Raw genomic sequence first — 56,967 nt, forward strand, 5'->3', positions numbered from 1 at the left:
GGCCTTCGCGGCGTCCCCAAAAACACCAGTCGCACCCTCAAGCAGCTGGTCCCGCCACTGTTTGATCTGGTTCGGGTGAACGTCGAAATCCTGTGCCAGCTCGATCAGCGTCTTCTCGCCCTTGATCGCGGCCACGGCCACTTTCGCCTTGAATGCCGGGCTGTGATTCCGGCGCGGTCGTTTTGTCATCATCATCTCCTCGCTTGCAGCATCATGCTGCTGTTGCGCGGAAAATCCACTTATCCCAGTTGTTCAAATTTGCGCAGCCACCTCTTGCTGGCCTGGTCGGTCGTTTTCGCCCCGGAGGCTGCTCCCGCTTGACCGGGCAATTACAGGTAGATCGTGCTGGTTTCGGTGGTCACACCAGACGCGAAGGTACATGATCGTTTTGCTGCGGCAGGCCCAGTTCAAGCGCAACGAACCGCTTCAAATGCGCGGCGGCGTCGGCCCGCTCCACCTTGGGCAAGCCCGTCAGCACGAAACCGACCAGTCCGTCGTGGAAGGCGAGGATGCGCAGGGCCGCAGCGTGGGGCACCGGGCAGTGCCACAGATGTCCGGCGGCGCCCTGTTCCAGAATGGCGGCCAGTTCGTTTACCATGCCTTCGGCGCAACCTTCCGCAGCGCGGGCCATATCGGGATCCGACATGGCAAGGTCCGTCACCTCTATCCAGAGCCGCCAGAGCGGATCGGCATCTTCGCCGAAAGCGCGGGACAAGAAGACATCAAGCTGTCGGTCGGGTGCCGGCGCATCGGGCACCACGCGGTCAATTTCGGCCCAGAGCGCCTGAGCCGCGGCAAGTGCCCGCAGTTCGTTCCATTTGAAATAATGATTGAGCAGCCCGATACCGACGCCTGCCCGGGCGGTGACATCGCGTGTCCGCACCGCAGCGACGCCCTTCTCGCGGATCAGGTCGGCAGCGGCGGCAAGAATTGCGGCACGGCGATCAATAGTCATCTTCGTTTCATATCACGGGTTGAGCGGCTGCTCAAGTCGCGCTATGTTGAGCAGATGCTCAATATGGAATCATGACATGACCCGTACTTCTTCTGTTGATGCGCTGCGTGGCTTTGCACTTCTTGGTATCGGAATCGTCAACCTGCCGTATCTGGCGCTGCCGATGGAATCGGCTCTTGTTACGCCAGAAGGTGCTGCGGATCTGCTCGCCAAGGTCATGATAAGCCTGCTCTTCGAGGGCAAATTCTTTGTGCTCTTCTCGTTCCTGTTCGGCTGGGGGTTTGGGGTGCAACTGGCGGCAGCGGCACGGGCCGGGATACCCGCTGGCCCGCAATACGGGGCACGATTGATCGCGCTCGCGTTGTTCGGAATCATGCATGCGATCCTTGTCTTTCACGGCGACATCCTTCTCGCCTACGCGGTGCTTGGGGCCGGGCTCTGGACGCTGCGCGACGGCACGCCGCGTCGGCTTGTGCGGATCGCGCTGGCGATGGTGCCGCTGGCCGCTCTGGCTTTTGCCACACTCGCGCTGCTGGAGGCCGCCACCGCGGACTTGGCGCGCAGCGCCATCGACCTGAGCGGGCAAGGCTATCAAGGCAGCTTTCGTGACGCAGTCGTCCAGCGGTTGGCCGACTGGCCGACCGCGCTGACGGTGGTTGTCCTGTTCAACGGACCGCTTGCCTTCGGCGCCTTCTGCCTGGGCCTTGCCGCGCAGAAAACCGGGTTCTTCGAGCCCACCAGCCCGATACAACATGCGCTTGCCGCACGGGTCCCGGTGCTGCTGGCCGTGGCGCTGCCCGCAAACGCAGCCTATGCGGCGGCGACCCTCGGTCTGCTGCCGCCCGGCTGGCCTACGAACCTTGGCTATGCCGCACTCGCGCTTGGCGCACCAACGTTGGCCGCTGTCTATGTCGTGGCCGTGCTGCGTCTGGCGCCGCGGCTGGACCTGCTCACCGCCGCCGGGTCGATGCCGCTGACGGGGTATGTCGCGCAGGGTCTGGTGGCCGGGGCGCTGTTCCACGGCTGGGGGGATGGGATTGTTCGGCACGCTTGGCAATGCGGCAATTCTGGCGCTAGCCTGCCTGATCTGGGGATTCGTCACGATCGCTGCCATGATCTGGCGGCGGCAATGGGCACGAGGCCCGCTCGACGCTGTACTACGCCTTTTGGTCAAGGCCTTGGGCAGCATCGGATCACGGCGACCTTTCTGACGCCCGCGTCGCAAGGAACGGTGGCGGGCCAATCCACCATTGTCGCTGCGTCCCGTATTCGAGGATCTGTCACAAATCCCGTCGTTTGCCGCTGCGTAACAAGCAGAGACTTGTGCGACCACTCCCGGATCGCACATCGCCCATAGCGGTCACATCGGGCGTGGGCGGTGATCGCTGGCGTTCTCCGCAGGCAGGCATGAGCGCAACTGCCCTGTTGCGCCGGAGCTTGCGTCCGCGCCATCGGAACTTTGCCCTGAACGCGCAACGGCAAGATTGCAATTCACGCCTGAATATCCGAACGTCGGGCCAGGCGTCACCAGAGGCCACGCCTTCAATCAGAGGAGGAAAACAGTGCTTGGCCAATGGACTGAGGATCAACTTTGGTCAGCGCAGCTTCCTGTCACCGACCTGGAGGCACATCGCCTAGATCTATATAGCCATCGGCGCGCCCACATTGTGGATCACATGCGCAGCGCAGGGGCTGCCGCCATGCTGCTGTTGGATTCAAACGACATTACCTATGCGACCGGCGCGCGGAACATGACAATTTTCACGATGCGCACCCCGGCGCGCTATCTTCTGATCCTCGAAACCGGGTATACGGTCCTGTTCGAATATGTTGGCTGCGAACACCTTGCCGAAGCCCTTCCAACCATCGACGAAATCAGGCCTTCGCAAGGGCTGGACAGGATCAGCTCCGGTGGTCGGCTGGCGGAATCCTGCGAGCGGTTTGCCGCGGAAATCAAGGAGATCGTCCATCATCTGGATCCAAGCATCGACCGAATTCACATAGACCGTTTTCCGTGGCAGGCTACGGATGCGCTCAGGCGCAAAGGATTTGCACTGGCTGACGCCAGCGACGTCCTGACCTATGCGCGCACCATCAAGCTGGCCGCTGAAATTCCCTATTTCCGCGAAGCGATGAGCCGCATAAACGCGGCTGTCGGACGCCTTGAAACGCATGCCGACCCAGACAAGACGGAATCCGAGGTCTGGGCAGAATTTCACTATTCGCTGATGGCCAAGGAGGGCCAATATGTCGTGACCCGCTTGTTTCAGAGCGGACAGAACACCTTCCCGTATTTTCAAGAGGCAGGCGGGCGGCGGTTGGAGTCCGGCGATCTTTTGTGTCTTGATACGGATGCGGTCGCTTACGAGAATTACTGCGTGGATTTCTCGCGGACCTTTCTGTGCGGCGACGCGAAGGCGACCGGCGATCAAAAACTGCTTTACGGGCGCGCCCGCGAACAGCTGGAACACAACGCCGATCTACTGAAGCCGCATATGTCGTTTCGCGAATTGGCGGCCAAGGCGTGGAAGGTTCCCGAAGAACATCAGGACAGCCGTTATTATTGTATCGGGCACGGATTGGGCATGTCAGGCGAATGGCCCAACATTCCTTATGAAACGGCGGGGGAACCCTATCCGCTTGAGGGCGTGATTGAGCCGGGGATGATCATTTGCCTCGAAAGCTATGTCGGTTGGGATCGCTCCTGCGAGGGCGTCAAGCTGGAAGATCAGTTCCTCATTCTGGAGGACAGGGTCGAGCGGATGTCGACCTATCACTTTGATGAACGGTTGAGTTGACCGGCGGTTTGACCGGCACGTCATTCGACAGGGCAAGGCATCCCCGCAGCAGTCCAGATCGCCATCTCGTCAAGATGTGCTTGCAGGGTGCCTGCATCGGGCAGCGCTGCCAGGTCCAGGCCGTCGTCTGCTTCGGCCAGCGCGATGGTCGCGACGGCAAGGCAGGCGGTGACGGCGACAGGACGGCGGATAACATTTCTCATGCGAATACCACCGATCTGCCAAGCGGCAGGTCGCGCAGACGTTGGCCCGTCAGTGCAAAGATTGCATTGGCCAACGCGGGGGCTGTGGCGGGCGTGCCGGGTTCGCCGATACCCCTGATATGCGGCTGGTTTTCCAGAATGCGGGTGTGGATGCGGGGTGCCTGATACATCCGCAGGACCGGATAATCGTGATAGTTGGACTGGTCCACCGCGCCATCCGTCAGCGTGATCTCTTCGCCGATCGCGGCACTCAAGCCAAAGCTCACGCCCGAGATCAATTGCGCATCCAGATTCCGGGGGTCAAGGGCCACACCGACATCGGCGGCGACCCAGACATCGCGGACGATGATCCCGCTGGGTGTGTCCTCAATCTCCACGATCTGTGCGGTCGGCACCCCGAAAGCCAGCGCGAAGGCCACGCCCCGTGCGCGCGCGCCGACTGGTGCTGTGCCCCAATCGGCCATGTCCGCCACGGCCGCCAGCACGGCGCGGCTGGGCGCGTCCGTTATCAACGCAAGCCGCATCTCGACCGGGTCGCAGCCTGCGGCGACCGCCAGTTCATCCATCATGCATTCGTGGAAAAAGCTGTTCTGCGACGCGCCGACCGACCGCCAGAAGCTGGCAGGCAATAGCGGGGCGGAGCGATAGCCGGTCACGCGATAGTTCGCGATCCCGTAAGGCTGGTCCCACAGCGCCTGCGACAGCGTGAAATCCGGCAAAAACGCAGGGATCGGCGCTGGCGCACCGCCGCGCGCGTCGATGCCCGCCATGATCGACGGCGAGGCGGTTGCGATATCGACGGCCAGCGGCAAACCGTCGGCGACAACCGCGCGGAACCGGCCGATGGCGGCGGGCCGGTAAGGCCCGCGCGACATGTCTTCTTCGCGCGGATATGTCAGCAGGACCGGCGTGCCCTGCATCTGCGTCGCGACCTTTGCTGCGATCTGAACGAAATCCATCTCGCCGCGCCGCCCGAACCCACCGCCGAGAAGCGTGGTCGTGATCGTCACAGCCTGTTTGTCGATCCCAGCCGCAAGGGCGGCTTCGCGCCGCGCGACGGTCGGCCCCTGCGTGCCAGCCCATATCTGCAACGCGCCGTCCTGCATCAGCGCTGCGGCGCTCATCGGTTCCATCGTGGCATGGGCCAGATACGGTGCACGATATTCGCCTTCTATTGCCTGCGCTCCGGCCAGTGCATCCGCGACATTGCCATCGTCACGTTGCCGGCTGTCCTGCTGTTCAGGGCGGAAGGCGGCGGCGATGACCTCGAAATGTCCCGCACTGTCCAAGGGGTAATCCGGCGGCGCCCAGTCATAGATCACGGCATCCAGCGCCTGCATTGCCGCCCATGTATCGGCGGCCACAACGACCACGCCGTTGCCGATGTCGATCACGGCGTCCACACGGGGCATCGCCAAAGCCGCACTGGCATCGAAACTGCGCAGGCGGCCGCCCAGAAACGGGCTGCGCCGCAGCGCACCAAAACGCATGCCGGGCAGACGGATATCGCTGGCATAGATCGCACGGCCCGTCGATTTATCGACGACATCTAGCCGGTCTTGGGATTTTCCGAGGATGCGCCACGCGCTGCGCGGGCGCAGTTCGGGCGCGTCGGCAAGATCGACTGCCGCAGCCTCTGCCGCAAGTTCGGTATAGGGGATGCGGGTGCCATCCGGCAGGACGACCGCGCCGCCTTCTGTGCTCAGCCGCGCCACCGGGATGCCCGCGCGCGCCGCTGCCGCAGTTTTCAGCGTTTCGCGCGCCACAGCCCCCGCGCGGCGCATTTTGACATAAGCATCATGGGTCGAGGTCGATCCGCCGGTGATCTGGTAGCCCAGAAACACCGCCGGAATGTCACGCTGCGCACGCGCGAATTCCGGCACGGTCCCCAAGTCGGTCGTGGGGAAAGGATAGCCTTCCTCGACCACGCCGCCGTTGAAATAGGCGGATGACGGCGGGCCATGCGCGATGCGGACCTGGTCCAGTTCCACGTCCAGCTCCTCGGCCACCAGCGACGCAAGGGTCGTATGGATGCCTTGTCCCATCTCGGCGCGTGGCGTGATGAGGGTGATGCCATCGCCCGTTATCTTGACATAGGGCGTCAGTGCGGCCTCGCCCTGACCCAGTTCCGCGATCAGCGGGTTTTCGAGCTGCGCGCGGTAGGTGCGGACACCGAAGACCACGCCACCTGCGACCGCCACCGAAGCAACGATGAATCCGCGCCGTGTGTATTTGCCCAACCGGGTCATCCTATGTCTCCCGCAGCGCGGTGGCGGCGCTGTGAATGGCGGCGCGGATCCGCGGATAGGTGCCGCAGCGGCAGAGGTTCCCCGACATCGCGGCGTCGATGTCGTCATCCGATGGCGCGGGATTGCGACCCAACAGGTCCACCGCCTGCATGATCTGGCCGGACTGGCAGTAGCCGCATTGTGCGACCTGATGGGCGATCCAGGCAGTCTGCACCGCGTGCAGCGCCTCGGGTGTGGCCAGACCTTCGATCGTCGTCACCTCGCCCCAGACATCCGCCAGGGCCACTTGGCAGGACCGGACAGCCTCGCCATTGATATGCACCGTACAGGCCCCGCATTGCGCGATGCCGCAGCCGTATTTGACGCCGGTGATGTCTAGCGCGTCACGCAGCACCCAGAGCAGTGGCATGTCGTCGGGCAGGTTCAGGGTGTGGGACGTTCCGTTGATTGTCAGTTCCATTGGGCTCTCCCGGTTGTACGTTTCAAGCATTGGACCCTGAGGGCTTGTGGGCAAGTTGCAGATCGTCCCGATTGCTTGCAGGTCGTTCCAATTTCGTCCCGCTGTCCCTGCCCGCCCGTCCTGTCAGGATGTGTCGTTGCGGATGACAAAGGGATACCTGCCGTAAAGCGACGCATCCTGCACCGCACCGACCGTGAAGGCCCCCAGATCGGCAAAGCTGATGGCGGCAAAGCTGGGTGTGCGACTTGCTACCAACGCCACGCCTCCGGTCTTTTCCACGATTTTGCCGGGGCGCGTGACGATGGAACCGAAGCTGTCGCTCTGGCTTGCTGTGATGAACTTCAGGACGGCTATCTTGCCCCAGAGCGTCTCGGGCGCGCCGGTCAAGAAGGCCATAGGCCGCGCAAGGGGTCTTGGCATGAACGGCGGCGTTTACGACCACTTTTGTTATGACTTCTCCTGTGTCAAACATGGATGGGTTCCTTGTCCGGTTGGTCCAAAAAAGGCCCTGTATCGAACGGTTCTTGGATGTGGCGTCAGACGATAAGGAAAACGAAGGGGACAACGCCGAACAAGGCGTAGAGGCCCGTCTGCGCGGGCGTCGAAAAGGATCGCCCACGGGTGAAGATAAAGACACACAAGACCCCAAGTGCCGCCTCGAACGTCAGCGCGGCTGGCAAGTTCAGATGGTACCAATCGGTTCCCAGTGGGTGGCTGTCGGGACCGAACACATGGTGCCCGTAGCCGGACACGAGATCGCCAAGCCAATGACCCAACGACAAAGCCATAGCGACACCTGCGAACAAGCGATGCCTTGTCACGGCGAAGGCAATCGCACCGGCCAGCAGCGTCCAGCCGATCTGGGGAACCAGGTCGTGACTGAAAGTCATCTCGATCACGTTGGTGGCCAGCGATGGTCCGTCCGCACCGGTAGGTTCCATCGTTTCCACCCCAAGCGCGACGAAGGTGAACATTGCGATGTCGATGAGGAACGCACTGGCAAAAAGGAGCCACCATGGCATTTCAGGTGCAACGCGTCTGCCAACCAATGTCGTCGCCGCGTGACCGAGGATCATTGGGCCGCCTCATCGGTCAAGTGTTGCACCAACTCTGCCGTGGTGACGATGGCTTGCGCGTAGGTCGGGCCGTTGATGTCGTGGGCGGCGTGCATGGCGTCGGGCGACATGGCCGCCGTCGCATCGCGCACCAGCGTGACATGATAGCCAAGTTCGGCAGCATAGCGCGCTGATGTCTCGATACAGGTATTGGCGATCAGGCCGATGAAGATAACATGGGTGATCCCGCGCTGGCGCAGTTGCACATCAAGATCCGTGTTGGCAAAGCTGGACGCCCCCCAATGTTCCTTGACAATGATGTCGCCGGTTTCGGGCCCGAACCCCTCGTACCATTCGCCGCCCCAGCTACCTTGGGCAAACAACTGATATTCGTGCGACATCGCCTGCGACGGTGTCAGGTGTGTCCACCCCTCAAAGTCGGTGGCGTGGTGCCGATGATGGGGCAAGATGAAAATCGGGTGCCCGGCCTCACGCACGGCCGCGCGAACTTTGGCGAGATTTGCATGAAGCCCCACCGAGGTGGCGACCTGGCTGAGAGCGGGCCACATCTTGCCGCCCTCCGCAAGAAAGTCGTTGTACGGGTCGATGCATAGAAGCGCTGGTCGGCCTTTGGGTTCTGTCATCGGTCTGTCCTTTCCAGTGAGGATTTGCAGGTGGGGTCCACCCATCTTGATGCTGATTTTGCATGCGTCTGGCGTGGGGCGCTGGTCATCGGTTCTTTCTCACGGCTTGAGAGCGACAAAGGGATACCTGCCGTAAAGCGACGCATCCTGCACCGCACCGACCGTGAAGGCCCCCAGATCGGCAAAGCTGATGGCGGCAAAGCTGGGTGTGCGACTGGCTACCAACGCCACGCCTCCGGTCTTTTCCACGAGTTTGCCGGGGCGCGTGACGATGGAACCGAAGGTGTCGCTCCGGTTGGCCGCCAGGAACCTCATCACAGCCCCGTTGTCCTTGAGCATCTCGGATGCGCCCGTAAAGAAGGCCGCCGGCGGAGCGAGGAGTTTCAGTATCAAGGGATTGGACCCGTCAGGTTCGGGTGCAAAGAACACCGACTGGAACAGAAAGGCCTTGAGCGACGGTTCCGCGCAGAGCAACGGCCACAGGCGTGCGATGAAGCGTGTCATCATCCCCTTGTCATAGCCTTTTCCATAGCTTCCTCCCGCGCAGCAGATCACGTGGGTGGTTCCCTTGACGGTCTCCCGAAGCGCCGCGACGTTTTCGAAGTCGCCTTGGACGACCGTCAGTCTGTCATGCTGGACGTTCAGCTTGCCGGGATCTCGTGCCAGAACACGGACGGCGTATCCCAGTTGAAGGGCATGATGCAGCGCATGACGGCCAGTCTGGCCGGTGCCGCCGAATATGCCGATGGTCACTTCTGTCGTCGGGTCTGTGGTCATGTGGATGGATTCCTGCGATCGGGTGTCGGTCTGGTGGATAAGGGGTGGCGAACGCTCATCATCTGTGGCCCTTGAATGCGCCGATCACGTCGCTGCGAAACAGCAGTCCGAGCGCGACAAGCTGGAGGCACATGAACAGGCCGATCCCGATATGGACCGTCGCTGCCGAGGCCATTTCGACCGGCATGGGGCTGATGATCTGCGTGATCAGCCCTTGCGAATAATCGAAGGCCCCCACGGCATTGTAGGCGACAAGCACACCCCAGACTGCCACGCTGCGCCGGGTCCAGAAGAGGTAGACCATCACCGGCAACGTAAACCCTATGATTGTGTCGCTCAGCCATGGTCCGAACCAGCCATCGGGTGCGATACCGCCGAACATTTGCACCTGAGGCAGAAACAGGATGGTCTGCGCGCGGAAGATCGTGGCCCCCATCAAGAGGGCGATGGCCCATTTGATCGTCGGTGTCACGTCGTGGACCTTTCGGCTTTTTTGATGATAGCCAGCAGGGCGTAGACCGGAACTGCCAGCGCGATCACGACGCGGATGACATGAAGCCCAAGCCACGTCGCACGCACGGTCGCTGCCTCGGCGGCCGTGTAACTGTCCCAGATCAGCAGGATGTTCTGCGGGATGAAATAGCCCAGCGTGAACAAGGTATTGGCGACGTAAAGCCAGACTGCCCACATCCATATCCGGCGCACCGGGCGATCGTGCCAGTCCAGCCGCACCGAAAGGAACAGCCCGACGAAGGTGACCAGGTTGACCGGGATGATCGTGATGGCGAAGTTCAGGAACTCTGCCCAGAACCCCGCCCGCCAGACCAGCGGGTCTGTCCCCAGCCACCGGATGCCGTAGGAGACCAGGATAAGCATCCCGCCACCTGCAAACGCCGCAGAGGCGACGACGGCCGTGATATTGACGGCCTTTCGATAGGTGTCGGGCGTCATCGGCTTTGTCCTTCCACATCGCCGATGAATGTCAGCACGCGTGCGAGGTAATCTTCGGCCGCATCTTCCCAAGCGTAATGGCCAGCGCCGGGGATCATCGCGAACTGGCTATTGGGCAGAAGATCGGCCAGTCGCCGCGAATTGAATTCCGACACGAAAGTATCGAACTCGCCGTGCAGCACTTGGACAGGTGTCTTGATCTTCAAAGCGTCGTCCTGAAGACGTGGTGTTTCATCTGGATAGCTTGCCAGATATCCAACCTGACCCCTCAGCTTTGCAAATGTCGTAGATCCAGCAAGATAGTCGGCCTTTGCGGCGGCAGATGGGCTGCTGAGCCGATACCCAATCGCATTTGCAGCGGCGCAGTACATACGGCCACCGATGGCGCCGCCTGCGGACAGTACCGCCAGTTGGATCGCACGCGAATAAACCAACCCCCTGAACATCCAGGCGCCTTCGACAACACCGACACAGCCTGCATCGCCCACGGTCGCGGATTTCAATCGACCCGGCGTATCGGCCATATACCGCAGCACCATAGGCGTGCCGATATCAGGGCCAATGAAATGCGGATGATCGAGGCCGAAATGATCAAGGATCTTGCCGAAAAAGCGCGCATGTTGGCTGACCGTTGTCACATGGCGTGCCGCATCCGATCCGCCATGGTTCGGCAGGTCCACGGCAACGACATCGAACTCTTCGGCCAGCCGGTCCCACCAAGCGCTGTAGGTCAGGATGCTCATCGGTTGCGGCGAGGTCAGGATGACCTGCGGTTTGCCCGGGTTTCGCGCAGCGGCGTATCTGATACGCAGACCGTCGATTGTGCAGAATTCAAGCTTCATGATTGATCTGATTGGCGAGCGGCCATCGCGCGAAGGACATAGACAGGGATCGCAAGCGTGATGAGCACGCGGGGGATGTGGCCCAAAAGCCATAGCGCGCGCATGGCGGCGGCGTTGGCCTCTGTCACCGGACCTGACAACGCGATGCGTTTGTAGAAATCCAGCGCATCCCCCAGTGGCGACCCGATCGCTGCCGCAAGCCGCACGTTAAGAGGCATGTGATAAAAGACCGTGATCAGCGAGACGGCAAGATAAAGCCACAGCGCGATCACCCAGTTCCGCCGCGCTGCGGGCACATGCCAATCGCACCGCGCCGACAGGATCAGGCCGACCGGCATCAGCAGGAACAACGGCATGATCGTAAACAGGAAATTGCTGAACTGGGGAAAGAATTGCGCAACAAATTCCGATGGCGCGAGCCGCAGCCAGTAGACCCCCATCGACGCCCCGATGAAAAGATTGGCGCCGAAGAAGGCGGCAGATGAGATGACGGCCAGAGCGTTTGCGCGCCTGCGGTATGGATCTGATGTCATGGCATCGGGTTCCTTCGCAATGAAACTCTGTCTGGCGCCACGCCCCGGCAGAGCGCGCATTTGGATCGACTGCATCGACCTTCCAATGGCAGACTATGCCCGGACGGCCGCCTGATCCTATGCGCCATGACTTGCAGGTCGTTCCAATAACTTGCAGATCGTCTCAGGGTGATTGCCACGACCGCCGCAAGCATTTCTAATCGGCCCTGCGGGGTTCCTCCGCGAAAGGTCCCCGGCATGCCGACGCAAGAACGATCCCCGATCTACACATCCGCTGTCCTGTCCGGCCCGATCAGCGGTATGCTGGGGGTCGACTGGGCACGGGTCCTGACCCGCGCCGGGATCGCGGCGACCGACAGGAACGATTGGGCGTTTCTGGTGTCGGCTGACGAATACCTGCGCCTCTGGACAGCCATGATCGACCTGTCGGGGCACCAGGATGTCGCCCGACTTTTGGGGTTGCGCATGGCGGGAGGTCCCGCGATCCCTGTCCTTTTTGCCTTGTCGACCGCGCCGGATTTCGAAACCGGCATCGCGCGTATGGCAAAATTCAAGAGCCTGTTCGGCCCGATGCAATTCAGCGTGTCGCGTAGCCCGGCGGAATTCACCGTGCGCGTCGCGCCAGACATTCCGACAGTCACCTTGCCCGGATCGTTCAGCAGCCCACAGATCATCTATCTGCACGCACAGGCCAATGCGCTGGCCCAACGCGCGATCCGGCCTTTACGGGTTTGCCTGCCGCTCCCGATAGAGGAGCGCGCCCGTCTGGCCGATGTCTTTGGCCAGACCCCGGACGAGGGTGAGGCGATGGCGACCTATACCCGCGCTGACATGCGTGTGCCGTTCGTTTCGGACAATCCCGCTCTGTGGCAAGCCACCGAAGCAGACCTTGAAGCGCAGGCGCTGATCCAGTCCAAGGGGTTGCCGCTGTCAGAGCGGGTCCGGGCAACGATGCTGGAGGCCTTCTCGATCACCGAACCCACAATCGCGCATGTCTGTAGCCGCCTGAAACTGAGCCGAAGCACGCTCCTGCGGCGGCTGGGAGAGGAGGGAGTCACATTCCAGTCACTGCTTGACGACACGCGCCGGGATCTTGCGATCCGCTATCTGGTCAAAAGCGACCTCAACAATCAGCAGATCGCGCATCTGGTGGGCTAGCGCGACTCGAACGCGTTTCAGCGCGCGTTCCGGAAATGGACCGGCATGACGCTACTGGACCTGCGCGCCGAGACCATGAAATGAAGATACCGGTCCGTCCCCAGCAGGCAAGCCGCGCGTCGACTTTGCACCTGTCACTCTGTCGGGGCCGTGCGAACCGACAGGCTGAAACAGGGCCACGCCGTGCCGCTTTTTGTCGATCCCGACAGGGACTCTTTGTCAAAATGCGGCCTGCCGTCCGCATTGTAGCCCGGTCGGCGGACCTTGATCCCAACGCGGCCCAGGTTCACACGACACTGCAGGAGGCCGGTGTCCCGATCTTCATTCTGCCCGACTACCGCCACGAGCCGACGGATTTCCAAAGCTGGGCGCGCCTGATGCCCTTTCAGCTTGGCGCGCATAAGGCCGCGCTGTCCGCCCGTGATGGCTGGGGCGGCGAACGGGTTGCGGGCTTTGGTCCGGAGACCGGCGATATCATCGACAGGCAAACCTGGAGCGGGTCCAGCTTTGCCAATACCGAATTTCACGTGCAGCTGCGGCAGAACAGGATCATCCATGTGATCCCGATAGGGCTGATCGCCAAGACCTGCATGCAAACGATCAGGCGCCATGCGTCTGAACGGGGCTATCATGTGACGCTGGTGCGCGCTTGCGGGGCGTTGCGGCCTCCTGGGTGTTTTTCCCTTCGCTTTCCTGGTCATCTGACGCAATCTGCACAGGCGGTTCGACGCCCTGTGCCATACCCAAACCAGCGCTATCTGCACCGCCTTGCCCCCCCGGCCAAAGGCTGACCTGACCGACCAGAAACCACACCGGAGGCCCCATGGCCGAAGCACGCGCCGTTTTCCTGGAGGGCAACCTCTTTCGCCATATCACTGTGATGGCGCTGACATCCTCGGTCGGGCTGATGGCGGTCTTCGCGGTCGACTTCATCGACATGGTCTTTATCTCGATGCTGGGTAACGCGGAACTGGCGGCGGCGGTGGGATACGCGGGCGCAATCCTGTTCTTCACCACGTCCTTCGGCATCGGCATGGCCATTGCGGCTGGCGCGCTGGTGGCCCGGGCTCTTGGGCAAGGCCACGCAGAATTGGCCAAGGCGCAGGCCGCGGCGGCGCTGGTCTGGGGCGTGGTCTTTGGTGCGGTCTTCGCGGCGGCGGTCTGGTTCAACCTCGGCTCGCTTGTCGCGCTGATGGGCGCGACGGGCGAGACGCAGGATCTTGCCGTTGGCTATCTCCAGATCATTGTGCCCAGCCTGCCGTTCCTGATGGTCGGCATGGTGGGCGGCGCGATCCTGCGTGCACATGGTGATGCACGCCGCGCAATGATGGCGACGATCTGGGGCGCGCTGGTCAATGCGGTGCTCGATCCGATCCTGATCTTTGGTCTGGGGCTGGATCTGACAGGGGCGGCGCTGGCCAGCGTCGCGGCACGGCTGGTGATCGCAGGCACGGCGCTGATCCCGATCTTTCGCCACCACGGCGGGCTGGTGCGCCCCGGCATCCCGGAACTGTCGGTCGCCCTGCCGCCAATCGTGACAATCGCCGCCCCGGCGATCCTGACGCAACTGGCGACGCCTCTTGGGCAAGCCTTCGTGACGCGCGCCATGGCCAGCTATGGCGAGGCCGCAGTGGCGGGCATGGCCATCGTCGGCCGGATGACCCCGGTGGCCTTTGGCGTGATCTTTGCACTGTCCGGGGCAATCGGGCCGGTGATCGGCCAGAACTTTGGCGCCGGACGGATGGACCGGGTCAGGCAGGCCTATCGCGACGGGCTGCTGTTCTGCGGGATTTTCACCTTAGCGATGACAGGCATCCTCTTTGGCCTGCGCGGACCCATCATCGCGCTTTTCGGGGCCGAGGGGGTGACGCGCGACCTGCTGGTCCTGTTCTGCGGTCCTCTGGCGCTCGCTTTCTTCTTCAACGGGGTGATCTTTGTCGCCAATGCCGCATTCAACAATATGGGCCATCCGTTCCGGTCCACCTGGATCAACTGGGGGCGGCATACCTTGGGAACCGTGCCTTTTGTGCTGGCAGGCGGCGCATTGTTCGGCGCTGCTGGCGTGCTGATCGGGCAGGCGGTCGGCGGCGTGATATTTGCAGGGGTGGCCGCTGTCATGGTGCGGCGTATGATGGACGGTGAAGCCGGTGGCGCCGCGCCGGAAAAGCCCTTTGACCGGCAGGCGCGGCTGATGAGCCTGTTGCACCGTCGCCGGTGAACAATATCCGGCACCGGCAAGACACGCATGCGCGTCTTGCGAAGCGCTTAGGTCCGCGCCACCCGTCGGGATCAACCCATACAGGCCTCGAACAACGCGCGGGTGTTCGTGCGGGTCATTTCCACCGGATTGCCGCCGCAGGACGGGTCGAGCAGCGCCATCTCGGTCAGCTCGTCCAGCTTTGCCGCCTCGACACCCAGCACCGTCAGGTTGGCAGGGATCAAGAGGCTCGCGCGCAGCTCCATCACAAGCGCGTAGAAACCGTCAAACCCACCGGCGATTCCCAGATAGGCGGCGGCGCGGTCGATCCGGTCCTCGATGACGGCACGGTTGAAATCCAGCACCATCGGCATGACCACAGCGTTCGTCGTGCCGTGGTGGGTGTTGTAGACAGCCCCGATCGGGTGGCTGAGGCTGTGGATCGCGCCCAGCCCTTTCTGGAAGGCGACAGCCCCCATCGCCGCCGCTGACATCATGTTGGCGCGTGCGTCCAGATCATCGGGGGTGGCATAGACCCGCGGCAGGTTTTCGACGACCAACCGCATCCCTTCCAGCGCGATCCCCTGACTCATCGGGTGGTAATGCGGGCTGCAATAGGCCTCCAGACAATGAGCCAGCGCATCCATGCCGGTGCCTGCGGTGATAAAGGCGGGCATGCCCACGGTCAGTGCGGGATCGCACAGCGTGACGGTGGGCATCAGCTTGGGGTGAAAGATGATTTTCTTGCGGTGTGTGGCGCTGTCGGTCAGCACACCGGCGCGCCCGACCTCGGACCCTGTGCCGGCAGTCGTCGGCACGGCGATGATCGGGGCGATGGTGGCGGGATTGGCGCGGGTCCACCAGTCGCCGATATCTTCCAGATCCCAGATGCCGACAGGCTGATCCACCATCAGCGCGATCAGCTTGCCAAGGTCGAGTGCAGACCCGCCGCCGAAGGCGACAACCCCGTCATGCCCGCCCGCGCGATAGACGGACAGGCCGGCGTCAAGGTTCGCCTCTGTCGGGTTGGCGTCCACTTCGGAAAATACCGCGCGGCCAAGACCGGCCGCATCCAGCAGGTCCAGCGCCTGCGCCGTGATGGGCAGACTGGCCAGCGCCTTGTCGGTGACAAGCAGGGGCCGCGTGATGCCCGCGCCCTTGCACAGGTCGGGCAGTTCGGCGATCCGGCCGACCCCGAATTTGATCGCGGTCGGATAGCTCCAGTTGGCAGTGAATGTCATGTCTCAGGCCTTTTTGAGGTGGTAGGATTTGGCACGCGTCAGCGCCAGATAGCCCAGCGCGGACAAGGCGGCACCGCGTCCGGTATCCTTGCAGCCGGTCCAGCAGAGGGCGGGGTCCAGATAATCGCAGCGGTTCATCAGCACGGTGCCGGTTGCGATCTGCGCGCCGATCTGGCGTGCAGCGGCGGCGTCGCGGGTCCAGATGGATGCGGTCAGGCCATAGGCGCAATCGTTCATCAGGCCGATCGCCTCGGCATCGTCCTTGACGGGCATGATTCCGACGACGGGGCCGAAACTTTCTTCGCGCATCACGCGCATGTCTTGGGTGACATGGGTCAGGATTTGCGGGGCGAGATAGGCGCCGCCATCATCGGCGGGGAATTCGGCTGGATCAATCAGCGCATGGGCGCCTTGGGCGACAGCCTCGGCCACCTGATCGCGCACGATGGCGGCAAAGCGTTTATGCGCCATCGGCCCCATCGTTGTGTCCTGATCCAGCGGATTGCCAAGGCGCTGGGCGCGCACCCATGCGACGGCCTTTTCGACGAAAGCATCATAGAGGCTTTCATGCACATAAATCCGTTCGATCCCGCAGCAGCATTGCCCCGAATTGAACATCGCCCCGTCCATCAGGCCGTCAACAGCAGCATCCAGATCGGCATCTGCGCGGACATAGCCGGGGTCTTTGCCACCCAGTTCGAGACCCGTCCCGCTGAAAGTGCCAGCGGCTGCTTTTTCAATCGCGCGCCCGCCACCGACAGAGCCGGTGAAGTTGATGAAATCAAAACTGCGATCCGCGATCAGCGCCTCGGTCGTGGCGTGGTCCAGCACGACATTCTGAAACACATCCTGCGGCACGCCTGCGGCATGAAAGGCCTGCGCCAGACGTTCGCCCGCAAGCAGGGTCTGGCTGGCATGTTTCAGCACCACGGCATTGCCCGCGATCAGCGCGGGAACGATGGTGTTGACGGCTGTCAGGAACGGGTAGTTCCATGGCGCGATCACGAAAACCACGCCTTGCGCCTCGCGCGCGATCAGGCGGGTGAATTTGGCGCTGTCCTCGACCACTTCATCGGCCAGCACATCGGCGGCAATGCCGGCCATGTAGTTGGACCTTTCGCGCACGCCGCCGAATTCGCCGCCATAGCGCACAGGGCGGCCCATCTGCCACGCAAGTTCCGGCACGATTTCGGCGGCCATGCCTTCAAGCGCGGTGATCCCCGCCAGCACGATGGCGATCCGCGCGTCAAGCGGCTGTGCGGCCCACGCACCTTGCGCGTTGCGCGCACGGGCGACTGCAGCCTGCGCATCGGCAAGCGGCAATGCGGGGCGTTCGGCATAAACCGACCCGTCCACGGGTGAAATCAGGCTGATCGTTGTCATCAAGGCTCCTGTCTGTGTGGTCCGGGCCTAGACCCGTTCCAGCAACCGCTGTCGTTCAAAATCGGTGACGACGCGGTCATGTTCTTCAATCTCCCACCTTGCGGCGCGGGTGTAATGATCCACCACATCATCGCCGAAGGCTTCGCGCAGCATGGCGGACCCTTCCAGCAGGTCAGCGGATTCGCGCAAGGTTTTCGGTATCTCGCGCGCGGCCGCATTGCCATAGCTGTCACCCTGCATCTCTGGTTCCAAATCCATCCCGCCTTCGATGCCTGCCAGCCCTGCGGCCAGCAAGGCCGCGCAGGCCAGATAGGGGTTCAGGTCCGCCCCACCGATCCGGCATTCGACGCGCACAGCCTTAGTGCCGTCGCCACAGACGCGGAAACCGGCGGTGCGGTTGTCAAGCGACCAGACCGCCTTGGTGGGGGCGAACATGCCGACGCAGAACCGTTTGTAGCTGTTCACATAAGGCGCCAGCAGCGCGGTGATCTCGCGCGCATGGGCCAGCTGGCCTGCCATATACTGCCGCATCAGCGCGGACATGCCGTATTCGGCGTCGCGGTCCAGAAAGGCGGGCGCGCCATCCATCGTCCAGAGCGATTGATGCACATGGCTGGATGATCCCGCGCGGCGGTGGTCGTATTTCGCCATAAAGGTTACGGATTTGCCAAGACCATGCGCGATTTCCTTGGTCGCCTGTTTCGTGATGACATGATAATCCGCCGTCGTGACCATCTCATCATAACGGATGTTGATTTCGGCCTGTCCGGCCTCGGCCTCGCCCTTGGAATTCTCGACCGGAATGCCAGCACCATAGAGCCCGTTGCGCAAGGCCCGCATCAGCGGTTCTTCCTTCGTGGTCTGGAACAGATGGTAATCTTCGTTGTAGGCCGAAATCGGGGTCAGCTGATCGGTGCCACCATCGCGCAGGGCCTCATAGCTTTGCTCGAAAATGTAGAATTCCAGTTCCGTCGCGGCCATCGGCGCATAGCCCAGCGCTTGGGCGCGGGCGACCTGCCGTTTCAGGATCGCGCGGGGGGAAATGGTGATTTCCTTGTGCGTGTGGTGGTCAAGCATGTCGCAGATGACCAGCGCGGTGCCGGGCAGCCACGGCACCCGGCGCAAGGTGCCCAGATCGGGTTTCATGACGTAATCGCCATAGCCCTTCGCCCAAGAGGTGGAATCATAGCCAGCGACCGTCACCATCTCCATATCGGTGGCGAGCAGGTAGTTGCAGCAATGCGTTTCCTGGTAGCCCGAGTCCAGAAAATGCGCGGCGTGGAACCGTTTGCCGACCAAGCGGCCCTGCATGTCGGGCGCGGCGACCAGCACGGTGTCAATCTCGCCCGCGTCAAAAGCGCCGCGCAGTTCATCCAAAGTCATCAGTCCCGGCATGGTCATTGCCCCTTTATTCATGTCGTAGCGTCGGCGTGGGATGGGGGCGCACCCCCATCCCTATTGATCAGGAGTAGCGATAGGGCCGTCCGGCCTGATCCATCGCGGCATTGTAATTGCGGAACACTTCGACCACGCGTGCCTTGGTTTCGGATTCGGCGGCGATCTCTTCCCAGAAATCGCGCGCCGCAGCCTCGACCGTGCCCCATTCGGCGTCGGGGATGGATGTCAGCTCCAGCTTGTCGCCTTCGGTGCGCAACCGTGCCTCGCCTGCCCAGTACCAGTGCTGGCGGTAGTAGTGGGATTGTTCGAAACAGGTGGTCATCAGCGCCTGCAAATGTGGCGGCAATTCGTTCCAGCGGTCCATGTTGGAAAAGAAATGCCCGATCCATGCACCAGAGATGTTGTTCGTCAGGAAATGCGACGTGACATCCGCCCAGCCGACTTCGTAGGCTTCGGTCATGCCGCACCATGCCACACCGTCGATTTCGCGGGTTTGCAGCGCGATTTCCACATCTTCCCAAGGCACCGTCACCGGCACGACACCGAATTGCGACAGGAACCGCCCGGCGGTCGGGAAGGTGAACACACGCTTGCCCTGCATATCAGCCAGTGAGTTGATCGGCGATGACGTGATGAAATGGCACGGGTCCCACGACCCCGCCGAGATGTGCTTCACACCGACATTGGCATATTCTTCGCCCCAGATTTCATTCAAGCCCCAGTTGTTGAACAACGCGGGCACATCCAGCGAATAGCGGCTGGCAAATGGGAAATAGCCGCCGAACACGGTGACTTCGGTGGGCGACGCCATGCTGTCGTCATCCGATTGCACAGCGTCGATGGTGCCGCGCTGCATGGCCTGAAACAGCTCTCCCGTAGGGACCAACTGGTCGGCGTAGAACAGGTCGATCTGCATTTCATCGCCTGCGATGGCGTTGAACATGTCGATCGCGGGTTTGGCCACCTGCGCGCCCAGCGACGCGCCCGCATAGGTTTGCAGCCGCCAGCGGATGGTTGATTGCGCATGAACGGCAGGGGCCGCCAGTGCTGCGGCACCGCCAAGGGCGCCCGTGGTCAGGAACTTCCGTCTTGTCGTGGTCATGATCTTTCCTTCCGGTTGGTTGAAAATCAGGCGGGTTCGCCCGCTCTTGGTGGTAATTCAGGGAAACAATACGCCGGGCAGCCAGAGCGCGATCTGCGGAAAGGCCATGATGATCCCAAGGCCAAGGATCATCACCCCAACAAAAGGCACGATTGATCGATAAATCTCGATCAGGCTGACCTCATTCGGGGCCATCGCGCGCATCAGGAACAGGTTGTAGCCGAACGGCGGCGTCATATAGGCGATCTGGCAGGTGATCGTATAAAGCACGCCGTACCAGATCAGGTTGAATTCCAGCATCTGCACGATCGGCACATAAAGCGGCGCGACAATCACCAGCATCGCGGTGTCGTCCAGAAACATCCCCATCAGCAGGAATGAGACCTGCATCAGGATGAGGATTTCCCAGCGTCCCAGGCCCAGGTTGTCGATGAACAAGGTGCGCACGAAATCGACCGCACGCAGCCCGTCGAACACGGCGCCAAAGGCCAGCGCGGCGAGGATGATCCAGAGAAACATGCACGAAATCGCCAGCGTCTTTTTGGTGCAGGTTTCCAGAATGGCCCATGTCATCCGCCCCTTGGCGATACTGACGAGCAAGGCCGCAATCGCGCCCACGACCGCGCTTTCGACCAGACGGGTATATCCCAGCAGAAACGGCACCATCATCACCGCGAAAATGCCCAGGGGCATCAGCCCCGCCAAAAGCAACCGGTATCTTTCGCGCATGGTGACCTGCGCCAGTTCGTCGGGATCAATCACAGGGCCAAGTGCGGGGTTCATCCGGCAGCGCAGCCAGATATAGATGATGAACATCGTGGCCAGCATCAGGCCCGGCAGCAGACCCGCCGCCCACAGATGCGTTACCGGCTGGCGCGCGATCATCGCATAAAGCACCAACACGACGGATGGCGGCACCAGAATGCCAAGGCTCGACCCCGCCTGAATGACGCCTGTGACCATCAGCTTGTCATAATTCCGCTTGAGCAGTTCCGGCAGCGCGATGGTGGCCCCGATGGCCATACCCGCGACGCTCAGCCCGTTCATGGCCGAAATCAGCACCATCAGCAGGATCGTCCCGATCGCCAGCCCCCCCGGCACCGGGCCGAACCAGACGTGGAACATCCGGTACAGATCATCCGCCAGTTTGCTTTCGGACAACACATAGCCCATGAAAATGAACATCGGCAGCGTCATCAGCGGAAACCAGTTCATCAGCTTTATGGTCTGGGCAAAGGCCAGATCATGGCCCCCGCGATCGCCCCAGAGCCAGACTGCCGCGACCACCGCGACAAAGCCGATCACACCGAACATGCGCTGTCCGGTCAGCATCACGGCCAGCATCGACCCGAACATCAGTGCGGCGATCATTTCATAGGGCATTGGTATCTCGCTCGGCGATCTTGATGCCCCGCAGGGTGGCGATGTCGCGGATCAGAAAGGCTGTGCATTGCAGGATCATCAGCACGATCCCGGTGCACATTATGATCTTGATCGGCGCCATATAAGGTTGCCACAACCCGCGCCGCCGTTCGCCATATTCCAGCGCGAATTGCGTGCTTTCGATGCCGCCCCACAGCAGCACACCCAGATAGATGAAAAGGGTGAAAATGGTGATGCAATCGACGGCGGCCTTGGTGCGGTCGGACCAGCGCGCATAGAGCAGGTCCATCCGCACGGCAGACCCCATTTGCAGCGCATAGGCACCGCCCAGCATGAAATAGCCGACAAGCAGGAACTGCGCCATTTCATCGGTCCATATCTGCGGCGAGAATCCTGCCCGCGCGACAGCCCCCCAGGTCAACACGCCCATGAGGGCGAACAAGCTCCACATCGCCAGTCGCCCGACGCGGTAATTCACCATTTCGACGAAATGCAGATAGGCCATTACAAAGCGGGGCATGGCACCTCCGCGACTTTTGTGATCGCGCGAGACAGCACACGTGCCAGACGCTGCGAGAGGGCAGCCCGGTCGGCAGGCGTCGCGATCAGGTCGTTGCGAAATTCCAGCATGGCATTGTCCAGCCCGTATGGCAGCGCGTGCAGCCGCAGCGTATGGGTCACATGATCTGCCGCCGAATAGGGTGCGTTCAGCTCGGTCTTGAGGGCCAGATCGCCGGCTTCGGCCACGATCTGACGCGCAAGCCGGGGAAGATCGTCATGGATGACTCCGAATTCTACCGTGCGCGGCAAGCCATGCCATGTCGGTGAAAAGGAATGTATCGTCAGCACCACGGGCCGCCGTCCCAAGGCCAGCGCACGGGCGATGCGGGCACGGACAAGGTTGTGGAACGGCAGATACAGGCTTTCCATCCGCGCCAGCCGTTCTGTGACGCCCAGCGCATCGTTCAGCACGATATGGTGCAGTTCGGTCTGTGCCGGACAGGCATCGGGGCGGTCGGGGCTGCGGTTCAGGTCATAGATCAGGCGCGACAGCGGCGCATGGACCAGTTCCGCCCCGCCATGCTGCTGCGCCAGCAGCGGCCCGAGGGCCAGCGCAAGGTCCAAAGCACCCGGATCGCTGGCCGCATGGGATGCCAGCAGGTCGGCATCGTCGATCAACCACGGTTCGACAAAATGATTGGATGCGTGTTCGCAGATCAGGATGACGCCGGGTGCCGCATGACCTGCGATCCCCCAAGACGCCATGCTGCCCGTCCACTCTGCCGATGCCTTTTGCGGTCTCATGTCGGCCTTTCCGCGGGCTGGATTTCATCATGCAAGAAGGCTGCACCACATCCCGATTTTGTGTCAACTACATTTCGGTTCTATCTTTTCTGAAACGTTTGTAACAAGTTGGGGCGAAAGTTTTTCATACCTCCCGCGAAAGGCAATGCGCCATGACCCAAATGCAAACGCTTGAAGACCGACTGCGTGCCGCGATGCCCGGCATGACCCGCGCCGAACGGCAGTTGACCAGCCATATGCTGGGCAATTTTCCTCTGTCCGTGCTGGGATCGGTCGCAGAGATTGCGCAGGATGCAGGCGTTTCCGCACCCACGCTGGTGCGGCTGGTCCGCAAGATCGGGTTCAGCGGTTACCCGGCATTTCGCGCACAACTGCACGAGGAGATGGGAGAACGCCTCGCCTCGCCTATCGCCAAGCATGAAAAATGGGCGGATATGTCAGAAATTGACCATCCGTTGAACCGCTTTGCCTTGCGGGTGATCGAGAATCTGAACCAGACGCTGAGCCAGCAGGATCTGCGGGTTTTCGACACCGTCAGGGATCTGCTGGCCGATAGATCCCGGTCGGTCTACCTGATCGGCGGGCGGCTGACGCGGTCGGTCGCGGAATATTTCGCCACCGCCCTGCATGTCATGCGCAGCGATGTGACCCTGCTGTCGAGTCTGCCCAACACATGGCCGCCCGCCTTGCTTGAAATGAAAACCGGCGATGTGCTGGTCGTGTTCGACATCCGTCGCTACGAGCCGTCAATGCAGCAATTCGCAGAGCTTGCACATACCCAGGGGGTCGAGGTCGTCCTGCTGACTGATCGCTGGGTATCGCCCACGGCAGCGGTCGCGCAGCATATCCTGACATCCCAGATCGAGGTCCCATCGGCATGGGACACGATCGTGCCGCTGGTCGGGCTCGTCGAGGCGCTGCTATCCGCGATCCAGGACGCGAACTGGCAGGAAACCCGCGAGCGCATGGAACGGATGGAACGGTTTTACGAAGATATGCTTTTGTTCAAGCGGATGCGTTGAACCCGGCTCTGTGACGGCCAGGCCGCATCGCGGCGAAGACTTATCGACAAGACAGGGCGGCGGGGCTAGGGCAATGACAGCCTTCACGCCGCGTGATCCTGTGGGATCGAGGCGGCGCCCCCGAAAAGCACGGCCGGACGTTGCGAGGATCGGGAACTTTTCATGGCCCGGTTTCGTTCCGAGATCACCAAGTCGTGACGAAATGCATCCATCAACGTGTTTTCAACGCGAAAAGTCACCTGCGGACGCATGATCTGTCGGTGTGAGAGAATGGAGCAGGCACCAATGAACGATCTTGATAACGTGCGGACGACGAACAGGCTGCTTGTCATGATCGTCATCCTGATGACGCTTGCGGCGCTCTATTTCGCCAAGGATGTCGTCCTGCCCGTCGTTCTGGGGGTGTTGCTCGCCCTGACGCTTGGGCCATGGGTCCGCTGGCTGTCGCGGCATGGCGTTCCGTCCGCGCTTGGGGCATCGGCCATCATCGTAGGGCTGATCGCGCTGATCGGGTTGGCGGTTGCGGTCCTTGGCGGGTCGGTTGTCAGTTGGTTCGACGATATCCCCCGCATCACGTCAGAACTGCGATCAAAGCTGCGCGGGTTGGGCGAGTCGGTGTCCGCCGTTCAGGACGCGACGAAACAGGTCGGTGATCTGGCCCAGGGCGGTGCCCAAGATGTCGATACCGTCGTGATGCAGCAACCCGGTCTCTTGACCACGGCGGTCAGCAATTTGGCCAGTTTCGTGACGTCGCTGGTGGTTGGCCTGATCCTAGCATTGTTCTTGCTGGCATCGGGCAACATGTTCTACGTCAAGGTCGTCGAGTCGTTTTCGAGGTTCGGCGACAAGAAACGTGCGCTGACGGTGATCTACGAAATCGAGCGCCGCATGTCGCATTATCTCGTCGCCATCACGCTCATCAACGCAGGGCTGGGCGTGGCGGTGGCTTGCGTCCTTTACCTGCTCGAGATGCCTTATCCTTTTGTCTGGGGCGTCGCCGCTTTCTGTCTGAATTACCTGCCTTTTCTTGGGGGTGTGATCGGCACGCTGGGTGTCGGCGCCTTTGCCATCGTGCATTTTGACAACGTCTATTACGCCTTGCTCGCCCCCTTGGCCTATCAGGCGCTGACCGCGATCGAGGGGCAGTTCGTCACCCCGTGGTTTCTGGGCGTTCGGTTGCAGCTCAATATCGTGGCGGTGTTCCTGACAGTGATTTTCTGGACATGGCTTTGGGGCATCCCGGGCGCGCTGCTGGCGGTCCCGATCCTTGTTCTTGTCAAGGTGATCTGCGATCATGTGCCCACGCTCGCGACCTTCGGAAATTTTCTGAGCGGACGAACAATTGACGGGGCAGGAGATGATCTTGCGCCCGAAGAGACCACATTGGCGCATTAGACGGGGCTATCCATGCCGTCAGGATTTCGCGACCAGATTGCAGGGCTGGACGCGGTGGCGCTTGCCCGCCGCCTGATCGGCGCTGGCCTGACGGTTCGTGGCGCTGGCGGCACCATCATCGAGACCGAAGCGTATGTCCGCGACGATCCCGCATCACATAGTTTTCGCGGACGGACGGCACGCAATGCCGCGATGTTCGGCCCGTCAGGCCATGCCTATGTCTACCGATCCTACGGCATCCATCTGTGCCTGAATGTCGTCGCCTTACCCGGCGAGGCTGTGCTGATCCGCGCCATCCTGCCCGAAATCGGGGTCGATGCCATGCGGCAGCGACGCGGCAACACGCAGCTCTGCAATGGTCCCGGCAGGCTGACCGAGGCGCTTGCCATCCAGCCGACGGATGACGGCGCGCCCTTCGACGGGGTGGATCTTGCGATCACCCTGCCAGAGGTCGCGCCGCCGATACTGGTCGGTCAGCGCATCGGGATCAGCAAAGCGCAAGACCTGCCGTGGCGGTTCGGCCTTGTCGGTGCGCGCGGTCTGAGCCGCCCTTTCACGCGACCCGCGCGCTTGCGGGTTCGCGACCGGATGCCGTGACATCGCCGGCCGGCCCACAATCGGCCCAGATCAGGCCTGGGTGATACCGGCCGGCCATGCGGCCCTCCCGCAGCGCAAAAAGATGCATCCAGCCGTTGTCGAACAGCGCACGCACCGGCGGGTGCTTTTCCAGCACGGCGCTGATCGCCTCTTGCGGGGCTTCGATCAGGACCGACAGGCGCAACGGATCATGCGCGAGCTTTTCACCGTCATGGACCGTCTGCCATGGCAGGCCAGGGCGCAAGACACCGCCGTTGCCCTGGACCACGCCAACCCCGCCAACGACGTTGTGGATCAGCTTGTTGCCCCCCCCGAACACATCCGGCGCAACCGTCGACCCGTAGTATTGCAGGCTGATCCAGCTGGCCACGACGACCGGAGCAGTGATGATCAGTTCGAGCGTGGCGAAATCCGCATCCGCGCGCCAGTCATAGCTGTGCAGGAAGGCCCGCCCGCCCAGATCCACGCCCGCCGTGGCGCCCCGGGGTGCCGCAACAAAGGCCGCACAGCCTGCAAGGCCCCATTCGGGGCGCACCTCGGCCCAGTTGAGAGCGCGCGCCATGACCGTTTGCGCCGTTGCTCCGGGCAGGCGGAGGGCGCGTTCTGCCCGCGCGACGCCGCCCGCCGCGTCCAGCCATTTGCGGGCCTGCGCTATATCCGCCACGTGATCTGGTGCGGCGGTATCCGCGTAAAGCGTGATCCTGTCGGTCGTCGTGTCGTGCAAACCCGCGACAAACAGCACGTCATCGGCCAGCGTGATCCCCTGCGCAGGCAAACCAGCCCGCGTTTCGGGATCGTTCAGCAGCCCGGCCAGCAGGCGCGCCGAGATCTCACCGGTCTGGCCCGCGCAAGCACCGCAATGATAGGCGCTTTCATGCGGATTGTTGGCGACCTGTGCCCCGTGACCCAACAGCAGCACGAGCCGCGCGTGACCTTCCGTCAGGCTCATCGCGCGCAGTACGGTCGCCGCAGTCGCGACCTTTTGCGCGGCAGTCAGCGGGACTTCCAGCCGGGGTGCGGGATCTGCTACTGTCTTGCCCGCCCCCAGCGCCAGCGCATCCTTGACCAGCTTCGCGCCATAGGCGGGACCTGCCGCCTCGACAAAGGCAAAGGACGACACCGCCGCCTGCCGGAAGCGGCCCCAGGCGCGTACGGCCCGCGCCGAAATGCGGGTGGCTTGCTCGGTCTGCGCGTCATGACTGCACGACGTCATCGCCGGCTGCAACAGCACCGGCAGATGCGCCTGCGCCAGATCGGTGCCTTGCGGCTTATGCGCCAGCGGCAGACCGAAAAACCCCGCAAACCCGATGGTTTCGATATCGGCGCCCTGCGCCTCGAGCGCCCGGCGGAACACCTCGGAGCGCACGTCGATGCAGAACGCCGCTTGCAGCGCGGGGCGGGGGCCTTTGGCCTTTGCACCCTGCAACGCGATCGCAAGGCCGTGCTGGTGCGCCCGTTCCGCAGCCGTTTGCAACACCGCATCCGTCACCTGTTCCGGCGTCGGCGTGACGGGTGAGGCGTGCATCGTGGCGACGTCCGCCCAGTCTGCGGCGATCTGCGGCGCATGGGCCAGCAGCGCCTCTTCCCAGATCAATCTGATCGCCAGCAGGTCCGTGAGGGTGGCATCTGTTGCACCCGAAAGCTCTGCCTGCCACAGCAGCCAGCGTGCATGTTGCGACCAGCCGCCAAGGTCAACAAGCAGTCTGTGGAACGCTGTTGCCGTCGCCCCATCCGTCAGATCGAGCGCTTCGGTAGCGCGCAGGATCGCCCGTTCAGCCGTGTCGGGTGCTGCAGCGACATGGGCACAAAACCCCGCGAGCCCGGCAATTTCCGGGGACAGGTCGTGGCTTGCCCAGGCACGCCACGCGGCAAAGGCCCCCATCCCCGGTGCGGGTGTCCAAAGCGCCTGCCCCCGGTCGAAATGACCCGCGGCCCACAGGCCGAAACTGCGCGCGATGACGGCAGGCCAGTCGGTGCCGGTGGCAACAGCCGCAAGATCGGCGACGGTGGGCGCGGCTTGCGGCGCGGCGGTCTGGGTCGACAGGTCGGCCTTCAGACGCGCCAGATCAGCCGTCGCATGTGGCAAATCATGTGCAGCAAGCGCATCAGCAAGATTGTCGTCCGTGATCTTGCCTGCGGCGATCAGGGCGGCGTAATCCGCGCGCGCGCGGGTGATCCGCACGCCTGCAACCCGCGCGAGGCGCGCCGCCGCATGGGGCAGGTCTTGACCAGTCTGGCCCAGAAACGGGTTCACAGCGACCGTTGCATCCAAGGGAAAGGCGGGCGGAATGGCACGCGCGGCGGCTTCGGCCTGGTGCAAAAGGGTGGGCATCCGGTCGGGTGACATTTGTGTGGGATGAAGGAACATTGGACTGAACTCCCGTCAATCAGGTTGTTTTGGTGGTTTTCAGGCCACCGATCAGACGGTCGAGGACCGCGTTGAGATAGAAACCGTTGGCGACATGGACGCGCAGGCCGGCCGCGGCAGGGTGATGCGCCCAAAGCGGGAACAGCGCCTGTGCGACAGCGATTAGCCCAAAAGACCCCACCGCCAGCACGATCAGCGCCCATTCCAGCGCCGTGGGCACAGGTGCGGCGGGCAATGACGCCCCCCAGAGCAAACCCGCCAAGGCATGAAACCCGAAATAGGCGACCGCGGCAGCCAGGGACGCCGCCGCCGTGCGCAATGTCAGCGCGCGCGGTGCGGCATCAGCCAGCCCTTGGGCCACGAGATAGGCGACACCGAAGATCAGGATCGCGCCCAGCGCCAATGCCTGTGCCGACTTTGTCCCTGCGATCTGGCCAAAGCACGCGGCGATGCCCGCATAGATCACCAGCGCGATGACAAAGGCCTGCGCCACCGCCCGCATGTGCGGCACCGCGACTAGCCCCGGCTTGCGCGCCTCGCGCACAGCGGCGACAGCACCGCCCGATGCAAGGAAAGCATGCGCCTTGTACAGCGAATGGGCCACGATATGCAGCAGCGCCAAGGCCCAGAGCCCCAGACCGCATTGCAGCAGCAAAAAGCCCATCTGCGCCACGGTTGACCAGGCCAGCGCCGTTTTGACCGCACTTTGCGCCAGCATGACGATCGCACCAAACAGCGCGGTGAACCCGCCGACCATGACCAGTGCCGCCATGGCACCGGGGCTGGCCTGCACCAGTCCCGCCACGGCGATCAGCAGCACGCCGCCCGCGTTGATGATCCCGGCATGCAGCAGGGCCGACACGGGTGTCGGGGCCTCCATCACCTCGGTCAGCCAGCCGTGCAGCGGGAAGGTCGCGGTCTTGATCATCGCCGCCAGCACCAACAGGGCCACCGCACCTTGGGCTGTTGCCGGCAGGCTTGATGCCGCTGCTGCATTCAGCGCGTCGAACGCGAAAGTGCCGTAGGTCTGCCACAGCAGCGCCGCCGCCACGACCAGCACAACGTCACCCAGACCCCAGACCAAAGTGAACTTGGTCGCGGCGCGCTGCGCCTCTGGCCTGTCGGAATAGAACAGCAGCAACTGTCGCAACACCACGCCTGCGGCGATGAAGGCGGCGATCAAGACGAGCATGGTGCCGGCCTGCACCAGGACAAGCACGGCCGCAAGCGCCGCAAGCATCCAGCCATGAAAGGCGCCTTCGCGGGCCTCGCCATCAAGATAGCTGCGCGTGTATCGCAAGATCACCCAGCCCAAAAAAGTCACCAGCAGGGACAATGTGGCGCTGACCGCATCAAGTCGCATGCTGATCAGCCCCGCAACCGCCACGGCCTGAGCAGGACCTGCCAGCACCAATTGCAGCAGACCCCCGATGGCCAGAGCGAACGCCAGAAGCGTTGCCGCTTCGGCCAGACGCGGCAGATTGCCGGGGCGGCGTCCTGGCTGCGTGGCAAAGGCAAGCGCAGCGACCGCCAGAACCAGCGGTGCGATCAAGGCAAGAATGGGTAGCGTCATCGTCAGTCTCCTGTGTCGGATTGCTGCGGCACAGATAGCCCTTGCGTCACGTCAAGAATAATTCATATTTTGTGCTTTATACTTCTATCAAATAGAACAATGGCCCAACTCAACCTTCATCATCTCCGGCTGTTTCGTGCGGTTGCGCGGGACGGCACCTTGACCGGCGCTGCACGCACGCTGAACCTGTCTCAATCGGCGCTGTCGACGCAGTTGCGCACGCTCGAGACAACGTTGGGCCATGACCTCTTTGAACGGCGCGGGCGCGGGCTGGCCCTGACCGAGGCCGGGCGCATCGCGCTTGACCACGCCGAAGCGATCTTTCGCACCGCCGACGATCTGGCGGCCACGCTGGCGCAGGCACCGGGATCGCGGCGGGTCTTGCGGCTGGGGGCATTGTCCACGCTGTCGCGCAACTTTCAGATCGGGTTCGTCGCGTCGCTTGTCGGGCGCGACGATGTCGAACTGGTCCTGCGGTCAGGCACGCAGGCAGACCTTTTGCGCGGTTTGCAGGCGATGGCGCTGGATATCGTGCTGACCAATCTTGTGCCCGCACGCGATGCGGCGAGCCCCTATCTGGTGCAGGCGCTGTCGGAACAACCCGTCAGCCTTGTCGGGCCACCCCGTCCCGATCATGCCGCGCGGTCGCTTGCGGAGATTCTGGCGACCGAGGCATTGATCCTGCCCACCCCGGAATCGGCGCTGCGTGCGGCGTTCGATGCGCTGGTCGACAGGCTTGGCATCGTGCCACGGATCGCGGCCGAAGCGGACGACATGGCCATGCTGCGTCTTCTGGCACGCGCATATGCGGGGTTCGCCGTGCTCCCCCCGGTTGTTGTTAAGGATGAATTGGCTGCGGGCCTGCTGGTCGAGCACGCGCGTCTTGATGGCATCACGGAACGATTCGTCGCCGTCACCCTGCGCCGCCGGTTTCCCAATCCGCTGGTGGCGGAGCTGTTGAACCGGGCGCATATCACTGAACCTCTGGGTTGAAAAAACGCAGGCCGGGTTCGAAAAAACTGTTCTCAACCGATTGCATCCGTTACCCATTTCCCATCCCGGACCCAAACCGGGGCACGCGCGGGCGCATGGCCCGCAAATGGAGGAGACATCATGACGACATATTTTGGTCGCGGGCTCTTGGCCCTCGCAGCACCCGTCGCCGTTGTGGCATTCGGGATCGGTTCGGCCGCACAGGCACAGGAACTGTCCATTGCGACAGGCGGCACGGGCGGCGTATATTATCCCTATGGCGGTGGTCTTGCGGAGGTGATCAACAACCATGTGGACGGCTATTCCGCCAGCGTCGAAGTCACCGGCGCATCGGTCGAGAACATGGCGCTGATCCAGCGCGGCGACAGCGACATCGCGATTGCCTTGGCGGATACGGTTTATCAGGCCTTCACCGGCACCGGCGCATTCGAGGGGCGCCAGATCGGTGAAGCGCGGGCCTTGGCATCGATCTATCCCAACGCCGTCCAACTGGTCACATTGGCCGACAGCGGAATCACCAGCATGGAAGACCTGCGTGGACAGCGTGTGTCGGTCGGCGCGCCGGGATCGGGCACCGAACTCAGCGCACAGATCATCCTGGCCGCCAACGGCATTACCTATGATGATTTCGAACCGCAACGGCTAAACTTCAACGAAACCGCCGATGCGATCCGCGACGGTGACATCGTCGCCGGTTTCTGGAGCGTGGGACCGCCGACATCCTCGATCATGAACCTGGCCGCGACCCGTGACATCAGCGTCATCAGCCTTTCAGAAGAAGAAATCGCCAACGCCCGCGACGCCGAACCGACATTCGCGCCTTTCACGCTGCGCGCGGGACTTTACGACGGCATGGCCGAGGCGGTGCAGACGATCTCGACACCCAACGTGCTGATCGTGCATGCCGATATGGATGATGAACTGGCCTACAACATCACCAAGGCGATGTATGAAAACGTGGCGGAACTGATCGCGATCCATCCGGCGGCGAACGACACGACGATCGACTTCTCGGTCGCCTCGACGCCGATCCCGTTCCACCCCGGCGCGCTGCGCTATCTCGAAGAGGTGGGTGCCGCGGTCCAGGATCACCAGCGCCCATGATGGCAACCATTGCAGGGCGGCGCCTATGTGCCGCCCTTCTTTACACCGCGCTTTGCGCGGGCGGGCCTGCCACGGCGCAGCCTGTGCTCGTCGTGGAAACGGCGGGCCCACCGCTTGGTGAATTGTCGTTTCAGCCGGGCGAGGAAATCTGCCTGACCTGGAACCATTCCGTCACCGGAGGTGCCGTCGCCGATTGTTTCGAGAATATCGCAGGCCAACTGACGCTGACGCGGTCCTATCTGCACGATTTCGCCGCCGGATTGGGCGAGGTCGCAGGACGCGGTCAGATCATGCCAGCAGCGGCGGGCGGCTACTGGATCACGGACATCGCTGAACCGATCCCCGACAATTCACTGGCCCTGCGGGTCGGCCCTGCGCGGGTCGATCACAGGCTGACCGGCACGGGTCACGCGTTGGCGCTCAGCCGATTGGCCCCCGATACCGCTGTGCGCCTGACCCTGCACCCCGACTGACCGCCGCCATCCGCACCGACAGGACAAAGACATGAGCAGCCCGACATCCGACACGTCCCGCGACGATCAAGACCTGACCGACCTGCCACCTGCCCTGCGGTCGGCAGATGCGGTCCAGCCGCGCCCGATCCTGTGGACGATCACGCTGGTCGCGATCACCATGTCGCTGTTCCAGATGTATACCGCAGGGATCGAACCGCTGGGGCTGTTCTATCAGCGTTCGGCGCATCTGGGGTTCGTGCTGTTTCTGGCCTTTCTGATCTTTCCCGTCACGGGCGCGACGCGGCCACGCGGCAGCATCGGCTGGATCATCGACGCCGTCTGCCTGACCGCCGCCTTTCTGAGCGGGTTCTACATCTTCTATTTCCTCGACGACATCATCGAACGCGCGGGTTGGTGGACCGCTACCGACATCACGATGGGGATCATCGCCACAATCGCCGTGCTGGAGGCAAGCCGCCGAGTTGTGGGCCTCGGCATGACCATCATCGGCCTGATCGCCATCGCCTATGCGCTGGCCGGACCGCGCGGCGCGCTGCCCTGGCTGGGCGAATGGATGCCCGGTATCCTGTCGCATCGGGGCGCCAGCGTGGACCGTCTGGTCGGCCAGCTTTATCTGGGACAGGAAGGCATTTTCGGACTGCCGCTTGGGGTTGCCGCGACCTATGTCTTCATGTTCGTCCTGTTCGGGGCATTTCTGGAAGTCACCGGCGCGGGCAAGTTTTTCATCGATCTCGCCTTTGCCGCGACAGGGCGCAAAGCGGGTGGACCCGCCAAGGCCGCGGTGATCGCATCGGCCGGCATGGGGTCTATTTCGGGGTCGGCCATCGCGAATGTCGTGACGACAGGAGCCTTCACGATCCCGCTTATGAAAAAACTGGGCTACAAACCCAAAGAGGCCGGCGGGATCGAGGCCGCGGCCTCTACCGGCGGGCAGATCACGCCGCCCCTGATGGGTGCGGGGGCTTTCCTGATCTCGGAATATACCAATGTGCCCTATATCGACATCGTCATGGTCTCGATCTTTCCGGCGATCCTGTATCTGGGCACGGTCTATCTGTTCGTGCATCTGGTCGCGATGAAGGCAGGCATGACCGGCCTGTCCGCCGCAGACCTGCCCATTGTGCGGCATGTGCTGGCAGCGGGCTGGCAATTCATCGTGCCGCTGGTCGTGCTGATCTATCTGCTAGTCAACAACATCTCGCCCACCCGCGTGGGGTTCTGGGCGATCCTGTCGGTCATTGCCGTCACTGCATTGCGTGCGGGGTTCACGCTGATCGTGCTTGATCCGAAAAACGGCAAGCCGCTGACTGCTGACCGCCTGCGCGACGCAATCTGGCGCGGAGTCCGACTGATCGGTCAGGCGCTGGAACTGGGGGCGCGCAATGCCGTCGCGGTCAGTGTCGCCTGTGCGGTCGCGGGCATCATCGTCGGTGTCGTCGGCCTGACGGGGCTGGGGCTGAAATTCTCGTCCATGATGATCTCTCTGTCGGGGGGCAGCCTGCCGCTTGCGCTGATCTTCGTGCTGATCGCGAGCCTGATACTGGGGATGGGCCTGCCTGTGACCGCCGCCTATATCGTGCTGATCGTGCTGGTCGGACCCGCGCTGCACAACGAATTCGGCGTGCCGCTGTTGATCGCACATCTGGTAGTGTTCTGGTATTCCCAAGACAGCAACGTGACCCCGCCCATCGCCCTTGCGGGGTTCGCGGGGGCGGCGATTGCAGGGTCCAAGCCGATGGAAACCAGCATGCAGGCTTGGAAATACGCCAAGGGCCTCTACCTGATCCCCGCCTTCATGGTTTTCAACCCCGAGATCATCATGGGCGGCGAGACATGGTATGTGATCTGGACCGGCATCATCATCGTGATCGGACTGGTGGGCTTTGCCGCCGCGATCGAGGGGTACCTGTTCACATGGATGGACAATCTGTCCCGCCTTCTGGTGGTGCCCGGCGTGATCGCGATCTTCAACCCCAACGAGGTGATCGAAGCCACCGGCGCGCTCGTGGTCATGGGGCTGCTGGTGTGGAACTGGGCCAAGTCACGCGCCACGGCGAACGTGGCGCGCACTGGTTAGGCGATCAGACCGTCGCCGTCGGTGCAGTGTCAGAGGCGGCCGCCGTCGCGGCGGGTGCCCCGACCCAGGTCGCGGCGCGTGCGCCCATTTTCTGGAATTTCGCCGATGCGCTGTCGAGCTTGCCTTCCCATGCAGGGTCCGGCACCTGCCCTTCGGTCACCTTGAAAAAGGCCTGCATCATGCAGGCGATGGCGAAAGGTTCGATCAGCGCCGCCTTGACCGCCCACGCAAAGATCAGCGCAAAGACCACGCCCCCCGCCGACCAAGCGCCGGGGATGAGGTAGACGACGGCGGCTGCCGGGGCGAGCATGACAACAAACACCACCAGCGACAGCGCCCAGACGATCAGCGTCAGCACGGCGGCATTGCGCATCATCCGGCCAGCGTTCTGCCCGTAAAGGACCAGCGCCGTGCGCGCCGACGCCCAGGGGTTCGTGCTGCGCGTGCGGATCGCATGGGCAAGGATCACCTCGTCCACCAGTCCGACGGCGATGCGAAGAAAGGCCCGCACGATCCCCATGATCTGCTGCAATCCCGGGATCGGCAGGAACGACGCGACACCTTGCAGCAACCCGGTGATCGCGCCCAGCACGCCCTTGACCAGTTGGTCGATGCCAAAGAGCACGCTGGTTTCGACAAAGCGTTCCTTGACCACGGCGGTCGCATGGGCGATCTGGCCGCGCCCTTCGGGGAAGGGGCGGTCGTCGATCATCTCGACCATCACAGCGATATGGCCGGCCTTGACCGTGTAAAGGATGTATTCGCGCAGGAAATACAGAACTCCTGCCGTCAGGCCAAAGCCTGCCGCGCCCCCCCAAAAAGTTGCGCCAGCACGGAATTCCTCGTCTCCGAAACCGCCGATGCCCCACCCGATCCCCGCGCCGGTGCCGGTGACGATGACATAGGCGCAGGCCATGCCAAAATAGACGGCCATGCGGAAAATCAGAAAAGGCGCGGTCCGCGCCATCAGCCCGAACGCGCGGGAAATGCTGAAATCGGTCATCGAAACTCCTGTCTGTTCAGCGCATTGTTTCGTCATGCGGTCGGCAAAAGGAAACTACCAGATGGTAGTGTCGACTGTCACATGTCAGACCACGCCATGGTCCGCCCCTGCAAGGCCCGCGCGCATGCCTGCGGCCATCACATAGCGCAGGATCAGCGACGAATGGCTGAACGGCAGGCTGTGGCCCGCATCCGCGATCAGCCGGAAATGGCCGTCTGGCAGGGTTTGCGTCATCGCCAGAACAGCGTTTTGCGCGACGGTCTGGCTTTTTGCACCATGCAGGGCGATGAAAGGCACCGTAATCCGGGGCAGTTCGTCGCGCCAGTTCTCGTTCGTGATCAGCATGTCCCGGCGGAAGCCCGCACCGCGCTGCTGCCAGACAAGCGAGAACACCTCTTGCAGGGCGATGGCGTGGTCGGGATGCGCCATGACACTGCGATCAAAGGCGCAATCGCCAAAGACGAATTGCGGGATCAGGTCGACACCCTTGCGGGCGATCTGGGTCAGGCCCAGCATCACGATCCGGTCCATCAACGCAGGCAGGTTCTGAGCCGCCCAGGCGTTGACGCGGTGCCGTGTCGGCATATCGGCGGTCTGTGCCCAGTCCAGCATCGGCGGCGTTGCAGGTGCGGCAATCAACGCGGCGACCATATCGGGCCGGTCGTGCGCGAAGCGGGCAGCAAAGCGCGTACCGACATCATGCGCGATCACGACGACCTTTGGAATACCCAGCGCGTCCAGCGTCTGCGCCGCATGCTGCATCGCCAGGGCAAGGGTGTCACCATCGTCGGGCATCGGCGTATGTCCGTATCCAGGCCGTTCGAGCGCGATGACATCCAGCCCCAGGGCATGGGCCGCGGATTGCATTTCCGGCAGTGCCGCAATGCCGAAGATCGCACCGTGAAAAAGCAAAACAGGCATCCCGCCGGGCAGGCCGAGACGGTGGAAGCCCACCTCGCCCGCCGCATTGATCCGCACAGTCGTGCCGGGGGTGCGCCGTGCTGCCGCGCCTTGCGCGCTGGCCGTGCGCCCCGCCGTCAGCGACAAGGCATAGGCCAATGACACCAGTTGTACCTGCGAGCGCACCCCCGCCTTTGCCAGGATTGCCTTGATCTGCTGACGCACGGTGCCTGGCGTCCGGTCCAGTTCAGCCGCGATGGTATCTGCCGTCTTGCCTTCCAAAAGCCTGAAGTAGACCCGCTTTTCCCCCGCAGACAAACCGATGGTCTGAGCCAGCTGCTGCTGCACCCGGTCGTCGAGGCCGCGGCGCACTTCGTAAAGTGTGATCAGGCCACCCTCTTCGTGGGTCACGCCAAGCAGCAGAATCGTGTCGTCGTCGGGCGTGGCGACGACCACAGGCACCGGATCGCCCGAAAAATCCTTGCGTGCAAGAAAAAGGCGCGCGGCATCGGGCGTTTCGATGATTTCGGCAATGCTGCTGCCGGGCTCCAGACCCAGCGCCTGTGCGGCGGCCGCATTCTGGCTGTTCACGATCCCCTGACTGTTGACGACCAGCACGATCGGCGCGTTCGGCACCGGATGGTCGGCGATCAGCGCGGTATCCGTCGGCAGGCTTTCGACCGTCCGTGCGACATCTTCCAGGCTCAGCCCGCCGGTGATGACCCCCTCGAGGTCGTCGACGAGATCATCGAATGCCGCCTCATCTCTGGAATATTTCACTTGGGTGGCTTTCCTGTTGCATCCCGCGTGGCGGATCAAAATGAATGGACATGAATGACTTTCCTCTGTCTGCCGGACGGACGCAAGGTCAACCATGCGTCTGAGACGTTGAAACGCAGCTGCCGTCTTTCGCAGGCTGCGATCTTCTGATAGACGCGGCCTGTCCCTAATGAAGTGATCTCATGACCACCCGCGAAGACGTTGAAAACATGATCCAACGGGTCGGACTTGGTGACAGGGCCGCGTTTTCCGCGCTTTATGATGCGACCTCTGCGAAACTATTCGGCGTATGCCTGCGTATCTTGAATGATCGGGCCGAAGCCGAGGACGCATTGCAGGATGCATTTGTCAGGATCTGGCAAAAAGCGGGCAGCTATGCCGTCAACGGTTACAGCCCGATGACGTGGTTGATCACACTGACGCGCAACCTCGCCATTGACCGACTGCGCGCCCGCAAGGGCGGCGCCGTGGACATCGACGAGGTGCACGACCTGAAAGACACCGGCCCCACGCCCGAAGCGGCGGCGGTGGCGGCATCGGAACGGTCCCGGCTGGATGGCTGCCTGAACGAACTCGACGCGGACCGGGCCGAGGCTGTCCGCGGGGCCTATCTTGAAGGCTACAGCTATGACGAATTGGCGGCACGATTCGCGGTGCCGCTCAACACGATGCGGACATGGTTGCGGCGCAGCCTGATCAAACTGAAAGATTGCCTGAGCGCATGACACAAGCGGACGATCATAACGACGATGTCACCCTTGCCGGTGAATACGCGTTGCATCTGATGGATGCAGCGCAGCGTCGTGCGTTCGAGGCGCGGCTCGATGCCGAACCCGCCTTGCGCCGGCTTGTCGTGGAATGGGACGAACAGCTGGTCCCGCTGGCCGACAATTTCGCGGAACAGACCCCGCCAAAGGCAGTCAAGGCACGGATTGATGCCGTCCTGTTTCCGACCGCGCAAAAACCGTCATGGTCGCTTTGGCGCATCTTGACGGGCTCTGCGGTTGCGGCGGCTCTGGCTGTCGCGGTGCTGGTGACGTTGCCTCTCGATCGCGCGCCGACACCGTTCGCGCCAAGCCTTGTCGCGCAGATCGCGGCCGAGGACCAGTCGCTGGTCGTGCTGGCAAGCTATGCGCCCGACACGGGCATCCTGCGCGTGGACAGGCAGGCCGGTGCCGCGCCATCCGGGCGTGTGCTGGAATTGTGGCTGATTGCCGAAGGCGCTGCGGCGCCCGTATCGCTGGGGGTTCTGCCTGCCGATGCGGTGACCGACATCACCCTGCCCGCCGACCTGATCCCCGCAATTGCTGGCGGCACGCTGGCGATCAGCGAAGAACCTGTGGGCGGGTCGCCGACCGGCACACCGACAGGGGCCGTTCTGGCTGTGGGCGCTGTCACAACGATCTGATCGTCGTTGCGACAGCGGCTTTTCGTCAGCAACGGCATTTTTCGCAAAAAACATCCTCTCGTTGAAACTAATCTGAGCAGCGTGCCGTGGTTCTTTGTATCGCCGGTCAAGAGATCGGTTCACACAAATCGAGGAACCCGTGTCATGTTGAAGATTTCCCTTGCTGCCCTGTCGTTGTCGATCGCTGCCTCCGCTGCTCTTGCCGAAAATCCGATGGTCGGCGGTGCCGCCATGTTCGAAGACAAGAATATCGTTGAAAACGCGGTGAACTCTGCCGATCACACCACGCTTGTCGCCGCTGTCACCGCCGCCGGTCTGGTCGAGACGCTGCAGTCAGAAGGCCCGTTCACCGTTTTTGCCCCAACAAATGACGCATTCGCTGCCCTGCCCGCAGGCACTGTCGACTCTCTGCTGCTGCCCGAGAACAAAGATCTGCTGACCACGATCCTGACCTGTCATGTGGTCGGCGCAGGCGTGATGTCGGATGCGATTGCCGGCATGATCGCCGATGACAACGGCACCCACGCCGTCGAAACGCTGGGCGGTTGCACGCTACAGGCGACGATGACCGACGGCATGATCCAGCTTGAGGACGAGAACGGCACCGTCGCGACCGTGACCATCGCTGACGTGGTCCAGTCCAACGGCGTCATCCACGTGATCGACGCGGTTCTGACACCCGCGATGTAAGTTTCCCGGTTTCTAGCGAGTACCGTTTTTCCGAGTTTTTAACCAGTAGCATGGTAAAAAGTGACGGCTCTTCCGGCGCAAGTCGGGGGGGCCGTTTCATTATGCACCTCGGAAAATCGACATTCCTGAAACTATCCGATGCAGGCCAACGTGGCTTTGACATCGAACACATTCCGCCAACCCCAAGGATCACCCGATGGCCCCTACAAAGGCACACTGCATGATGACCTCCGCGTTTCAGCGGACGCGTCACGCGCCTGCCCCGGTCTGGCCGCGGGTCATGACCGCAGAACCAGAACGCCACCCCGCGCGTCAGCGCCACCCCTATCGCCAGCGCGGGCAGGTACGCGCGGAAAGCCTCGCACTGTGGGGCACGCAAGACTCTGCGATCCCACGCGTCACCATTGCGCCGCCGCAAGCTTCGCCATTCCGGCACAAGCGGGTCATGGCGGGCGGTGTGGCTGCGGCCTTGGTCGGCACCTTCGTGATTGCGTTTCCGGTGACCGGAACGGTCGCGCCCGACACCCCCGCTGCGGTGATCCCATTTCCATCACTGACACCGGCACCTGCCGTTCTCACCATCGCGCCAGGGCTTGATTATTATTCTGACACGATCGCAGACCCAGCGATCCGGATCGCGGCACAGCCATCGCTCCATGCTCCGACCCGTCCGGCAATGCCCACACCCGGCGCTGCGGCGGATGCGTTCATCTGCGCCGATTGCACCAGCCCCGCGCCGCGCCTTGACGGCATCACGATCAGCCTGCAGGGCGGCGGCGCCGCGCTGGGCAATATCACCAGCGCGCTTGGTTCGATGGGCGCATCTGCCGTTTTGACCCGGCAAGGTGCGATCGATGTCGCGACCGCGCAGATACGGTTTTATCGGCCGCAGGATATCGGCACGGCGCAGGCGCTTGCCCGCCGTTTCGGCGCAACGCTTGTCGATGTGACATGGCTTTCTGATGCCGCGCCCGCGCGGATCGACCTGCTGCTCCCCCACGACACGAAAATCGAATGATCCATTCGATACATCCAACAAAAGGAAATTAACCATGACATCCCTTTCCATGACGACATTGATCACCGCTCTGGCGCTGTCCGTCAGCCCCGTCATCGCACAGGAGGCAGCGACGACCGCCACCGAAGAAACCGCAGAATCGCCCTGGTTGAAGGTCTATTTCGACTCTGGCAGCGCCACGATCACGGCTGATCAGGCCGCCACGCTGGACCGTGCCGTGCGTACCTTCCGCGAAGGCGACCCGTTCGTGATGGTCGTCGCGGGTGGTGCCGACAAGGTCGGTGATCCGGCCGTGAACCTGTCGATCTCGTTGCAGCGCGCGACCGCCGTGGCAACGGCCCTGACCGAACGCGGCATCCCGATTGAGCGGTTGCAGGTGCTGGGGCGTGGCAACAGCGAATTGCAGGTGCAGACCCCTGACGGCGTCGCGGAAGAAGAAAACCGCATCGTCGAAATCAGCTGGCGCTGATGCGGCGCGTAGCGATCATCGCGGGCGTGTTGGCGATCCTGCATCCGGCCTCTGGCTGGGCGCAGGACACCGGCGCGCAGGCCTTTGCGCGCAACGATCTGGCGGCGGCGCGTGCGCTGTGGCGGGACGAAGCTGCCGCCGGATCAGCCGAGGCGATGCTGGGCCTTGGCCTGTTGGCCGATCGTGGCACTGGCGGTGCGCGCGACCCTGAGGCGGCGTTCGACTGGTATGCGCAGGCCGCCGCACTGGGCCTTGCCGAGGCGCAGTTCAACCTTGCGATCATCCATGATGCGGGCACCGACAGGCCGCGCGATGTGGATGCCGCGATCCTGTGGTACACCCGTGCGGCACTGCGCGACCATGCCCGCGCGCAGTTCAATCTGGGCCTGCTGTATGAGGCGGGCGACGGCATCGCCGCCAATCCCGCGCTGGCGCAATACTGGTTCGACAAGGCCGCCATGGCGATCCCTGCCGCCGCGGCCAAGGCCCTGCCCCCGCAGCCCGCTATCGGCGTGACTGCGCCGGACCTGCTGTTCGCCCAAGGGGGCGAGGTGGTCTGGACCATCGCCGAGGCATCGTCACCGACGTTTCTGGTCGAAGCCCTGCGCCTGCCCCGGGGCACGGATAACTATGCCGCGCCGGAAATCGCCGTCGTGACGGCGGGTTCGGGGCTGCTGCTGGATGCGGGCGATGACGCGGATGTCCTGTGGCGCGTCAGCAGCCTTGCGCCGAACGGCACGAATTATGCGCCCTCTGCTTGGGCCGGTGCGGATGGCATCGTCCCGCCAGCAGGGCGCGTCACGTTGATCGCCAACCCGTCATCGCCCGCGATGCGCAGCGCGGCAGAGGTGTTCGCCACCGATCTGCGCCACGCAGGCTATTGGGTGCGGCTGGATGCGCGCGCCCCGCAAGAGGGTGAAGCCTATATCAGCTATGGCTTTGCCGCCGACCAGCCCATCGCCGCAAAGCTTGCGGCCTATCTGCCGACGCTGACAGGCATCACGCCGGTCAAGCAAAGCCTGAACAGCACCGCGCCCGGCGAAGTCATCGTCAATCTGGCGGCGTTCCGGTAACGACGGCGACCAGGGCCACGAAATCGCCCATCTTGACCAGCCCCGGTACATGCCGGGCGGTCAGGATGCCGGTGCAGGCGGCGTGGCAGGTCACAGGTGGCACGCCCGTCCGGTCGGCAGGCCAGATACGCGCGATCGGTTGACCCTGTTCCACGGGATCACCCAGATCGACCAGATAGTCGATCAGCCCTGCATGGTACGAAAAGACGAAGCAGTTGTCGTCGGGCATGTCGAGCTGCACCGTTGGGTCCACCTGCAAGTCACCCGCCATGATACCTGCATGGATCAGCAGGTTGCGGATGCCCTTGCGCGCGATGGCGACGCTGCGCGCGGTGGCCGTGCCCGCCCCGCCGAGTTCGGTGGTCACGAAGGTCTTGCCCTGACGTTCGACTTCGGTGTCGAACATGCCGACCGCGTCGATTTCCAGCATCCGCACCGAATAGGGCGCGTTGAAAGCCTGCATCGCTTCCATGCAGGCGGCCTCTTGCGCTTTGTCGGGCAGGATATGGGCGGCGGCGAAAGGCAGGAAATCCAGCGTGCGGCCACCGGAATGGAAATCCAGCACGATATCGGCGAGGGGCACCAGTTCGGTCGCGATATAATGGCAGATTTTCTGCGTCACGCTGCCATCCGGATACCCCGGAAAGGCACGATTCATATTGGCCCCGTCGATGGGCGAACAGCGGGTGCCTGCGGCGAAGGCGGGCAGGTTCATCATCGGCAGGATGATGACACGGCCCGTGATCTGATCTGCCTGCAAGGTCGCGGCCAGTTCCTGCAAGGCGATGGGTCCTTCGTATTCGTCGCCATGGTTGGCACCCGTCAACAGCGCGGTCGGCCCCTCCCCATTGGCGATGACGGTGATCGGGGTCATCACAGACCCCCATGCGCTGTCATCACGGCTATAGGGCAGTTTCAGGAAACCGTGATGCACGCCTTGCGCATCAAGCGGGATGGTCGGGGTGATCATGCCTTGACCACCAGCGCGCGTGGCGTTTTGCAGAAACATTCATAGCCCGTCTCGGTGATCAGGATCGGCTCGGTAATCTCCAACCCGCCGTCATCCAGCCAGAGTGCGGGCATGAAATGGAACGTCATCCCCGGTTCCAGAATGGTCGTGTCGCCCTTGCGGAACGATATCGTGCGTTCGCCCCAGTCAGGCGGATAGCTGATCCCGATGGCATAGCCGCAGCGGCTGTCCTTGACGTAACCCGCCTTGTTCAGCGCGGCGTTGAAGGCATTGGCAATGTCCTGCGCCTGATTGCCGGGCTTGGCCTGTTCCAGCCCCGCCTCGACCGCGTCGAGCACGGCGGCCTCGGCGTCGCGGTATTTGTCGGGCACCTTGCCCAGAAACAACGTCCGCGACTGCGGGCATTGATAGCGCCTATGCGCGCCTGCGATCTCGAAAAATGTGGCCTCGCCGGTTTTCATCGGGCGGTCGTCCCAAGTCAGATGCGGGGCGGTGGCATCCATGCCCGACGGGGCCATCGGCACAATCGCGGGGTAATCGCCCCAATGGCCATCGGCCCCCCTGATCCCGGTGGCATAGATATCAGCGATCAGGTCATTCTTGCGCAGGCCCGGTTCGGCCAGTTCGACGATGCGCGCATGCATGGTTTCCACGATCCGCGCGGCGCGGCGCATGTAATCAATCTCGCGGTCGGATTTGACGGCGCGTTGCCAGTTCACAAGGCCGGTGCAATCGCTGATCCGCGCCTGCGGCAGCCCCGCCAGCAGGGCGGCATGGGCGGCGGCGGAATAGTAGTAATTGTCCATCTCGACCCCGATCCGCGCGCTGGCAAGCCCCAGTTCGGCCAGCAGTTTCGCCAGTTCCTGCATCGGATGCTTTTCGGGGTTCTGCACGAAGGTATCGTCATAGCCCCTGATCTGGTCGTCGCTGTCCATGAACACCGTGCGCCGCGCGCCCAGCGTGTCCATTGCCCGCCCCCACCAGACCGGATCGCCGTCTTGGGTCAGGATCACGCCTTGAAAGACGTAGAACGACCAGCCGTCATAGCCCGTCAGCCAGGACATATTCGACGGATCGGTGACAAAGATCGCGTCCAGCCCGCGCGCCTGCATCGCGGCGCGGGTTTTGCTGATCCGGCGCAGGTATTCGCTGGTCGGGAAATTCGCCTCGAAAGTGGTCATCATCTGGCCTTTGCTTGGGGTGATCCTGCCAAGGCTGGGACGTTTCGCGCCCCCGCTCTATACCCCAACACCGGCAAACCATGTCGCTTTCCGACAAAGAGCGTCCCCCATGGGCTGGAGACTGTAGCCCATCCAGCCTAGACTGCCCCAAACCCGAGGGAGAATGCGATGACCGACCAGTTTGCCAATGATCAGCTGACCCAATGGGATCACGACCACTTCTTTCACCCGTCCACCCATCTGGGCCAGTTCGCGCGGCGTGACATCGGCAACCGGATCATCCAGTCCGCCAAAGGCGTGCATATCACCGATCGCGAAGGGCGGCGGTCGCTGGATGCATTCGCGGGGCTTTACTGCGTCAACGTCGGCTACGGCCATCCCGAAATCGCCGAGGCCATCGCCAAGCAGGCGCATGAACTGGCCTATTACCACGCCTATGTCGGCCATGGCACCGAGGCGTCGATCACCCTGTCGCGGATGATCGCGGACCGCGCGCCCGAGGGGATGAACCACGTCTATTATGGCCTCAGCGGGTCGGATGCGAATGAAACCAATGTCAAACTGGTCTGGTATTACAACAATGTGCTGGGGCGGCCGGAAAAGAAAAAGATCATTTCGCGCTGGCGCGGCTATCACGGGTCGGGGCTTGTCACGGGGTCGCTGACGGGGCTGGAGCTGTTCCACAAGAAGTTCGACCTGCCGCTTGCGCAGGTGCTGCATACCGAAGCGCCCTATTTCTACCGCCGCGCGGATCGTGACATGGACGAGGCCGCGTTCAGCGCCCATTGCGCAGAAAAGCTCGAAGAGATGATCCTGCGCGAAGGCCCCGACACCATCGCCGCCTTTATCGGCGAGCCGATGCTGGGCACCGGCGGGATCGTCCCCCCCCCTGCGGGCTATTGGGACGCGATCCAGACGGTTTTGCGCAAATATGACATCCTGCTGATCGTGGACGAGGTGGTGACAGGCTTTGGCCGTCTGGGCACGATGATGGGGTCGGATCATTACGGGCTGAAACCGGACCTCATCACCATCGCCAAAGGCCTGACATCGGCCTATGCGCCTTTGTCGGGGTCTATCGTGTCGGACAAGATGTGGGAAGTGCTGGAGCGCGGCACCGATGAATTCGGCCCCTTCGGCCATGGCTGGACCTATTCGGCGCATCCGATCTGCGCGGCGGCGGGGGTGGCGAACCTCAAACTGCTGGACGACCAGAACCTTGTCGCCAATGCGGGCAGCGTCGGGGCCTATCTGAACAAGACGATGGCCGCCGCGATGGGCGACCATAAACACGTCGGCGATGTGCGCGGTGAAGGCATGTGGTGCGCTGTCGAACTGGTCAAGGACCGCGATGACCGCGTGTTTTTCGACCCCGCCGACAAGACAGCGCCCCGTGTCGTCGCCGCCATGCTGGATCGTGGCGTGATCGCGCGGGCCATGCCGCAAGGTGACATCATCGGCTTTGCCCCGCCGTTCCCGTTGACGCGCGCACAGGCGGACGAGATCGTGACCGTGACAAAAGACGCCGTGGCGCAGGTCCTGGGATAGATTGACAGCCATGGTGCGGATCGGATTAGGATCAGCACAGCCATGCAGGCAAAGCCCTGCCAGAAAAGGACCACAGCCGTGAACAAGCCCATGCACACCTCGCCCGTCGCGGCCCAGACCAATGCCGACCTGATCGCGCGCCGCGAAGCCGCCGTTGCCCGCGGCGTCGCCTCTGCCGCACCGATCTATGCCAGCCACGCCGAAAACGCCGAATTGTGGGACGTCGAAGGCCGCCGCTACATCGACTTTGCGGGCGGTATCGCGGTGCTGAACACGGGCCACCGGCATCCTGCGGTGATCGCCGCCGCCAAGGCGCAGGAAGACCATTACACCCACACCAGCTTTCAGGTGGTACCTTACGAACCTTATGTCGCGCTGGCCGAAAAGCTGAACGCGCTAGCCCCAGGCGATCATGCGAAGAAATCGCTGCTGGTGACGACAGGTGCCGAGGCGGTGGAAAACGCGGTCAAGATCGCGCGCGCCGCAACGGGCCGTCCCGGTGTGATCGCCTTTACGGGCGGCTATCACGGGCGCACGTTGCTGACCTTGGGCATGACCGGCAAGATCAGCCCCTATAAAAAGGATGTGGGCCCCTTTCCGTCGGACATCTTCCGCGCACCATTCCCGTCCGTGCGTGACGGGATCACCGTGCAGGATGCGCTGACCGGCTTGCAGAACCTGTTCTTGACCGATGCGCAGCCCGACCGGATCGCGGCGATGATCATCGAACCCGTTTTGGGCGAAGGCGGCTATACCCCCGTCCCGTTCGAGATGATGCGCGCCCTGCGCGACATCTGCGACCAGCACGGTATCCTGTTGATTGCCGACGAAATTCAGGCCGGGTTCGGCCGCACCGGCACTTGGTTCGCCATCGAACATTCGGGCGTCGTGCCTGACCTGATCACGGTCGCGAAATCCATGGCGGGCGGCTATCCCATCGCCGGTGTCATCGGACGGGCCGAGGTGATGGACGCCGTGATCCCCGGCGGTCTGGGCGGCACCTATGGCGGCAACCCCGTGGCCTGCGCCGCGGCCTTGGCCGCGATCAAGGCAATCGAGGATGAAGGCCTGCTTGCCCGTTCAACCGCGCTTGGCGATCATTTCCGCGCGCGGTTCGCGGATATCGGCGCGCGTGTCGCTCCCGACCGCATCTGCGACGTGCGTGGCTTGGGCGCGATGCTCGCGGTGGAATTCGTGACCGATCTGGCCAGCAATGCGCCCGATGCAGCGCTGACCAAATCCGTTGTGGCCCATGCGCTGAAACGCGGGCTGATCCTGCTGTCCTGCGGGATGCACGGCAATGCCTTGCGGATCATGGTGCCGCTGACGGCATCCGACGCGATCATCGACGAAGGGCTTGCGATCTTCGAGGATGCGCTGGCCGCCGCCATCGCCGGAGACTAGGTCCGGCGATCACGCGCGTGGCGGTACTCAGCCCGCCACGCAATCCGCGTAATAGCGTTTCACGCCATCTGCGCCGGTTTCGACCACCAGCCCGTGAATGTCATTCTCGAACCCCGGGCAGAGCCGTTCAAACTCGCGGTTGAACTTGAGATATTCCACGATCTTGGTGTTGAACACCTCGCCCGGGATCAAAAGCGGGATGCCCGGCGGATAAGGTGTGACCAGCGACGTCGTGATCCGCCCTTCGAGATCATCAATCGCCACACGCTCCGTCGTGCGCCGCGCGATATGCGCGTAGGCGTCGTTCGGAGCCATCGCGGGTTGCAGATCGCTCAGATACATTTCCGTCGACAGGATCGCGATATCGTATTTCGCATAAAGCTGGTGGACGTGCTGGCACAGGTCGCGCAGGCCCATCTGTTCGTAATCCGGATGCTTGGCGATGAATTCCGGCATCACCCGCCACAAAGGCTGGTTGCGGCCGTAATCGTCCTTGAACTGCTGGAGTGCCGCCAGCAGCGAATTCCACCGCCCTTTGGTGATCCCGATGGTGAACATGATGAAGAAACTGTAAAGGCCGGTCTTTTCCACGACGACGCCGTTTTCGACCAGATATTTGGTCACGATAGAGGCGGGAATCCCCATCTCCTCGAATCGGCCGTCAAGGTTCAGGCCGGGTGTAACGATGGTGGTCTTGATCGGGTCCAGCATGTTGAACCCGCGCGCCATATCGCCGAACCCGTGCCACGAATCCGCCCCGTCCGAGGCTTGCACGCCATCCGCATCGGTTTTCTTGAGAACCCAATCCTTGGGGTCGCCGATGCCTTCCTCGACCAGCGCGTCGGGGCCCCAGACCTGAAACCACCATTCGTCGTCCCCGAATTCGGCATCGACCTTGCGCATGGCACGGCGGAAATCCAGCGCTTCCATGATGCTTTCCTCGACCAGCGCGACACCGCCCGGCGGTTCCATCATCGCCGCCGCAACATCACAGCTGGCGATGATGCTGTATTGCGGGCTGGTGCTGGTGTGCATGAGATAGGCTTCGTTGAAGAGGTGCCGGTCCAGCTTGGTGTCCTGACTGTCCTGCACCAGCACATGGCTCGCCTGCGAAATCCCTGCCAGCAGCTTGTGGATGGATTGCGTGGCATAGGTCACCGCATGGCGCGGGCGTTCGCGCTTGCGGCCCATCGAATGGAAATCGCTGTAAAAGGTGTGGAACGCCGCATGGGGCAGCCACGCCTCGTCGAAATGGAAGTTTTCGACATAGCCGTCCAGCAGGCCCTTGATGGTTTCGGTGTTGTACAGCACCCCGTCATAGGTCGATTGCGTCAGCGTCATGATCCGCGGCTTCACCGTATCGGCGTCGATATGGGACAACAGCGGGTTGGCGCGGATCTTTTCCCTGATCGTGTCGATCTCGAACTCGCTTTGCGGGATCGGGCCGATGATACCGTAATGGTTGCGCGTCGGTTTCAGGAAAACCGGGATCGCCCCCGTCATCATGATGCTGTGCAGGATCGACTTGTGGCAGTTGCGGTCCACGACCACGACATCGCCCGGTGCGACGGTGTGGTGCCAGACCATCTTGTTGCTGGTCGATGTGCCGTTGGTCACGAAGAAACAATGGTCAGCATTGAAAATCCGCGCCGCATTGCGTTCGGACGCGCCGATCGCGCCGTTATGGTCCAGAAGCTGGCCCAATTCCTCGACCGAATTGCACACATCGGCGCGCAGCATGTTTTCACCGTAAAACTGGTGATACATCTGGCCAATCGGGCTTTTGAGGAAGGCCACACCCCCCGAATGGCCGGGACAATGCCAAGAATAGGACCCGTCCTCGGCATAATCCAGAAGCGCCTTGAAGAAAGGCGGCTGGATGCCTTCGAGATATTTCTTCGCCTCATGCACGATATGGCGCGCGACGAATTCAGGCGTATCCTCGAACATATGGATGAACCCATGCAATTCGCGCAGGATGTCGTTGGGCAAATGGCGGCTCGTCTTGGTCTCGCCATGCAGATAGATCGGCACGTCCTCGTTCTTGCGGCGGACTTCCTGAATGAAATGACGCAGGTTCAGCACGGCAGGGTCGAGGTCGGGACCGGGGCTGAATTCCTCATCATCAATCGACAGCACGAAAGCGCTGGCGCGGGACTGCTGCTGTGCAAACTGGGACAGATCGCCATAACTGGTGACGCCGACGACTTCGAAACCTTCGTTCTCGATCGCGTCGGCCATGGCGCGGATGCCAAGACCGGATGAATTCTCCGACCGGAAATCCTCATCGATGATGAAGATGGGGAATCGAAATTTCATTGTAGTCTCCTGTGCAACGCGGGCCGGTTGCGGCCTACATGACAGAGCTATCCCAGCGCGTCAAAGCAAGCTTGCGCGACATCCCGCCATCTTCCGAGCCCAAATATCCCCGCGCGGAGCGCCCGTCCCGGGGCACCGGGACGGACCGGGCCTATCCGTCATGGGCCGCCGCCAGATCCTTGAGAATGGGGCAATCCGGGCGGCTGTCGCCGTGGCACGCATCGACCAGATCTGCGAGCGTGTCGCGCATCGCGCGCAGCCCCGCGATCTTGGCGTCGATCTGTGTCAGATGGTCCTGCGCCAGCGCCTTGACCTGCGCCGAGGCGCGGCTGTCGTCTTCGTAAAGCGCCAGAAGAATCCGGCAATCGTCGATGGAAAATCCCAAGGACCGCGCGCGCGCCACAAACATCAGCTTGTGCAATTGCGTCTGCCGGAACACCCGATAGCCGTTGTCGTGCCGTTCGGGCTGGATCAGGCCGATGTCTTCGTAATAGCGGATCGTCTTGGCGGGCAGACCGGATTTGGCGGCGACTTCACCGATGTTCATGGCGCTCCTCCTATTCTGCGGGTTGCGGCGCGGTGCCGAAATTGACAGGCGGTTCTGGCGGTTTCTCGTCCATGACAGGGCGCAGTCGCCGCAGGCGCAAGGCGTTCGACACTACGGACACCGACGACAGCGCCATCGCGGCGGCGGCAAAGACAGGCGACAACAACAGGCCGAACACCGGGTAAAGCACGCCCGCCGCCACCGGCACCAATGCGACGTTATATCCGAACGCCCAGCCGAGATTTTGGCGGATATTGCGCATCGTCGCCTGTGACACGGCGACGGCGTTGACCACGCCGCGCAGATCACCCGACATCAGCACCACATCCGCCGTCTCAATGGCGACATCGGTGCCGGTGCCGATGGCGATCCCGACATCTGCATGGGCCAGCGCGGGGGCGTCATTGATCCCGTCACCGACAAAGGCAACCCTGCCCTGCGCACGCAGCTGGTCGAGTGCGGCGACCTTGCCATCCGGGAGAACACCAGCGACGACATGGTCGATCCCGATCTCGCGGGCAATCGCCTCGGCGGTCGCGGCCTTGTCGCCGGTGATCATGGCGATTTTCACACCCATGGCTTTCAACGCGGCAATCGCCGCCGCCGTTCCGGGCTTGACCGGATCAGCCACTGCGATGACCGCAGCCGCCTGCCCGTCGATGGCGACAAAGAGCGCGGTGCGTCCGCGTTCCGCGAGCGCCGCCTCGGCCGTGGCAAGCGCGCCTGTGGCGATGCCTTCGCGCGCCAGCAACCGGTCCGCCCCGATCAGCACGCGGCTGCCGTCGACCGTGGCGGTAACACCGTAACCGGTGATGGCGCGGAAATCGCTGACCGCCGCCTCGCCCAGCCCCTCGGCACGGGCGGCGGCGACGATGGCCGCCCCGATGGGATGTTCGGATTTCGCCTCGACAGCTGCGGCAAGGCGCAGGACGCGGGCACGGTCAAACCCGTCTGCCAGCACCAGATCGGTCAGATACGGCTTGCCCGCGGTCAGTGTCCCCGTCTTGTCAAAGGCGATCACAGGCAAATCGGCCAGTTGCTGCAAGGCTGCCCCCTTGCGGAACAACACGCCCATTTCGGCGGCCCGCCCGCTGCCCACCATGATCGAGGTCGGCACGGCCAGCCCCATTGCGCAAGGACAAGCGATGATAAGGACCGACACGCCGGCCACCAGCGCCAGTGTCGGATCAGGTCCAAGGACCAGCCAGACCCCCACCGTCAGCACCGCCAGCAACAATATCGCGGGCACGAACCACAAGGTCACGCGGTCCACGACATCCTGGATGGGCAGTTTCGCACCCTGCGCCTCTGTCACCATGCGGATGATCTGCGCCAAGGTCGTATCCTGGCCCACCCGGGTTGCCGCAAAGGTCAGCCCGCCCTGCCCGTTAACCGTGCCACCGGTCAGCGTGTCACCTATGATCTTGACCACAGGCAGCGGTTCACCCGTCATCATGCTTTCGTCGACCGGGCTGGTCCCTTCGGTCACGGTGCCGTCCACCGGCACCCGTTCGCCGGGGCGCAGGGTAATGACATCGCCCACCGCCAGCGCATCCACATCAACCGCCACCAGCTTGCCGTCGCGCAGCACACGGGCTTGCCTGACCTGCAAGCCAAGCAGCGCCTGTATCGCCGCGCCCGTCCGCCCCTTGGCCCGCGCCTCGAGCAAGCGGCCCAGCAGGATCAGCACGACGATCACCGCCGCCGCCTCGAAATAGACGGCGCGTATATCGGCGCGAATGAGCGTGGGCAAAAAGGTTGCGACGACCGAATAGGTCCATGCCGCCCCCGTGCCCAACGCCACAAGGCTGTTCATGTCCGGCGCGCCCTTGAACAGCGCAGGCAAGCCTTTGGCGAAAAACAACCGGCCCGGCCCGAACAGCACCAGCGTCGTCAGCACGAACTGGATGATCCAGGACGTCTGCATTCCGATCGTGGTGGCAATGACATGGTGGAACGCCGGCACCAGATGCGCGCCCATTTCCAGAATGAAAACTGGCAGCGCGAGGGCCGCCGCAAACAGCGTACTGCGCGCCAGAACATGGGCTTCGTCGGCCTTGCGGGCGGCGTTCAGGCTGGTCTGGTCAGGTTCGGCAGACACCGCAGGATAGCCCGCTTCGGTGCTGACGGCGGCCAGTTGCGCCGCTGTGATGCGACGATCAGCCAGCGTGATCGTCGCCGTTTCCGTTGCAAGGTTGACAGCGACCGATTGCACCCCCGGCACGGCCGCAAGCGCCCGGTCCACGCGGCCCACGCAGGACGCGCAGGACATGCCTTCGATTGCGAGCCGGATTGTCGTAGGCTGTGCCATGAGACGAGACCTTTCCTTGTCTGCCCATCACATAGGCCTTCCAGTCGCTGGAAGCTCAAGCCCCTTGTGTCGAAAAATCCGGATCGGTCCCGTCAGCATACGCACATCGTGTACGCGCCGCATGGCACATAGTCCGGCTTTCCGGGTCTGCGGGTGCAGGTTACACGGCGTCTGCGCACCGGTTTATTGGTTTGTCGCGCGGGCAGCTGCGACCAGCTGTTGCATCTGATCGGCGCGGATCATGCCAGGCGCAAGATTTTCACCGATCACGAATGACGGCGTCCCGGTAAAGCCTAGCGCACGGCCAAGCCCGCTCGACAATTGCAGATGCTCCGCGATCTCGGGGGCATCCATATCGCGCCGCAACTGATCGACATCAAGCCCGACACGTGCCGCGACACGGATAACGCTTTGTTCCTCGGCACGGCCGTCCATCGTCATCAGGGCGTTGTGAAATTCCTCGTATTTCCCCTGCGCGCGCGAAGCGAGCGCTGCGCGGGCAGCAAAAACAGAGCCTTCCCCCAGCACCGGCCATTCCCGCATGACGACGCGCACATTGCCATCGGCGCTGAGCAAACCGTCGAGCTCGAGCTTGGCATTCCGGCAAAACGGGCAGTTGTAATCAAAAAACTCGACCACTGTCACATCACCATCAGGGTTGCCGATGACGGGCGCATTGGGGTCGTTTTCAAGAATCTCACGCTGCTCCGCGAGCACCGCTTTTGCAGCGGCCGCCTGCGCCTCTTGCTGCTCAAGCTCCAGTATCTGCAAGGCTTCGACGATGATGTCGGGATTCTCGCGGATGGTTTCCAGAACAAGCGCCTTGACCTGATCTTCGGTCATGCCTTGTGCGGCGCCGACGATAGGGGCGGCGCAAAGCATTGCAACGCAGAAGAGTCGGGCGAATGTCATGCTTTTCCTTCCAAAGCAGGTCAGCGGGATTGGTTCAGATCAGCCGGACCTTTGTGCCGACCGGCGCACGCTCGTAAACCTCGGCGATCTGTTCGTTGAACAGCCCGATACAGCCATTCGATGACCGCCGACCGATCTTGCGCGTGTCCTGTGTGCCGTGAATCCGGTAGAATTGCCAGGACAGATACAGCGCATGCGACCCCATCGGGTTCATCGGGTCACCGCCCGGAATGAACGCAGGCCATTCGGGGTTGCGCTGGCGCATCGCAGGTGTCGGGGCCCAGCTTGGCGCGACGCGCTTGTCGATCACCTCAGTATAGCCGGTGCGGGTCAGATCATCGGAAAGCGGCACCGAGGTCGGGTAAATCCGCATATCCCCGTCAGGTGTCCAGTGCTGCAGGAACATCGATTTCGTATCGGCAAGGATGGCGCCCACCCCGATGGACTCAAAATGGTCGCGCCATTCATGGACCCGGAATGCAGCAATATTGCGGTCAACGGGTGCCTGCTGGGTTTGCGCACGCAACACGGATGGTGCGAAAAGGGTCACAGCAGTCGCCCCAAGCAGCACGGCGCGGCGCGACGGTGTCATGTCATTGTTGTTTTTCATTGCTGGCCTCATCTTGGACAATCGTCAGCGAAGATACCGGGTCGTATCAACCGCGCCAACCTTTATGTGCTTCGCGCCGGAAATACCACGAAATCAGCGCGCACGCGCGACGCCACACGCAGATTTGAAGATGCCAGGCAACCGAGGGTCCGCGGGCGATGAAAATCTTGCGCATGTTTACATGATCTTAAGCGGTAGTGGCAGATAAGGACCGTCGATGCGCAACGAAGGATCGTTTCACCATGCCGGCCGACACAGCCATATTTGCCCTGCCTCCCGTCCTGACGTTCGAGGCTTGCGAAGACCTTCATGCCGCTCTGACAAGGGCGCAGGGAAGCGACCTTGTGATCGATGGCCGCGATGTCAGCCGTCTTGGCGGCCTTGCGGCACAGATACTTGCCACGGCCAGCGTTGCGTGGGCTGCGAACGGGCAACATCTGACCCTCGCAAATGCATCGGACGACCTGCGCAACGCCTTGGAAATGCTTGCGCTTTGGCCGCTGCCGGAAAAACAAGGGGCACTTTGATGGTAACACGCATTCTCGCCATCGACGATTCGCGCACAATTCGCAGCCTGCTCACCCAAACCCTGCAAAACGCCGGGTTCGAGGTGTCGACCGCTGTTGACGGGGTGGATGGCATCGAAAAGTTCCGACACGAAGACGCCGATCTCGTGATCACCGACGTCAACATGCCCAACAAGGACGGGTTCGAGGTGATTGCCGACATCCGCGGCGGCACCCGCAACCGCACCGTTCCGGTCCTTGTGCTGACCACGGAAAGCGGCGCCGCCTTGAAAGAACGCGCGCGAAAGGCGGGCGCAACAGGCTGGATCGTCAAACCCTTCGATGACGAAGCTCTGGTGGCCGTTATCCGCCGCCTGACAGGGGCAGCGTGATGACCGGCGATCCGACCATGCGCGATGTTTTTTTCGAAGAATGCGAAGACCTGATCGCCGCGTTGACCGAAGGGCTGACCGCAATGCGCGATGGCCGCACGGATAGCGAGACCGTCAATGCCGTCTTTCGTGCCGTCCATTCGGTCAAGGGCGCGGCAGGGGCCTTTGCCCTTGATGATCTCGTCGGTTTTGCGCACACTTTTGAGACGGTCCTCGATCATGTCCGCTCGCAGCGGCTTGCGCTGGATGACCGCATCCTGCACGTCCTGCAACGATCCGGCGATGTTCTTGCCGACCTGATCGACACCGCGAGAGAGGATTTGCCGACAAACCAGGCCCAGGTGGACCCGGTCATGGCAGACTTGCAGTCATTCCTTGGCGATGCGCCAGCGGATGCCGAAGACTTCGTATTCGAGGCGTTGACCCTAGCGTTCGACGCGCCCGACGATGCGACATCAACCTATGTTGTCACTTTCGCACCCAGTGCGGCCTTTTACACCAGCGGCAATGACCCGGTCCTGATCATCGCGGCCTTGCAGGCATTGGGGCCGACGCGCGTCTCGGTGGATACGTCCCGCCTTCCCACGTCTTTGGAGGAATTGCACTGGCAGGATGGACTGCTGTCCTGGCGGGTGGAAATCGACGGGCTCGGGTCGGATCTGCCGATCCTTGAAGTGTTCGAATTCGTCGACGACCTTTGCGCATTGCAGGTCAGCTTGCGCAGTGCAGACACCGACATACCTGACCCGCCACAGGCAGGTACAACAGCGGCGGCAACGGCAGACGACGTCGTCGACACGCCTTCCGTTGATCCCCAGCCTGACACCGGCGATCAAAAAGCGCGCAGCGCTCAGGACCGGGGCGGCAGTCGCGCGGCAACATCGCTCCGCGTCGATCCTGAACGGATCGACCGCCTGATCAACGCGGTGGGTGAACTCATCATCAACCAGTCGGTCATTTCCCAACGGTTGCAGCAGGCGAACCTGCCCAATGCTGCTGAACTGTTCGCCGATCTTGACGATTACAAACTGCTGGCACGGGAAATCCAGGAAGGCGTGATGGCGATCCGCGCGCAGCCGGTCAAACCCCTGTTCCAGCGCATGCTGCGCATCGCGCGTGAAGCGGCGGATGCAACCGGCAAACTGGTTGAACTCATTACCGAAGGCGACGCGACCGAAGTCGACAAGACAGTCGTCGAACGGCTGGCTGATCCACTCACACATATGATCCGCAATGCGATCGATCACGGGATCGAACCACCTGACAATCGGGCGGCAGCCGGCAAGAACCGACAGGGAAAACTGCGGCTTGCCGCCCGGCAAAGATCCGGCAGTATTGTCATCGAAATCGCCGACGACGGCGCCGGCCTCAACCGTCCCAAGATCAGGGAAATCGCCGTCTCGAAAGGACTGGTCGCCGAGGACGCGCAATTGTCCGAAACGGAAATCGATCACCTGCTTTTTGCTCCCGGATTCTCGACGGCCAAGGAGGTGACCAACCTGTCTGGGCGTGGCGTCGGCATGGACGTGGTCAAGACAGCCATCACGGCCTTGGGTGGCCGTGTCGCGATTACCAGCCAGTTCGGCCAAGGCACGACCTTTTCGATCACCCTGCCGCTGACACTTGCGGTCATGGACGGGATGATCATCAACCTCGGCGGGCAGACGATGGTTGTTCCGATTTCCAGTATTCTGGAAACGGTCAGACCAAAAGCTGCGGACCTTTCGCAAATCGGGCTCAACAACACACTCTTGCGCATCCGCGGGGAATATGTGCCGATCATTGATCTGGCCGAACGCATGGGGCAATCCGCGACGCCGCGCGAAATGACGGACCGGGTTCTTTTGCTGATCCAGACCGACAGTGTTCCTCAATGTGCGCTGGCCGTCGACGATATCTTCGACCAGCGCCAGGTCGTCGTCAAAAGCATGCAAGGCAATTACGGCGAGATATCCGGCATATCAGGCGCAACGATCCTTGGTGACGGCAAGATAGCCCTGATCATCGATCCCGAGGCCGTCGCCCAAGGCAACACGGCCTATGCCGCCACCAACAGCCAAAATGGAAGGGACGTCTCTTATGTCGCAGCTTGCTGAACTTCAAAAATCGGAACGGCTGGAGTTCGTTACACTGGTTGCTGGTGGACAGAATTTCTGTATCGAAATCAAACAGATCAGGGAAATCCGTCGGTGGACCCCGGTCACGGTCCTGCCGCATTCACCCGATCACGTCTTGGGCGTCATCAACCTGCGCGGTGCGGTCATTCCGATTATCGACCTGGCGGCAAAGCTTGGCTTTGCCAAGATCATGCCAACCGAACGGCATGTGATCATCATCATCGCGGTCGAAGACAGGATCATCGGCCTTTTGGTCGAGTCGGTTTCAGAGATTCTGGGGGTCGACGCCCATACCGTGCGCGAAACACCCAGAGGTCCTGAAGATACAACGACCCGTGCCATTCTCGGGATCATCCCGCTTGGCGATGACATGACGAAGATCATCAGCCTGTCAGCATTGCTCGGTCCGACCAATCAGGTGGCCGCATGAACGCGCCTGATCACTTTGCGGGATCGGATCTGACAGCCCGGGAATACCAGTTCACCGACAACGATTTTCGACTGATCGCGGAACTGGCACACAAGCGGTATGGACTGCATTTGCAACCATCCAAGAAACCGCTTGTCTAT

At 62.5% G+C, this 56,967-nt stretch carries 56 protein-coding genes (1 of these 56 only partly in view); 25 read left to right on the forward strand and 31 right to left on the reverse strand.

Annotated features, from left to right (window positions below):
• Both H147_RS0114420 and H147_RS19830 read right to left on the reverse strand, forming a co-directional pair.
• On the reverse strand, nt 1–189 hold a 189-nt coding region (locus H147_RS0114420), incomplete at its 3' end, for a transposase (protein WP_026352559.1).
• Between the two features lie 169 nt (nt 190–358).
• The gene (locus H147_RS19830; protein ID WP_019956093.1) at nt 359–955 is read right to left on the reverse strand and encodes a TetR/AcrR family transcriptional regulator; all 597 of its coding nucleotides are present in this window, start codon (nt 953–955) and stop codon (nt 359–361) included.
• 76 nt (nt 956–1,031) lie between these two features.
• Here H147_RS19830 and H147_RS21620 point away from each other — a divergent pair, with 76 nt between their 5' ends.
• The gene (locus H147_RS21620; protein ID WP_026352560.1) at nt 1,032–2,312 is read left to right on the forward strand and encodes a DUF418 domain-containing protein; all 1,281 of its coding nucleotides are present in this window, start codon (nt 1,032–1,034) and stop codon (nt 2,310–2,312) included.
• A 205-nt stretch (nt 2,313–2,517) separates the two neighbouring features.
• Complete coding sequence (locus H147_RS19835; RefSeq protein ID WP_211216568.1) at nt 2,518–3,753, forward strand: M24 family metallopeptidase; 1,236 nt, start codon at nt 2,518–2,520, stop codon at nt 3,751–3,753.
• Nucleotides 3,754–3,773: 20 nt separating this feature from the next.
• Here the strand turns inward: H147_RS19835 and H147_RS0114440 are convergent, their stop codons facing one another.
• From H147_RS0114440 to H147_RS0114490, 11 genes are all read right to left on the reverse strand, one after another.
• Nucleotides 3,774–3,956, reverse strand: a complete 183-nt coding sequence (locus H147_RS0114440; protein WP_019956095.1) for a hypothetical protein — start codon at nt 3,954–3,956, stop codon at nt 3,774–3,776.
• Nucleotides 3,953–6,205 carry a xanthine dehydrogenase family protein molybdopterin-binding subunit gene (locus tag H147_RS0114445; protein WP_019956096.1) on the reverse strand — a complete coding sequence of 751 codons (2,253 nt, stop codon included), beginning with the start codon at nt 6,203–6,205 and terminating at the stop codon, nt 3,953–3,955. Before H147_RS0114445 ends, H147_RS0114440 begins: the two co-directional genes overlap by 4 nt.
• 1 nt (nt 6,206) lies before the next feature.
• Nucleotides 6,207–6,665: a (2Fe-2S)-binding protein gene (locus H147_RS0114450; protein ID WP_019956097.1), complete on the reverse strand. Its 459-nt coding sequence runs from the start codon at nt 6,663–6,665 to the stop codon at nt 6,207–6,209.
• A 123-nt stretch (nt 6,666–6,788) separates the two neighbouring features.
• The gene (locus H147_RS0114455; protein WP_019956098.1) at nt 6,789–7,061 is read right to left on the reverse strand and encodes a hypothetical protein; all 273 of its coding nucleotides are present in this window, start codon (nt 7,059–7,061) and stop codon (nt 6,789–6,791) included.
• A 140-nt stretch (nt 7,062–7,201) separates the two neighbouring features.
• Nucleotides 7,202–7,639, reverse strand: coding sequence for a hypothetical protein (locus H147_RS0114460; protein WP_211216570.1), 438 nt, complete (start codon nt 7,637–7,639; stop codon nt 7,202–7,204).
• Between the two features lie 98 nt (nt 7,640–7,737).
• Entirely contained in the window at nt 7,738–8,409 is a 672-nt protein-coding gene (locus tag H147_RS0114465) for a cysteine hydrolase family protein (RefSeq protein ID WP_211216577.1), read from the reverse strand.
• Between the two features lie 54 nt (nt 8,410–8,463).
• Nucleotides 8,464–9,141: an NAD(P)-dependent oxidoreductase gene (locus tag H147_RS20380; protein WP_019956101.1), complete on the reverse strand. Its 678-nt coding sequence runs from the start codon at nt 9,139–9,141 to the stop codon at nt 8,464–8,466.
• A gap of 58 nt (nt 9,142–9,199) precedes the next feature.
• A complete protein-coding gene (locus H147_RS0114475) occupies nt 9,200–9,613 on the reverse strand; it encodes a hypothetical protein (protein ID WP_019956102.1) in 414 nt (137 codons plus the stop codon).
• The gene (locus H147_RS0114480; protein WP_019956103.1) at nt 9,610–10,092 is read right to left on the reverse strand and encodes a hypothetical protein; all 483 of its coding nucleotides are present in this window, start codon (nt 10,090–10,092) and stop codon (nt 9,610–9,612) included. Before H147_RS0114480 ends, H147_RS0114475 begins: the two co-directional genes overlap by 4 nt.
• Nucleotides 10,089–10,934, reverse strand: a complete 846-nt coding sequence (locus H147_RS0114485; RefSeq protein ID WP_019956104.1) for an alpha/beta fold hydrolase — start codon at nt 10,932–10,934, stop codon at nt 10,089–10,091. The genes H147_RS0114480 and H147_RS0114485 overlap by 4 nt, the downstream gene beginning before the upstream one ends.
• The gene (locus H147_RS0114490; protein WP_162561686.1) at nt 10,931–11,467 is read right to left on the reverse strand and encodes an anthrone oxygenase family protein; all 537 of its coding nucleotides are present in this window, start codon (nt 11,465–11,467) and stop codon (nt 10,931–10,933) included. Before H147_RS0114490 ends, H147_RS0114485 begins: the two co-directional genes overlap by 4 nt.
• Before the next feature lie 237 nt (nt 11,468–11,704).
• On the opposite strand from H147_RS0114490, the gene H147_RS0114495 reads away from it, so the two are divergent.
• From H147_RS0114495 to H147_RS0114505, 3 genes are all read left to right on the forward strand, one after another.
• Nucleotides 11,705–12,625: an AraC family transcriptional regulator gene (locus H147_RS0114495; protein ID WP_019956106.1), complete on the forward strand. Its 921-nt coding sequence runs from the start codon at nt 11,705–11,707 to the stop codon at nt 12,623–12,625.
• Nucleotides 12,626–12,849: 224 nt separating this feature from the next.
• Nucleotides 12,850–13,416 (forward strand): isochorismatase family protein, encoded by a 567-nt coding sequence (locus H147_RS19845; protein WP_019956107.1) that lies wholly within the window; start codon nt 12,850–12,852, stop codon nt 13,414–13,416.
• Nucleotides 13,417–13,448: 32 nt separating this feature from the next.
• A complete protein-coding gene (locus H147_RS0114505) occupies nt 13,449–14,843 on the forward strand; it encodes an MATE family efflux transporter (RefSeq protein ID WP_019956108.1) in 1,395 nt (464 codons plus the stop codon).
• A gap of 71 nt (nt 14,844–14,914) precedes the next feature.
• Here H147_RS0114505 and H147_RS0114510 read toward each other — a convergent pair whose 3' ends face one another.
• The 7 genes from H147_RS0114510 to H147_RS0114540 all read right to left on the reverse strand — a co-directional run bounded on the left by H147_RS0114510 (nt 14,915) and on the right by H147_RS0114540 (nt 22,634).
• Nucleotides 14,915–16,063, reverse strand: a complete 1,149-nt coding sequence (locus H147_RS0114510; RefSeq protein ID WP_019956109.1) for an iron-containing alcohol dehydrogenase — start codon at nt 16,061–16,063, stop codon at nt 14,915–14,917.
• 3 nt (nt 16,064–16,066) lie between these two features.
• Nucleotides 16,067–17,446: an aldehyde dehydrogenase family protein gene (locus H147_RS0114515; protein WP_026352561.1), complete on the reverse strand. Its 1,380-nt coding sequence runs from the start codon at nt 17,444–17,446 to the stop codon at nt 16,067–16,069.
• A 27-nt stretch (nt 17,447–17,473) separates the two neighbouring features.
• Complete coding sequence (locus H147_RS0114520; RefSeq protein ID WP_026352562.1) at nt 17,474–18,841, reverse strand: glutamine synthetase family protein; 1,368 nt, start codon at nt 18,839–18,841, stop codon at nt 17,474–17,476.
• A 67-nt stretch (nt 18,842–18,908) separates the two neighbouring features.
• On the reverse strand, nt 18,909–19,946 hold the full coding sequence (locus H147_RS0114525; RefSeq protein ID WP_019956112.1) for a TRAP transporter substrate-binding protein: 1,038 nt from the start codon (nt 19,944–19,946) through the stop codon (nt 18,909–18,911).
• A gap of 57 nt (nt 19,947–20,003) precedes the next feature.
• Nucleotides 20,004–21,329 (reverse strand): TRAP transporter large permease, encoded by a 1,326-nt coding sequence (locus H147_RS0114530; RefSeq protein WP_019956113.1) that lies wholly within the window; start codon nt 21,327–21,329, stop codon nt 20,004–20,006.
• Complete coding sequence (locus H147_RS0114535) at nt 21,319–21,849, reverse strand: TRAP transporter small permease subunit (RefSeq protein WP_026352563.1); 531 nt, start codon at nt 21,847–21,849, stop codon at nt 21,319–21,321. Before H147_RS0114535 ends, H147_RS0114530 begins: the two co-directional genes overlap by 11 nt.
• Nucleotides 21,834–22,634 (reverse strand): N-formylglutamate amidohydrolase, encoded by an 801-nt coding sequence (locus tag H147_RS0114540; RefSeq protein ID WP_110570992.1) that lies wholly within the window; start codon nt 22,632–22,634, stop codon nt 21,834–21,836. The genes H147_RS0114535 and H147_RS0114540 overlap by 16 nt, the downstream gene beginning before the upstream one ends.
• A gap of 152 nt (nt 22,635–22,786) precedes the next feature.
• Between H147_RS0114540 and H147_RS0114545 the strand changes: the two genes are divergently transcribed.
• From H147_RS0114545 to H147_RS19850, 3 genes are all read left to right on the forward strand, one after another.
• On the forward strand, nt 22,787–23,656 hold the full coding sequence (locus tag H147_RS0114545) for a MurR/RpiR family transcriptional regulator (RefSeq protein ID WP_019956116.1): 870 nt from the start codon (nt 22,787–22,789) through the stop codon (nt 23,654–23,656).
• 285 nt (nt 23,657–23,941) lie between these two features.
• Complete coding sequence (locus H147_RS0114550) at nt 23,942–25,051, forward strand: AI-2E family transporter (RefSeq protein ID WP_019956117.1); 1,110 nt, start codon at nt 23,942–23,944, stop codon at nt 25,049–25,051.
• Nucleotides 25,052–25,063: 12 nt separating this feature from the next.
• A complete protein-coding gene (locus tag H147_RS19850) occupies nt 25,064–25,648 on the forward strand; it encodes a DNA-3-methyladenine glycosylase (protein ID WP_019956118.1) in 585 nt (194 codons plus the stop codon).
• On the opposite strand, the gene H147_RS0114560 is transcribed toward H147_RS19850, so the two are convergent.
• Nucleotides 25,605–27,995: a YbcC family protein gene (locus H147_RS0114560; RefSeq protein WP_019956119.1), complete on the reverse strand. Its 2,391-nt coding sequence runs from the start codon at nt 27,993–27,995 to the stop codon at nt 25,605–25,607. The two genes, H147_RS19850 and H147_RS0114560, sit on opposite strands and share 44 nt — an antisense overlap.
• Nucleotides 27,996–28,035: 40 nt before the next feature.
• Nucleotides 28,036–29,589, reverse strand: a complete 1,554-nt coding sequence (locus H147_RS0114565; protein ID WP_019956120.1) for a proton-conducting transporter transmembrane domain-containing protein — start codon at nt 29,587–29,589, stop codon at nt 28,036–28,038.
• A 99-nt stretch (nt 29,590–29,688) separates the two neighbouring features.
• Here H147_RS0114565 and H147_RS0114570 point away from each other — a divergent pair, with 99 nt between their 5' ends.
• The 4 genes from H147_RS0114570 to H147_RS0114585 all read left to right on the forward strand — a co-directional run bounded on the left by H147_RS0114570 (nt 29,689) and on the right by H147_RS0114585 (nt 34,239).
• Complete coding sequence (locus H147_RS0114570) at nt 29,689–30,582, forward strand: LysR family transcriptional regulator (RefSeq protein ID WP_019956121.1); 894 nt, start codon at nt 29,689–29,691, stop codon at nt 30,580–30,582.
• Between the two features lie 120 nt (nt 30,583–30,702).
• Entirely contained in the window at nt 30,703–31,686 is a 984-nt protein-coding gene (locus H147_RS0114575; protein ID WP_019956122.1) for a TAXI family TRAP transporter solute-binding subunit, read from the forward strand.
• Nucleotides 31,683–32,159 (forward strand): DUF1850 domain-containing protein, encoded by a 477-nt coding sequence (locus H147_RS0114580; RefSeq protein WP_026352566.1) that lies wholly within the window; start codon nt 31,683–31,685, stop codon nt 32,157–32,159. Before H147_RS0114575 ends, H147_RS0114580 begins: the two co-directional genes overlap by 4 nt.
• Before the next feature lie 31 nt (nt 32,160–32,190).
• Entirely contained in the window at nt 32,191–34,239 is a 2,049-nt protein-coding gene (locus H147_RS0114585) for a TRAP transporter permease (RefSeq protein ID WP_019956124.1), read from the forward strand.
• Between the two features lie 4 nt (nt 34,240–34,243).
• Here H147_RS0114585 and H147_RS0114590 read toward each other — a convergent pair whose 3' ends face one another.
• Nucleotides 34,244–35,242, reverse strand: a complete 999-nt coding sequence (locus tag H147_RS0114590) for a hypothetical protein (protein WP_019956125.1) — start codon at nt 35,240–35,242, stop codon at nt 34,244–34,246.
• An 84-nt stretch (nt 35,243–35,326) separates the two neighbouring features.
• Nucleotides 35,327–36,922: a bifunctional helix-turn-helix transcriptional regulator/alpha/beta hydrolase gene (locus H147_RS0114595; protein WP_019956126.1), complete on the reverse strand. Its 1,596-nt coding sequence runs from the start codon at nt 36,920–36,922 to the stop codon at nt 35,327–35,329.
• A 182-nt stretch (nt 36,923–37,104) separates the two neighbouring features.
• On the opposite strand from H147_RS0114595, the gene H147_RS0114600 reads away from it, so the two are divergent.
• The 6 genes from H147_RS0114600 (at nt 37,105) to H147_RS20385 (ending at nt 41,580) form a co-directional block, all read left to right on the forward strand.
• Nucleotides 37,105–37,647: a sigma-70 family RNA polymerase sigma factor gene (locus tag H147_RS0114600; protein WP_019956127.1), complete on the forward strand. Its 543-nt coding sequence runs from the start codon at nt 37,105–37,107 to the stop codon at nt 37,645–37,647.
• Nucleotides 37,644–38,330, forward strand: coding sequence for an anti-sigma factor (locus H147_RS0114605; protein WP_019956128.1), 687 nt, complete (start codon nt 37,644–37,646; stop codon nt 38,328–38,330). Before H147_RS0114600 ends, H147_RS0114605 begins: the two co-directional genes overlap by 4 nt.
• Before the next feature lie 144 nt (nt 38,331–38,474).
• Complete coding sequence (locus tag H147_RS0114610) at nt 38,475–39,020, forward strand: fasciclin domain-containing protein (protein WP_019956129.1); 546 nt, start codon at nt 38,475–38,477, stop codon at nt 39,018–39,020.
• A 280-nt stretch (nt 39,021–39,300) separates the two neighbouring features.
• Entirely contained in the window at nt 39,301–40,038 is a 738-nt protein-coding gene (locus tag H147_RS0114615) for a hypothetical protein (RefSeq protein ID WP_162561687.1), read from the forward strand.
• Between the two features lie 34 nt (nt 40,039–40,072).
• Nucleotides 40,073–40,507, forward strand: a complete 435-nt coding sequence (locus H147_RS0114620; RefSeq protein WP_245541154.1) for an OmpA family protein — start codon at nt 40,073–40,075, stop codon at nt 40,505–40,507.
• Nucleotides 40,507–41,580, forward strand: a complete 1,074-nt coding sequence (locus H147_RS20385; RefSeq protein WP_019956132.1) for a tetratricopeptide repeat protein — start codon at nt 40,507–40,509, stop codon at nt 41,578–41,580. Before H147_RS0114620 ends, H147_RS20385 begins: the two co-directional genes overlap by 1 nt.
• Here H147_RS20385 and doeB read toward each other — a convergent pair.
• Complete coding sequence (gene doeB / locus H147_RS0114630) at nt 41,558–42,589, reverse strand: N(2)-acetyl-L-2,4-diaminobutanoate deacetylase DoeB (protein WP_019956133.1); 1,032 nt, start codon at nt 42,587–42,589, stop codon at nt 41,558–41,560. The two genes, H147_RS20385 and doeB, sit on opposite strands and share 23 nt — an antisense overlap.
• Nucleotides 42,547–43,731, reverse strand: coding sequence for an ectoine hydrolase DoeA (gene doeA / locus H147_RS0114635; RefSeq protein ID WP_026352567.1), 1,185 nt, complete (start codon nt 43,729–43,731; stop codon nt 42,547–42,549). Before doeA ends, doeB begins: the two co-directional genes overlap by 43 nt.
• 168 nt (nt 43,732–43,899) lie before the next feature.
• On the opposite strand from doeA, the gene H147_RS0114640 reads away from it, so the two are divergent.
• Nucleotides 43,900–45,279: an aspartate aminotransferase family protein gene (locus tag H147_RS0114640; RefSeq protein WP_019956135.1), complete on the forward strand. Its 1,380-nt coding sequence runs from the start codon at nt 43,900–43,902 to the stop codon at nt 45,277–45,279.
• A 90-nt stretch (nt 45,280–45,369) separates the two neighbouring features.
• Nucleotides 45,370–46,683, forward strand: a complete 1,314-nt coding sequence (gabT, locus tag H147_RS0114645; RefSeq protein WP_026352568.1) for a 4-aminobutyrate--2-oxoglutarate transaminase — start codon at nt 45,370–45,372, stop codon at nt 46,681–46,683.
• Between the two features lie 27 nt (nt 46,684–46,710).
• On the opposite strand, the gene H147_RS0114650 is transcribed toward gabT, so the two are convergent.
• The 5 genes from H147_RS0114650 to H147_RS0114670 all read right to left on the reverse strand — a co-directional run bounded on the left by H147_RS0114650 (nt 46,711) and on the right by H147_RS0114670 (nt 53,382).
• Entirely contained in the window at nt 46,711–49,002 is a 2,292-nt protein-coding gene (locus tag H147_RS0114650; RefSeq protein WP_019956137.1) for an arginine/lysine/ornithine decarboxylase, read from the reverse strand.
• 151 nt (nt 49,003–49,153) lie between these two features.
• A complete protein-coding gene (gene cueR, locus H147_RS0114655; protein WP_019956138.1) occupies nt 49,154–49,549 on the reverse strand; it encodes a Cu(I)-responsive transcriptional regulator in 396 nt (131 codons plus the stop codon).
• A gap of 10 nt (nt 49,550–49,559) precedes the next feature.
• Nucleotides 49,560–51,860 (reverse strand): heavy metal translocating P-type ATPase, encoded by a 2,301-nt coding sequence (locus H147_RS0114660; protein ID WP_019956139.1) that lies wholly within the window; start codon nt 51,858–51,860, stop codon nt 49,560–49,562.
• 183 nt (nt 51,861–52,043) lie between these two features.
• On the reverse strand, nt 52,044–52,772 hold the full coding sequence (locus H147_RS0114665) for a DsbA family protein (protein WP_026352569.1): 729 nt from the start codon (nt 52,770–52,772) through the stop codon (nt 52,044–52,046).
• 34 nt (nt 52,773–52,806) lie between these two features.
• Nucleotides 52,807–53,382, reverse strand: a complete 576-nt coding sequence (locus tag H147_RS0114670; RefSeq protein ID WP_019956141.1) for a L,D-transpeptidase — start codon at nt 53,380–53,382, stop codon at nt 52,807–52,809.
• 242 nt (nt 53,383–53,624) lie between these two features.
• On the opposite strand from H147_RS0114670, the gene H147_RS0114675 reads away from it, so the two are divergent.
• The 5 genes in view from H147_RS0114675 to H147_RS0114695 are tightly spaced (at most 17 nt apart) and all read left to right on the forward strand, a layout consistent with a single transcriptional unit that may run on beyond the window.
• Complete coding sequence (locus H147_RS0114675; protein WP_019956142.1) at nt 53,625–53,909, forward strand: STAS domain-containing protein; 285 nt, start codon at nt 53,625–53,627, stop codon at nt 53,907–53,909.
• Nucleotides 53,909–54,280, forward strand: coding sequence for a response regulator (locus H147_RS0114680; protein ID WP_019956143.1), 372 nt, complete (start codon nt 53,909–53,911; stop codon nt 54,278–54,280). Before H147_RS0114675 ends, H147_RS0114680 begins: the two co-directional genes overlap by 1 nt.
• 17 nt (nt 54,281–54,297) lie before the next feature.
• Complete coding sequence (locus H147_RS0114685) at nt 54,298–56,376, forward strand: chemotaxis protein CheA (RefSeq protein WP_245541155.1); 2,079 nt, start codon at nt 54,298–54,300, stop codon at nt 56,374–56,376.
• Nucleotides 56,360–56,827, forward strand: coding sequence for a chemotaxis protein CheW (locus H147_RS0114690; RefSeq protein ID WP_019956145.1), 468 nt, complete (start codon nt 56,360–56,362; stop codon nt 56,825–56,827). The genes H147_RS0114685 and H147_RS0114690 overlap by 17 nt, the downstream gene beginning before the upstream one ends.
• Nucleotides 56,824–56,967, forward strand: the beginning of a protein-coding gene (locus tag H147_RS0114695) for a CheR family methyltransferase (RefSeq protein ID WP_019956146.1). Its footprint extends 759 nt past the window's final position; 144 of the gene's 903 nt are visible here — the first part of the coding sequence; it begins with the start codon at nt 56,824–56,826; its stop codon lies beyond the right edge, outside the window. Before H147_RS0114690 ends, H147_RS0114695 begins: the two co-directional genes overlap by 4 nt.

Origin of the sequence: Yoonia vestfoldensis DSM 16212 (assembly GCF_000382265.1) — a bacterium.
Lineage (GTDB): Bacteria > Pseudomonadota > Alphaproteobacteria > Rhodobacterales > Rhodobacteraceae > Yoonia > Yoonia vestfoldensis.

Bases quoted from the DNA above. Each gene is read 5' to 3' on its own strand.
- H147_RS21620 (WP_026352560.1), top strand. From the start codon at position 1,032: ATGACCCGTACTTCTTCTGTTGATGCGCTGCGTGGCTTTGCACTTCTT.
- doeA (WP_026352567.1), bottom strand. From the start codon at position 43,731: ATGACCACTTTCGAGGCGAATTTCCCGACCAGCGAATACCTGCGCCGG.
- H147_RS0114515 (WP_026352561.1), bottom strand. From the start codon at position 17,446: ATGACAACGATCAGCCTGATTTCACCCGTGGACGGGTCGGTTTATGCC.
- H147_RS0114545 (WP_019956116.1), top strand. From the start codon at position 22,787: ATGACCCAAATGCAAACGCTTGAAGACCGACTGCGTGCCGCGATGCCC.
- cueR (WP_019956138.1), bottom strand. From the start codon at position 49,549: ATGAACATCGGTGAAGTCGCCGCCAAATCCGGTCTGCCCGCCAAGACG.
- doeB (WP_019956133.1), bottom strand. From the start codon at position 42,589: ATGTTTCTGCAAAACGCCACGCGCGCTGGTGGTCAAGGCATGATCACC.
- H147_RS0114460 (WP_211216570.1), bottom strand. From the start codon at position 7,639: ATGTTCACCTTCGTCGCGCTTGGGGTGGAAACGATGGAACCTACCGGT.
- H147_RS0114620 (WP_245541154.1), top strand. From the start codon at position 40,073: ATGACATCCCTTTCCATGACGACATTGATCACCGCTCTGGCGCTGTCC.
- H147_RS0114540 (WP_110570992.1), bottom strand. From the start codon at position 22,634: ATGAGACCGCAAAAGGCATCGGCAGAGTGGACGGGCAGCATGGCGTCT.
- H147_RS20385 (WP_019956132.1), top strand. From the start codon at position 40,507: ATGCGGCGCGTAGCGATCATCGCGGGCGTGTTGGCGATCCTGCATCCG.
- H147_RS0114490 (WP_162561686.1), bottom strand. From the start codon at position 11,467: ATGACATCAGATCCATACCGCAGGCGCGCAAACGCTCTGGCCGTCATC.
- H147_RS0114605 (WP_019956128.1), top strand. From the start codon at position 37,644: ATGACACAAGCGGACGATCATAACGACGATGTCACCCTTGCCGGTGAA.
- H147_RS0114505 (WP_019956108.1), top strand. From the start codon at position 13,449: ATGGCCGAAGCACGCGCCGTTTTCCTGGAGGGCAACCTCTTTCGCCAT.
- H147_RS0114495 (WP_019956106.1), top strand. From the start codon at position 11,705: ATGCCGACGCAAGAACGATCCCCGATCTACACATCCGCTGTCCTGTCC.
- H147_RS0114480 (WP_019956103.1), bottom strand. From the start codon at position 10,092: ATGACGCCCGACACCTATCGAAAGGCCGTCAATATCACGGCCGTCGTC.
- H147_RS0114670 (WP_019956141.1), bottom strand. From the start codon at position 53,382: ATGAAAAACAACAATGACATGACACCGTCGCGCCGCGCCGTGCTGCTT.
- gabT (WP_026352568.1), top strand. From the start codon at position 45,370: ATGCACACCTCGCCCGTCGCGGCCCAGACCAATGCCGACCTGATCGCG.
- H147_RS19830 (WP_019956093.1), bottom strand. From the start codon at position 955: ATGACTATTGATCGCCGTGCCGCAATTCTTGCCGCCGCTGCCGACCTG.
- H147_RS0114565 (WP_019956120.1), bottom strand. From the start codon at position 29,589: ATGACGCTACCCATTCTTGCCTTGATCGCACCGCTGGTTCTGGCGGTC.
- H147_RS0114440 (WP_019956095.1), bottom strand. From the start codon at position 3,956: ATGAGAAATGTTATCCGCCGTCCTGTCGCCGTCACCGCCTGCCTTGCC.
- H147_RS0114520 (WP_026352562.1), bottom strand. From the start codon at position 18,841: ATGCCGGGACTGATGACTTTGGATGAACTGCGCGGCGCTTTTGACGCG.
- H147_RS19850 (WP_019956118.1), top strand. From the start codon at position 25,064: ATGCCGTCAGGATTTCGCGACCAGATTGCAGGGCTGGACGCGGTGGCG.
- H147_RS0114465 (WP_211216577.1), bottom strand. From the start codon at position 8,409: ATGGGTGGACCCCACCTGCAAATCCTCACTGGAAAGGACAGACCGATG.
- H147_RS0114585 (WP_019956124.1), top strand. From the start codon at position 32,191: ATGAGCAGCCCGACATCCGACACGTCCCGCGACGATCAAGACCTGACC.
- H147_RS0114525 (WP_019956112.1), bottom strand. From the start codon at position 19,946: ATGACCACGACAAGACGGAAGTTCCTGACCACGGGCGCCCTTGGCGGT.
- H147_RS0114615 (WP_162561687.1), top strand. From the start codon at position 39,301: ATGACCGCAGAACCAGAACGCCACCCCGCGCGTCAGCGCCACCCCTAT.
- H147_RS20380 (WP_019956101.1), bottom strand. From the start codon at position 9,141: ATGACCACAGACCCGACGACAGAAGTGACCATCGGCATATTCGGCGGC.
- H147_RS0114685 (WP_245541155.1), top strand. From the start codon at position 54,298: ATGCGCGATGTTTTTTTCGAAGAATGCGAAGACCTGATCGCCGCGTTG.
- H147_RS0114570 (WP_019956121.1), top strand. From the start codon at position 29,689: ATGGCCCAACTCAACCTTCATCATCTCCGGCTGTTTCGTGCGGTTGCG.
- H147_RS0114680 (WP_019956143.1), top strand. From the start codon at position 53,909: ATGGTAACACGCATTCTCGCCATCGACGATTCGCGCACAATTCGCAGC.
- H147_RS19845 (WP_019956107.1), top strand. From the start codon at position 12,850: ATGCGGCCTGCCGTCCGCATTGTAGCCCGGTCGGCGGACCTTGATCCC.
- H147_RS0114580 (WP_026352566.1), top strand. From the start codon at position 31,683: ATGATGGCAACCATTGCAGGGCGGCGCCTATGTGCCGCCCTTCTTTAC.
- H147_RS0114600 (WP_019956127.1), top strand. From the start codon at position 37,105: ATGACCACCCGCGAAGACGTTGAAAACATGATCCAACGGGTCGGACTT.
- H147_RS0114535 (WP_026352563.1), bottom strand. From the start codon at position 21,849: ATGCCCCGCTTTGTAATGGCCTATCTGCATTTCGTCGAAATGGTGAAT.
- H147_RS0114590 (WP_019956125.1), bottom strand. From the start codon at position 35,242: ATGACCGATTTCAGCATTTCCCGCGCGTTCGGGCTGATGGCGCGGACC.
- H147_RS0114510 (WP_019956109.1), bottom strand. From the start codon at position 16,063: ATGACATTCACTGCCAACTGGAGCTATCCGACCGCGATCAAATTCGGG.
- H147_RS0114445 (WP_019956096.1), bottom strand. From the start codon at position 6,205: ATGACCCGGTTGGGCAAATACACACGGCGCGGATTCATCGTTGCTTCG.
- H147_RS0114610 (WP_019956129.1), top strand. From the start codon at position 38,475: ATGTTGAAGATTTCCCTTGCTGCCCTGTCGTTGTCGATCGCTGCCTCC.
- H147_RS0114690 (WP_019956145.1), top strand. From the start codon at position 56,360: ATGTCGCAGCTTGCTGAACTTCAAAAATCGGAACGGCTGGAGTTCGTT.
- H147_RS0114650 (WP_019956137.1), bottom strand. From the start codon at position 49,002: ATGAAATTTCGATTCCCCATCTTCATCATCGATGAGGATTTCCGGTCG.
- H147_RS0114575 (WP_019956122.1), top strand. From the start codon at position 30,703: ATGACGACATATTTTGGTCGCGGGCTCTTGGCCCTCGCAGCACCCGTC.
- H147_RS0114665 (WP_026352569.1), bottom strand. From the start codon at position 52,772: ATGACATTCGCCCGACTCTTCTGCGTTGCAATGCTTTGCGCCGCCCCT.
- H147_RS0114530 (WP_019956113.1), bottom strand. From the start codon at position 21,329: ATGCCCTATGAAATGATCGCCGCACTGATGTTCGGGTCGATGCTGGCC.
- H147_RS0114455 (WP_019956098.1), bottom strand. From the start codon at position 7,061: ATGGCCTTCTTGACCGGCGCGCCCGAGACGCTCTGGGGCAAGATAGCC.
- H147_RS0114560 (WP_019956119.1), bottom strand. From the start codon at position 27,995: ATGTCACCCGACCGGATGCCCACCCTTTTGCACCAGGCCGAAGCCGCC.
- H147_RS0114485 (WP_019956104.1), bottom strand. From the start codon at position 10,934: ATGAAGCTTGAATTCTGCACAATCGACGGTCTGCGTATCAGATACGCC.
- H147_RS0114550 (WP_019956117.1), top strand. From the start codon at position 23,942: ATGAACGATCTTGATAACGTGCGGACGACGAACAGGCTGCTTGTCATG.
- H147_RS0114675 (WP_019956142.1), top strand. From the start codon at position 53,625: ATGCCGGCCGACACAGCCATATTTGCCCTGCCTCCCGTCCTGACGTTC.
- H147_RS0114450 (WP_019956097.1), bottom strand. From the start codon at position 6,665: ATGGAACTGACAATCAACGGAACGTCCCACACCCTGAACCTGCCCGAC.
- H147_RS0114660 (WP_019956139.1), bottom strand. From the start codon at position 51,860: ATGGCACAGCCTACGACAATCCGGCTCGCAATCGAAGGCATGTCCTGC.
- H147_RS0114640 (WP_019956135.1), top strand. From the start codon at position 43,900: ATGACCGACCAGTTTGCCAATGATCAGCTGACCCAATGGGATCACGAC.